Source organism: Mesorhizobium xinjiangense (assembly GCF_009749525.1).
Lineage (GTDB): Bacteria > Pseudomonadota > Alphaproteobacteria > Rhizobiales > Rhizobiaceae > Mangrovimarina > Mangrovimarina xinjiangensis.
Genome location: NZ_WOAC01000031.1, coordinates 1 through 50,459, shown reverse-complemented (window position 1 = coordinate 50,459; position 50,459 = coordinate 1). Strand labels below are relative to the sequence as shown.

49 protein-coding genes and 3 pseudogenes are annotated in these 50,459 nt (G+C 64.8%); 23 read left to right on the top strand and 29 right to left on the bottom strand.

Annotated elements, in window-relative coordinates; genetic code table 11:
- Nucleotides 1–232: 232 nt before the first annotated feature.
- On the bottom strand, nt 233–2,419 hold the full coding sequence (locus GM909_RS23485; RefSeq protein ID WP_157019729.1) for a transglycosylase domain-containing protein: 2,187 nt from the start codon (nt 2,417–2,419) through the stop codon (nt 233–235).
- Between the two features lie 643 nt (nt 2,420–3,062).
- Here GM909_RS23485 and GM909_RS23480 point away from each other — a divergent pair.
- Nucleotides 3,063–4,184, top strand: a complete 1,122-nt coding sequence (locus GM909_RS23480; RefSeq protein WP_157019726.1) for an acyltransferase family protein — start codon at nt 3,063–3,065, stop codon at nt 4,182–4,184.
- Nucleotides 4,185–4,195: 11 nt separating this feature from the next.
- Here GM909_RS23480 and GM909_RS23475 read toward each other — a convergent pair whose 3' ends face one another.
- From GM909_RS23475 to GM909_RS23465, 3 genes are all read right to left on the bottom strand, one after another.
- Nucleotides 4,196–4,813 (bottom strand): ribonuclease D, encoded by a 618-nt coding sequence (locus GM909_RS23475; RefSeq protein WP_157019723.1) that lies wholly within the window; start codon nt 4,811–4,813, stop codon nt 4,196–4,198.
- Nucleotides 4,814–4,835: 22 nt separating this feature from the next.
- Nucleotides 4,836–6,224, bottom strand: coding sequence for a dipeptidase (locus GM909_RS23470; protein ID WP_157019720.1), 1,389 nt, complete (start codon nt 6,222–6,224; stop codon nt 4,836–4,838).
- A gap of 163 nt (nt 6,225–6,387) precedes the next feature.
- Nucleotides 6,388–7,323: a lipid kinase gene (locus GM909_RS23465; protein ID WP_157019717.1), complete on the bottom strand. Its 936-nt coding sequence runs from the start codon at nt 7,321–7,323 to the stop codon at nt 6,388–6,390.
- A 319-nt stretch (nt 7,324–7,642) separates the two neighbouring features.
- Between GM909_RS23465 and polA the strand changes: the two genes are divergently transcribed.
- On the top strand, nt 7,643–10,594 hold the full coding sequence (gene polA / locus GM909_RS23460; RefSeq protein WP_407941349.1) for a DNA polymerase I: 2,952 nt from the start codon (nt 7,643–7,645) through the stop codon (nt 10,592–10,594).
- A gap of 283 nt (nt 10,595–10,877) precedes the next feature.
- Here polA and GM909_RS23455 read toward each other — a convergent pair whose 3' ends face one another.
- The 6 genes from GM909_RS23455 to GM909_RS23430 all read right to left on the bottom strand — a co-directional run bounded on the left by GM909_RS23455 (nt 10,878) and on the right by GM909_RS23430 (nt 15,573).
- A complete protein-coding gene (locus GM909_RS23455; protein WP_407941350.1) occupies nt 10,878–11,282 on the bottom strand; it encodes a Fur family transcriptional regulator in 405 nt (134 codons plus the stop codon).
- 96 nt (nt 11,283–11,378) lie between these two features.
- Entirely contained in the window at nt 11,379–12,080 is a 702-nt protein-coding gene (gene gph, locus GM909_RS23450) for a phosphoglycolate phosphatase (RefSeq protein ID WP_157019708.1), read from the bottom strand.
- Nucleotides 12,081–12,082: 2 nt separating this feature from the next.
- On the bottom strand, nt 12,083–12,640 hold the full coding sequence (locus GM909_RS23445) for a thioredoxin family protein (protein WP_157019705.1): 558 nt from the start codon (nt 12,638–12,640) through the stop codon (nt 12,083–12,085).
- Nucleotides 12,641–12,676: 36 nt separating this feature from the next.
- Nucleotides 12,677–13,363 carry a ribulose-phosphate 3-epimerase gene (gene rpe, locus GM909_RS23440; protein ID WP_157019702.1) on the bottom strand — a complete coding sequence of 229 codons (687 nt, stop codon included), beginning with the start codon at nt 13,361–13,363 and terminating at the stop codon, nt 12,677–12,679.
- Between the two features lie 92 nt (nt 13,364–13,455).
- Entirely contained in the window at nt 13,456–14,670 is a 1,215-nt protein-coding gene (gene hemA / locus GM909_RS23435; protein ID WP_157019699.1) for a 5-aminolevulinate synthase, read from the bottom strand.
- 210 nt (nt 14,671–14,880) lie between these two features.
- The gene (locus GM909_RS23430; RefSeq protein ID WP_157019696.1) at nt 14,881–15,573 is read right to left on the bottom strand and encodes a GntR family transcriptional regulator; all 693 of its coding nucleotides are present in this window, start codon (nt 15,571–15,573) and stop codon (nt 14,881–14,883) included.
- A gap of 78 nt (nt 15,574–15,651) precedes the next feature.
- On the opposite strand from GM909_RS23430, the gene hutI reads away from it, so the two are divergent.
- From hutI to hutU, 3 genes are all read left to right on the top strand, one after another.
- Nucleotides 15,652–16,860 carry an imidazolonepropionase gene (gene hutI, locus GM909_RS23425; protein ID WP_157019693.1) on the top strand — a complete coding sequence of 403 codons (1,209 nt, stop codon included), beginning with the start codon at nt 15,652–15,654 and terminating at the stop codon, nt 16,858–16,860.
- The gene (hutH, locus tag GM909_RS23420) at nt 16,857–18,398 is read left to right on the top strand and encodes a histidine ammonia-lyase (protein ID WP_157019690.1); all 1,542 of its coding nucleotides are present in this window, start codon (nt 16,857–16,859) and stop codon (nt 18,396–18,398) included. The genes hutI and hutH overlap by 4 nt, the downstream gene beginning before the upstream one ends.
- An 85-nt stretch (nt 18,399–18,483) precedes the next feature.
- Nucleotides 18,484–20,157 (top strand): urocanate hydratase, encoded by a 1,674-nt coding sequence (gene hutU, locus GM909_RS23415; protein ID WP_157019687.1) that lies wholly within the window; start codon nt 18,484–18,486, stop codon nt 20,155–20,157.
- Between the two features lie 10 nt (nt 20,158–20,167).
- Here hutU and GM909_RS23410 read toward each other — a convergent pair whose 3' ends face one another.
- Together GM909_RS23410 and GM909_RS23405 are read right to left on the bottom strand one after the other, a co-directional pair.
- A complete protein-coding gene (locus GM909_RS23410; protein ID WP_157019684.1) occupies nt 20,168–20,944 on the bottom strand; it encodes an ABC transporter ATP-binding protein in 777 nt (258 codons plus the stop codon).
- Nucleotides 20,941–21,684: an ABC transporter permease gene (locus tag GM909_RS23405; RefSeq protein ID WP_235912040.1), complete on the bottom strand. Its 744-nt coding sequence runs from the start codon at nt 21,682–21,684 to the stop codon at nt 20,941–20,943. Before GM909_RS23405 ends, GM909_RS23410 begins: the two co-directional genes overlap by 4 nt.
- Nucleotides 21,685–21,879: 195 nt before the next feature.
- Between GM909_RS23405 and GM909_RS26330 the strand changes: the two genes are divergently transcribed.
- Nucleotides 21,880–22,014 carry a hypothetical protein gene (locus GM909_RS26330; protein WP_268890787.1) on the top strand — a complete coding sequence of 45 codons (135 nt, stop codon included), beginning with the start codon at nt 21,880–21,882 and terminating at the stop codon, nt 22,012–22,014.
- A gap of 44 nt (nt 22,015–22,058) precedes the next feature.
- Here GM909_RS26330 and GM909_RS23400 read toward each other — a convergent pair whose 3' ends face one another.
- From GM909_RS23400 to bhcA, 6 genes are all read right to left on the bottom strand, one after another.
- On the bottom strand, nt 22,059–23,009 hold the full coding sequence (locus GM909_RS23400) for an ABC transporter substrate-binding protein (RefSeq protein WP_157019678.1): 951 nt from the start codon (nt 23,007–23,009) through the stop codon (nt 22,059–22,061).
- Between the two features lie 131 nt (nt 23,010–23,140).
- Nucleotides 23,141–24,763, bottom strand: coding sequence for a glycoside hydrolase family 43 protein (locus tag GM909_RS23395; RefSeq protein WP_157019675.1), 1,623 nt, complete (start codon nt 24,761–24,763; stop codon nt 23,141–23,143).
- Nucleotides 24,764–25,034: 271 nt separating this feature from the next.
- Nucleotides 25,035–26,000 carry an iminosuccinate reductase BhcD gene (gene bhcD, locus GM909_RS23390; protein ID WP_157019672.1) on the bottom strand — a complete coding sequence of 322 codons (966 nt, stop codon included), beginning with the start codon at nt 25,998–26,000 and terminating at the stop codon, nt 25,035–25,037.
- Between the two features lie 11 nt (nt 26,001–26,011).
- Nucleotides 26,012–27,175 carry a 3-hydroxy-D-aspartate aldolase BhcC gene (gene bhcC / locus GM909_RS23385; protein WP_157019670.1) on the bottom strand — a complete coding sequence of 388 codons (1,164 nt, stop codon included), beginning with the start codon at nt 27,173–27,175 and terminating at the stop codon, nt 26,012–26,014.
- A gap of 13 nt (nt 27,176–27,188) precedes the next feature.
- On the bottom strand, nt 27,189–28,142 hold the full coding sequence (gene bhcB, locus GM909_RS23380) for a beta-hydroxyaspartate dehydratase BhcB (RefSeq protein ID WP_157019667.1): 954 nt from the start codon (nt 28,140–28,142) through the stop codon (nt 27,189–27,191).
- Between the two features lie 16 nt (nt 28,143–28,158).
- Nucleotides 28,159–29,361, bottom strand: a complete 1,203-nt coding sequence (gene bhcA, locus GM909_RS23375; RefSeq protein WP_157019664.1) for an L-aspartate--glyoxylate aminotransferase BhcA — start codon at nt 29,359–29,361, stop codon at nt 28,159–28,161.
- Nucleotides 29,362–29,588: 227 nt separating this feature from the next.
- Between bhcA and bhcR the strand changes: the two genes are divergently transcribed.
- The 6 genes from bhcR (at nt 29,589) to GM909_RS23345 (ending at nt 35,586) form a co-directional block, all read left to right on the top strand.
- Nucleotides 29,589–30,413 carry an HTH-type transcriptional regulator BhcR gene (gene bhcR / locus GM909_RS23370; protein ID WP_157019661.1) on the top strand — a complete coding sequence of 275 codons (825 nt, stop codon included), beginning with the start codon at nt 29,589–29,591 and terminating at the stop codon, nt 30,411–30,413.
- Nucleotides 30,414–30,882: 469 nt separating this feature from the next.
- The gene (locus tag GM909_RS23365) at nt 30,883–31,836 is read left to right on the top strand and encodes a helix-turn-helix domain-containing protein (protein WP_157019658.1); all 954 of its coding nucleotides are present in this window, start codon (nt 30,883–30,885) and stop codon (nt 31,834–31,836) included.
- 351 nt (nt 31,837–32,187) lie between these two features.
- The gene (locus GM909_RS23360; RefSeq protein ID WP_157019655.1) at nt 32,188–33,636 is read left to right on the top strand and encodes a DUF1254 domain-containing protein; all 1,449 of its coding nucleotides are present in this window, start codon (nt 32,188–32,190) and stop codon (nt 33,634–33,636) included.
- A gap of 339 nt (nt 33,637–33,975) precedes the next feature.
- The gene (locus GM909_RS23355) at nt 33,976–34,404 is read left to right on the top strand and encodes a MerR family transcriptional regulator (protein ID WP_157019653.1); all 429 of its coding nucleotides are present in this window, start codon (nt 33,976–33,978) and stop codon (nt 34,402–34,404) included.
- Nucleotides 34,340–34,759, top strand: a complete 420-nt coding sequence (locus GM909_RS23350) for a carboxymuconolactone decarboxylase family protein (protein ID WP_157019650.1) — start codon at nt 34,340–34,342, stop codon at nt 34,757–34,759. The genes GM909_RS23355 and GM909_RS23350 overlap by 65 nt, the downstream gene beginning before the upstream one ends.
- Nucleotides 34,756–35,586, top strand: a complete 831-nt coding sequence (locus GM909_RS23345; RefSeq protein WP_157019647.1) for an NHL repeat-containing protein — start codon at nt 34,756–34,758, stop codon at nt 35,584–35,586. The genes GM909_RS23350 and GM909_RS23345 overlap by 4 nt, the downstream gene beginning before the upstream one ends.
- Nucleotides 35,587–35,926: 340 nt before the next feature.
- Here the strand turns inward: GM909_RS23345 and GM909_RS23340 are convergent, their stop codons facing one another.
- From GM909_RS23340 to GM909_RS23330, 3 genes are all read right to left on the bottom strand, one after another.
- A complete protein-coding gene (locus tag GM909_RS23340) occupies nt 35,927–36,235 on the bottom strand; it encodes a type II toxin-antitoxin system RelE/ParE family toxin (RefSeq protein ID WP_157019644.1) in 309 nt (102 codons plus the stop codon).
- Between the two features lie 4 nt (nt 36,236–36,239).
- Nucleotides 36,240–36,497, bottom strand: a complete 258-nt coding sequence (locus GM909_RS23335) for a ribbon-helix-helix domain-containing protein (protein ID WP_157019642.1) — start codon at nt 36,495–36,497, stop codon at nt 36,240–36,242.
- An 89-nt stretch (nt 36,498–36,586) separates the two neighbouring features.
- Entirely contained in the window at nt 36,587–36,892 is a 306-nt protein-coding gene (locus GM909_RS23330) for a P-loop NTPase family protein (protein ID WP_157019640.1), read from the bottom strand.
- A 378-nt stretch (nt 36,893–37,270) separates the two neighbouring features.
- On the opposite strand from GM909_RS23330, the pseudogene GM909_RS23325 reads away from it, so the two are divergent.
- Nucleotides 37,271–38,092 (top strand): annotated as a pseudogene (locus tag GM909_RS23325) (recombinase family protein); the annotation flags it as partial.
- Between the two features lie 294 nt (nt 38,093–38,386).
- Here the strand turns inward: GM909_RS23325 and GM909_RS26155 are convergent.
- Together GM909_RS26155 and GM909_RS23315 are read right to left on the bottom strand one after the other, a co-directional pair.
- Nucleotides 38,387–38,521, bottom strand: a pseudogene (locus GM909_RS26155) (YnfA family protein); the annotation flags it as partial.
- A 1-nt stretch (nt 38,522) separates the two neighbouring features.
- Nucleotides 38,523–38,948, bottom strand: a complete 426-nt coding sequence (locus GM909_RS23315) for a MerR family transcriptional regulator (protein WP_157019636.1) — start codon at nt 38,946–38,948, stop codon at nt 38,523–38,525.
- Between the two features lie 164 nt (nt 38,949–39,112).
- Here GM909_RS23315 and GM909_RS23310 point away from each other — a divergent pair, with 164 nt between their 5' ends.
- Entirely contained in the window at nt 39,113–41,413 is a 2,301-nt protein-coding gene (locus GM909_RS23310) for a heavy metal translocating P-type ATPase (RefSeq protein ID WP_157019634.1), read from the top strand.
- 12 nt (nt 41,414–41,425) lie between these two features.
- On the top strand, nt 41,426–41,893 hold the full coding sequence (locus tag GM909_RS23305) for a DUF411 domain-containing protein (RefSeq protein WP_157019632.1): 468 nt from the start codon (nt 41,426–41,428) through the stop codon (nt 41,891–41,893).
- 39 nt (nt 41,894–41,932) lie between these two features.
- Here the strand turns inward: GM909_RS23305 and GM909_RS23300 are convergent, their stop codons facing one another.
- From GM909_RS23300 to GM909_RS23275, 6 genes are read right to left on the bottom strand one after another with little or no spacing between them, the layout of a single operon-like run.
- Nucleotides 41,933–42,091, bottom strand: a complete 159-nt coding sequence (locus tag GM909_RS23300; RefSeq protein ID WP_198174375.1) for a hypothetical protein — start codon at nt 42,089–42,091, stop codon at nt 41,933–41,935.
- Nucleotides 42,092–42,098: 7 nt separating this feature from the next.
- A complete protein-coding gene (locus GM909_RS23295; protein WP_157019630.1) occupies nt 42,099–42,302 on the bottom strand; it encodes a hypothetical protein in 204 nt (67 codons plus the stop codon).
- A gap of 1 nt (nt 42,303) precedes the next feature.
- On the bottom strand, nt 42,304–42,624 hold the full coding sequence (locus tag GM909_RS23290; protein ID WP_198174374.1) for a DUF2730 family protein: 321 nt from the start codon (nt 42,622–42,624) through the stop codon (nt 42,304–42,306).
- Complete coding sequence (locus GM909_RS23285) at nt 42,624–42,857, bottom strand: TraR/DksA C4-type zinc finger protein (protein WP_157019626.1); 234 nt, start codon at nt 42,855–42,857, stop codon at nt 42,624–42,626. The genes GM909_RS23290 and GM909_RS23285 overlap by 1 nt, the downstream gene beginning before the upstream one ends.
- On the bottom strand, nt 42,854–43,387 hold the full coding sequence (locus GM909_RS23280) for a hypothetical protein (RefSeq protein ID WP_157019624.1): 534 nt from the start codon (nt 43,385–43,387) through the stop codon (nt 42,854–42,856). The genes GM909_RS23285 and GM909_RS23280 overlap by 4 nt, the downstream gene beginning before the upstream one ends.
- Before the next feature lies 1 nt (nt 43,388).
- The gene (locus tag GM909_RS23275; RefSeq protein ID WP_157019622.1) at nt 43,389–44,345 is read right to left on the bottom strand and encodes a glycoside hydrolase family protein; all 957 of its coding nucleotides are present in this window, start codon (nt 44,343–44,345) and stop codon (nt 43,389–43,391) included.
- A 97-nt stretch (nt 44,346–44,442) separates the two neighbouring features.
- Between GM909_RS23275 and GM909_RS23270 the strand changes: the two genes are divergently transcribed.
- From GM909_RS23270 to GM909_RS23240, 8 genes and pseudogenes are all read left to right on the top strand, one after another.
- Nucleotides 44,443–44,913, top strand: a complete 471-nt coding sequence (locus GM909_RS23270; RefSeq protein ID WP_157019620.1) for a hypothetical protein — start codon at nt 44,443–44,445, stop codon at nt 44,911–44,913.
- Nucleotides 44,914–45,006: 93 nt separating this feature from the next.
- On the top strand, nt 45,007–45,696 hold the full coding sequence (locus tag GM909_RS23265) for a YcbK family protein (RefSeq protein WP_198174377.1): 690 nt from the start codon (nt 45,007–45,009) through the stop codon (nt 45,694–45,696).
- Nucleotides 45,675–46,895: pseudogene (locus tag GM909_RS23260) on the top strand (hypothetical protein); the annotation flags it as partial. The gene GM909_RS23265 and the pseudogene GM909_RS23260, both read left to right, overlap by 22 nt.
- Nucleotides 46,896–47,018: 123 nt before the next feature.
- Nucleotides 47,019–47,447 carry a phage tail protein gene (locus GM909_RS25875; RefSeq protein WP_235912042.1) on the top strand — a complete coding sequence of 143 codons (429 nt, stop codon included), beginning with the start codon at nt 47,019–47,021 and terminating at the stop codon, nt 47,445–47,447.
- On the top strand, nt 47,444–47,707 hold the full coding sequence (locus tag GM909_RS23255) for a tail protein X (protein ID WP_157019614.1): 264 nt from the start codon (nt 47,444–47,446) through the stop codon (nt 47,705–47,707). The genes GM909_RS25875 and GM909_RS23255 overlap by 4 nt, the downstream gene beginning before the upstream one ends.
- Nucleotides 47,707–48,684, top strand: coding sequence for a phage late control D family protein (locus GM909_RS23250; protein ID WP_157019612.1), 978 nt, complete (start codon nt 47,707–47,709; stop codon nt 48,682–48,684). The genes GM909_RS23255 and GM909_RS23250 overlap by 1 nt, the downstream gene beginning before the upstream one ends.
- Nucleotides 48,681–49,100 (top strand): DUF7694 domain-containing protein, encoded by a 420-nt coding sequence (locus GM909_RS23245; protein ID WP_198174373.1) that lies wholly within the window; start codon nt 48,681–48,683, stop codon nt 49,098–49,100. Before GM909_RS23250 ends, GM909_RS23245 begins: the two co-directional genes overlap by 4 nt.
- A 324-nt stretch (nt 49,101–49,424) precedes the next feature.
- The gene (locus GM909_RS23240) at nt 49,425–50,228 is read left to right on the top strand and encodes a DNA adenine methylase (RefSeq protein ID WP_157019610.1); all 804 of its coding nucleotides are present in this window, start codon (nt 49,425–49,427) and stop codon (nt 50,226–50,228) included.
- Nucleotides 50,229–50,459: the final 231 nt, after the last annotated feature.

Genomic DNA, 50,459 nt, shown 5'->3' with positions numbered 1-50,459 from the left:
GCGCATCGCAAATCACTCCATCGCTCCCAGCCGAGTGAATCACAATTCCCGTGCCATTGTTGGAGTTTTTCAGCAACCTGCTAGAGCAATTCCAGGAGAAGTGGAAGCCGGTTCTCCGTCCGGAATTGCGTCGAATCAAAGAGTTAGATTGGCGAACCGATTCCGCGAAGCGGTGAGCCGATCTAGCCGACGGCACGCCTTCTGGCGAGAGGCGAAGTGGCGCAGGGCGCCTTCAATTCCTGCCGAGGATGATATCGAGGATGGAGCCGGGGCGGCGCACCGACGGGCCGCCCACCTCGGCCGCGGGAACCGGATGGGAGACCGACGCCGTCCTGTCGCCGGCCGCTTCGGGTGGACGCGCGTTGCCGGCCTCGGCGACCGGGCGTTGCGGCCGTATCGCGGGTGCGTCCTGAGCGTCGGGCAATCGCCTGCGCCAGCCGGCGCCGGGCAGCGCGGCGACCGGAACGCCCTCATGCGCGGCAGCCATGAAGTCGTGCCATGCCTGGGCCGGCAGGTTGCCGCCGGTGACGCCCTTCGTCGCGCTGCCGTCGTCATTGCCGAACCAGACGCCGGCGGTGAGATTGGCCGTGTAGCCGACGAACCAGGCATCGCGCGAGTTCTGGCTGGTGCCGGTCTTGCCGGCCGCCGGCCATCCGAAGCCGGCCTTGCGGCCGGTGCCGGCGCGAACCGTCTCGGCCATCATGGCGTTCATCATGGCGACGATCTCGGGCTTCAGGACGCGCTCGACCCCGTCATTGCCGTGTTCGTAGAGCACCTTTCCGGACGTCGTCGTCACACGGCGCACGAAATGCACGTCGGGACGGTAGCCGCCATTGGCAAACGGCACATAGGCCGCCGTCAGTTCCAGCGGCGTGACTTCCGAGGTGCCGAGCGCGATCGAGGTATTGGCGTCGAGCTTCGACTTGACGCCCATCCTGTGCGCCGCCTCGACCACCGCCTTCGGCCCCACTTCCATGGCAAGCTGCGCGGCCACCGAATTGAGTGATTTCGACAGGGCGGTCGTCAGCGTGACCTCGCCGTAATATTTGCCGTTGTAGTTCTCCGGCGTCCATTTGCCGATCCTGATCGGCGCGTCGTTGCGCACGCTTTCGGGCGTGCGGCCTTGTTCGAGCGCGGCGAGATAGACGAAGGGCTTGAAGGCCGAGCCCGGCTGGCGGCGGGCTTCAGAGGCGCGGTCGAACTGCGAATTGGCATAGTCGTAGCCGCCGACCATGGCGCGCACGGCGCCGGTATTGTCGATCGCCACCAGCGCGCCCTGCGAAACCGAGCGCTTGTCGCCCTGCTCGTCGATCAGCCGCCGCATCGTTTTTTCCGCCTGCTTCTGCAGCGTCAGATCGACGGTCGTGTCGACGATCACGTCGGCGCGCACGTCGCCGATCAATTCCGGCAATTCCTCCATGACCCGGTCGGCGACATAATGCTCCGAGCCGGTCCAATAGGCGGCGGCACGGGTGGCCGGCGCGCTCATTGCCGCCGTCATCTCGCGGTCGCCGATCATGCCCTGTTCGGCCATCGCGGACAGGACGATCTGCGAGCGCGCCTCGGCCGCCTTCGGGTCACGCGCCGGCGACAGACGCGACGGCGCCTTCAAAAGCCCGGCCAAAAGGGCGGCCTCGGACAATGAGACGTCACGCGCCGACTTGTCGAAATAGCGTCGCGCCGCCGCTTCCACGCCATAGGCTCCGGAGCCGAAATAGACCCGGTTCAGATACATCTCCAGGATCTGGTCCTTCGAATGCCTGTGCTCCAGCCACAGTGCGAGAAGGACCTCCTGCACCTTGCGCTCGATCGTCCGGTCGGGTTCCAGGAACAGGTTCTTGGCCAGCTGCTGGGTGAGCGTCGACCCGCCCTGCACGAACCCTCCCTCCAGCACATTGGTCACCATGGCCCGGGCGAGGCCCAGCGGATCGACGCCGAAATGCGAATAGAAGCGGCGGTCCTCGATCGCGATGAGGGCCTGGGGGATGTAGGGCGACATTTCATGCAGGCCGACGGCCTCGCCGCCCGTCATGCCGCGATTGGCGAGCAGCTTGCCGTCGACCGAGACGAGCTTCACATTGGGCGGACGATCCGGCACCGCCCAGGTCGTGGCGCTCGGCATGCGCGCACCGTAATAGGCGACAAGCGCCGTCGCCGCGATGCCGCCCCAGATGCCGAGAACGAGCGACCAGTAGGCGAGACCGCGCACCAGGCTCAGCATCCAGCCGCCGCCCTTGCGGCGTGGTTTTGCGGCCTTCTTGCGGCGGTCCGACGATGATTTCTTGCGTTTGGGACCCGACTTTCGCGACGGCTGTACGACGCGGTCGTCATCGCTGACCGCGAGGTCCGAGGCCTTTGACCGACGGGCCGGCTCGTCGAAGCTTGGCTCGATACGCGCACTGGTTTTCCGTCTTGCCATAAGGCCGATACCCCTTATCTCCCGGCTCATGTCCCGGATCGGAAATTCGCTGCACCCGCGGCGAACGCGGCGCGAACTCCAGATCCACCAGACCGGCGGGACGCTGGGCTGAAGCCTAAATGCGGCGATTTAAGGTGCAGTTAAACGGATTCGAGGCATTCCGTTTATCATTCAGTAACGTCCGTGGGCCCGCATCAAGCGTGCCGGCCCGAATTCGGAATCGAGATGCGAAGCGAAGAGACAAGCCGAGAGATCAGACAGGCCGGCGTCCCCCAAGGGGGACATTGCCTGAGTGCCGGCCCTGCGGTTTTCCGCAAACGGTCTGCCGCACTGCCACGCTGTCATGACGGCATTAAGGATGGATTAACGCCAATTCAAACAGGCCGTCCGGATCGTTCTGGCGAAACAACAAATCCCCGCCAACGCGTGGGGCGATGGCGGGGAACTGCGCAATCCGGTTGGGAGGTGTGGTGGGGGGTCGAATGCGTCCGGAATGCAGGACGAATTGTGCCGCAAACAGAACCGGTCGGATATGGCGTGATAGCGCCATATCCGATATCCGGCTCAACATCCAGCAAACGTTAATCTTTTGATTGCCGGGCCTTGCTAGGATGCCGTCTCTTTTGGGGTCTTGGGGGACGTCATGCATCCACACGGCAATATGGCCGCGCCCGGCCGGGCGCGGATCGACTGGGTCGATATCGGCAAGGGCATCTGCATCATTCTCGTGGTCACGGTCCACGCCACGATCGGCGTCGAGCTGGCGGCCGGACGCGAAGGCTGGATGCATTACGTCGTCGCCTTTGCCAGACCCTTCCGCATGCCCGACTTCTTCCTCATCTCCGGGCTTTTCCTCGGCCTCGTCATCGACCGGCCGTGGCGCCGCTACCTCGACCGCAAGGTCGTGCATTTCGCCTATTTCTACGTATTGTGGCTGACCATCCAGTTCGCCTTCAAGGCGCCGGGCATGGCGATGGAAGGCGGCTGGCAGGCACCGGTTCGGATCTATCTCACCGCCTTCGTGCAACCTTTCGGCACGCTGTGGTTCATCTATCTGCTGCCGATCTTCTTCGTCGTGACGCGCCTGGTGCGCGGACTGCCTGCCTGGCTTGTCCTGGCTGCGGCGGCGGCGCTCGAGTTCCTGCCCGTGCATATGCAAATCGTCATCGTCGACGAATTCTGCTCGCGCTATGTCTACTTCTTCGCGGGCTATGTGCTCGCGGAGCGGGTGTTCGCCTTCGCCGATGTCGTGCGCGTCAATCGGGCGCTCGCCCTTTGCGCCATTCTTCCATGGGCGGCGGTCAACGCATGGCTCGTCTTCACGCCGGCGCCCGAGATGCTGGCGCCATTCCTGCAAACGCCGCTCGGCAATTCCGGTGCAACCGGCGGCTGGTCGGAACTGCCGATCGTCTCGCTGGCGGCAGGCGCGGCCGGCGTGTTGTTCGTCGTCGCGGTTTCGGCGCTCCTGTCGACCGTTTCATGGAGCGGCTGGCTGCGCTGGCTTGGCGCCCATTCGATCGTCGTCTATCTCGCCTTCTTCCTGCCGATGGCCGCGGCGCGCGTTGTCTTGCTGAAGACCGGGCTGATCGCGGATATCGGCACGGTGGCGTTCCTGGCCACGGCCGCAGGTGTCATCGGGCCGGTGGTGCTTTACGGCCTGGTGCAATGGACCGGGCGCGGCCAGTTCCTGTTCGAACGGCCCGGCTGGGCGCGGGTCGAGCCGCGACAGGTGCGCCCAAGGGAGGCCGTCGCCCCGGCGGAGTGACGGCCTGCAGATCAGCTATGGGCGAAGATGTCCTGCTCGCCCCAGCCCATCAGGTCGAGCTTCGCCCGCGTCGGCAGAAAGCGGAAACAGGCATCGGCCTCGCGGCGGCGCTCCTCGCGCGCCAGCCGCATTTCCAGCACCTCGCGCAGGCGATGCAGATAGAGAACGTCGGAAGCGGCATATTCGAGCTGCTCGGGCGTCAGCGTCTCGGCCGCCCAATCGGACGATTGCTGGACCTTGGACAGCGACACGCCCAGAAGCTCGTTGCACAGGTCTTTCAAGCCGTGACGGTCGGTGTAGGTCCTGGTCAGCCGCGAGGCGATCTTGGTGCAGAAGACCGGCTCGGGCATCGCGCCCAGCCAGTGATAGAGCGCCGCCAGGTCGAAGCGCGCATAGTGGAAGATCTTGGTGATCTTGCGGTTGCGCAGGAGGGCGGCGAGATTGGGCGCCCGCTTCTGGCCGCGCTCGATCTGGACGACGTCGGCCGTGCCGTCGCCGGGCGACAGTTGCACCACGCACAAACGGTCGCGAAGCGTATTGAGGCCGAGCGTCTCGGTGTCGATGCCGATGGCATCGACGTCGTAGTGAGCCAGATCGGGCAGATCGTTCTTGTGAAAACGGATGGTCATCGTCTGTCGCTCCGCCTCCGCTTCAGCGCGCGATCGCATCGAGGATGCGGGCCCAGGAACGTTGCCCCTTGTGGAAGGAGGAGAGTTCGTACTTCTCGTTCGGCGAATGCACCCGGTCGTCGGGCAGACCGAAACCGACGAGCAGCGAATCCATGCCGAGCAGGCGCTGGAAATCGCCGACGATCGGGATCGAGCCGCCCATGGCGACCATCACCGCCTCGTTCGGCCATTCGTCCGAAAGGGCCGTTTTCGCCTCCTGCAGGAGCGGCGAATCGAAAGGCAACTGGATGGCCGGCGAATTGCCGTGCTGGTGGAACTCGACCGAGCAGTCAGCCGGGATGCGCGCCTTGACGAATTCGCGGAAAGCGGCGCGGATCCTGTTCGGGTCCTGCTTGTGGACGAGGCGGAAGGAGACCTTGGCCGAGGCCTCGGCGGCGATGACGGTCTTGAAGCCCTTGCCGGTATAGCCGCCGGTGACGCCGTTCACCTCCGCCGTCGGGCGCGCCCAGGTCAGTTCGAGCACCGAGCGTCCCTTTTCGCCGGCCGGGATCGACAGACCGACCTCGGCGAGAAAATCGTCGGCGCCGCGCTCGAGTTTCTCCCAGACCTTGAGGATGTCGGCCGGCGTTTCCTCCACCCCGTCAAAGAAGCCGGGGATCGTCACGCGGCCGTTTTCGTCATGGATATCGGCGAGAATCTTCGACAGGATGTGGATCGGGTTGGCCGCCGCACCGCCGTAGAGCCCGGAATGCAGGTCGCGATTGGCCGCCTTGACGACGATCTCCTCGCCGACGAGGCCGCGCAGCGCCGTCGAGATCGCAGGCGTTTCGTGGTCCCACATGCCGGTGTCGCAGACCAGTGCAAAGTCCGCCTTCAGTTCCTCGGCATTCGCCTCCAGAAAGGGTTTCAGCGACGGCGAGCCGGATTCCTCCTCGCCCTCGAACAGGATCGTCACCCGGCAGGGCAGCGCGCCATGCGCCGCCTTGTAGGCGCGGCAGGCCTCGACGAAGGTCATGAGCTGGCCCTTGTCGTCGGCGGCGCCGCGGGCGCGGATGACCTTGCGGCCCGCCTCGCCCGTCTTCACCGACGGGGCGAACGGATCTTCTTCCCACAGCTCCAGCGGGTCGACCGGCTGAACGTCATAATGGCCGTAAAAAAGCACATGCGGCGCGTCGGGCGTCGCACCCTCGTGATGCGCGACGACCATCGGATGGCCCGCCGTCTCGCGTATACCCGCCTCGAAGTCCATCGCCGACAGATCCGCCACCAGCCATTCGGCCGCCTTGCGGCAGTCGCCGGCAAATGCGGGATCGGTGGAGATCGACTTGATGCGCAGAAGCTCGAACAGGCGTTCGAGACTGTGGTCGAGATTGTCGTCGAGGGATTTGAGAACCGGCTCAAGAGCAGTCATGTCGGGGCCTTCCGTCTTTCGATGAAGGCGCGACCCTAAAGCGGCGTGCCCGAAAGTGGAAGCCGGTTTTCAGGCATTGTGTCAGGACGCAGCGACGCGGAAATCCCGATGCATGGCCGCAATAGGCGTCCTTTTGCATGCCACCTGGACGCCGCCGCCTGGCCTAAGCGTTTGCGCTTTGCTGGGAGGATCGCTCGAGCCCTGCGGCTGATCCGGCCGGCGCAAAGACCGTGATGGCCGCGGGATGCACCAGGAACTGTGCCGGCGTCGAGGTCACGATCTCGCCGTCGGCGTTGACCGGCATCGGCTTTTCCGTCTCGATCCTGAAGTTGACGCAGCGCGCCGTGCGCACCTCGCTCCACGCGCTATGACGGCCGCTGCGGAAGGAGCGCAGCATCAGCGCAAGCTTCCACACATTGCGCATTTCGAGGCTGTAGAGGTCGAGATGGCCGTCGTCGATCGCCGCCGTCTCCTCCACCACGTTGCCGCCGCCATAATGGCGTCCGTTGCCGACCGCGATCTGCATGCTCGAGGCCGTGGTCTTTTGGCCCTTTTCGGTGATGGTGGCGCGGAAGGACCGTGCCTTGCCCAGAACGCGCAGCGCGGCAAGCGCGTAGCCGAGGCGCCCCCAGCGCTTCTTCAGTCCCGCATCCAGCCCGTGGGCGAGATCCGCGCTCAGACCGATGCTGGCGACGTTGAAGAAACCATGGCCGTTGACCGAGCCCATGTCGATCTTGCGTGTGGCCCCGGCGACGATCACATCGGCCGCCATCTCCAGATCCATGGGAATGTCCAGCGTGCGTGCCAGGTCGTTTGCCGTGCCCGCCGGCAAAATGCCGAGCGGAAGACCGCTTTCCATGACCGCGAAGGCGCCGGAGGCGACCGTTCCGTCACCGCCGCACAGGACCACCAGATCGGCGCCGGCGCGCAATCGCACGATGTCGCGCGCGATCTCGGGCAGGGCCGAAAAGGACTCCACGGTCACCTCGATGCCGCCGACCTCGAGGCGGCGGATGACGGCGTCGAGACTTTCGCTGCCGCGCCTCGACTTGGGATTGACCAGGAGCAGGGCGCGACGCCCGTCACGGTTTTGTGCCATGCCAAACTGTCCGATCGTGCGTATCGTTCACTTGAAATGAAATGGCCACCGTGGTGGAGGGGGAACCACGGTGGCCGTACTCAAAAGGTGCGGCAGCCCGGAGAGGGGGGATGAGGCTGCCGCGTTGTTCGGCGAGGCGGGGGACGGGCCTTTGACCGAACTCGGCTATAATTGCCGATGCCCCAAAAGATGGTGTGGAAAAGTGGCGATTCAAGGGCACAAAAATTACACGTTTGTAACAAACGTGTGATTGCCGGCGTTTGGCAGGATCGCGGTTCGCAGCGGCCCTTTCGCGTGGATTTCCGCGCCGCGCCGCGCTATGGCTTCGGCCATGAAAAACGGTGATCACCTCTTCCTCGTCGACGGCTCGGGCTACATTTTCCGCGCCTATCACGCCCTGCCCCCCTTGACACGCAAATCGGACGGTTTGCCGGTCGGTGCCGTGTCCGGATTCTGCAACATGCTGTGGAAGCTGATGCAGAATGCGCGCGATACCTCGGTGGGCGTCACGCCGACCCATTTCGCCGTCATTTTCGACTATTCGTCGAAGACGTTTCGCAACGAGCTCTACCCCGAATACAAGGCCAACCGGTCCGAGCCGCCGGAAGATCTGATCCCGCAATTCGGCCTCATCCGCCAGGCGACCAAGGCCTTCGACCTGCCCTGCATCGAGATGGAGGGCTTCGAGGCCGACGACCTGATCGCGACCTATGCCAGGCTGGCGCGCGAAGCCGGCGGCGATGCGACGATCATCTCCTCCGACAAGGACCTGATGCAGATCGTCTGCGACAAGGTCTCGATGTACGACCCGATGAAGGACCGTGAGATCGGCGTGCCCGAGGTGATCGAGAAATGGGGCGTGGCGCCCGACAAGATGATCGACCTGCAGGCGCTGACCGGCGATTCGATCGACAACGTGCCCGGCGTGCCGGGGATCGGGCCGAAGACGGCGGCACAACTGCTCGAGACCTACGGCGATCTCGACACGCTGTTGGAGCGGGCCTCGGAGATCAAGCAGAACAAGCGCCGCGAATCGATCATCGAGAATGCCGAGAAGGCGCGCATTTCACGCGAGCTCGTGCGGCTGAAAAACGACGTGCCGATCACCGACGGGCTCGACACCCTCCTCCTGCAGCCGCCCAACGGGCCGAAGCTGATCGCTTTCCTGAAGGCGATGGAATTTTCCTCCCTTACGCGCCGTGTGGCCGACGCCACGGGCGCCGATGCCGGCGAGATCGAGCCGGCCGAGGTCGCGGTGGAAAGCGGCGGGAAGGCGCACGGGCCGGATGTCGGGGCCGGCGATGGTGCGAACGCCGAAAGCGTGAAGGATGCCGGAGCCACGGGCCGGCCGACGGACGCACCGGCATGGACGCCAAAAGCCCTTGCCGCGGCGCGCGCCGAGGCCGCCGTCGCCTCGCCCGTCGACCACGGCGCCTATGTCACGATCCGCGACATGGAGACGCTCGAGGCCTGGATTGCCGAGGCAAGAGAGGCCGGCGCCTTCGCCATCGACACCGAGACGACCTCGCTCGACCCGATGAGCGCCGAACTGGTCGGCGTTTCGATCGCCACGCGACCAGGACGCGCGGCCTATGTGCCGCTCGCCCACAAGAACGGCGCCGGCGACCTGCTCGGCGGCGGGCTGGTCGAGGGCCAGATTGCCTCCGCGGAGGTCCTGGCGGCGCTCAAGGACCTTTTGTCGGACCCGTCGGTGCTGAAAATCCTCCACAACGCCAAATATGACTGGCTGCTGCTCTACCGGCTCGGTCTGCCGGTGGCGCCGATAGACGACACGATGCTGATCTCCTACGTGCTGGAGGCCGGCCGGGGCAGCCATGGCATGGATGCGCTGTCGGAACGCTGGCTCGGCCACACCCCCATTTCCTACAAGGAGGTCGCCGGCTCCGGCCGGAAAATGCTCACCTTCGACATGGTCGACATCGACAGGGCCTCGGCCTATGCGGCGGAGGACGCCGACGTGACGCTTCGCCTGTGGCGGGTCCTGAAACCGCGTCTGGCCGCCGACGGGCTGGTCTCCGTCTATGAGCGGCTGGAGCGGCCGCTGGTCCCGGTCATCGGGCGCATGGAGCATCGCGGCATCCGCGTCGACCGGCAGATCCTGTCGCGGCTTTCCGGCGATCTCGCACAGACGGCGGCGGGCATCGAGGAAGAGATCTACAAGCTTGCCGGCGAGCGCTTCAACATCGGCTCGCCGCGCCAGCTCGGCGAAATCCTGTTCGGCAAGATGGGCCATGCCGGCGCGCGCAAGACGTCGACCGGGCAATGGTCGACCTCGGCCCAGGTGCTGGAGGACCTTGCGGCGGAAGGCCACGAACTGCCGCGCAAGATCGTCGACTGGCGCCAGGTCACCAAGCTGAAGTCCACCTATACCGACGCTCTGCCCGGCTTCATCAACCCTGAGACCAACCGCGTCCACACCTCCTATGCGCTGGCCGCCACGACGACGGGACGCCTGTCGTCGTCGGAACCCAATCTGCAGAACATCCCGGTGCGCACGGCCGAGGGGCGCAAGATCCGCACGGCCTTCATCGCCGAGCCCGGCCACAAGCTGATTTCGGCCGATTACAGCCAGATCGAGCTCCGTGTGCTGGCGCATGTCGCCGACATTCCCCAGCTCAAACAGGCCTTCGCCGACGGGATCGACATTCACGCCCTGACGGCCTCGGAAATGTTCGGCGTGCCGGTGGAAGGCATGCCCGGCGAGGTGCGCCGGCGCGCCAAGGCGATCAATTTCGGCATCATCTACGGCATATCGGCCTTCGGGTTGGCCAACCAGCTTTCGATCCCGCGCGAAGAGGCGGGCGCCTACATCAAGAAATATTTCGAGCGCTTCCCGGGCATCAAGGACTACATGGACGCCACCAAGGCAGCGGCGCGCAGCCAGGGCTATGTCGAGACGATCTTCGGCCGCCGGGCGCACTATCCCGAGATCCGCTCGTCCAACCCGCAGGTCCGCGCCTTCAACGAGCGCGCCGCCATCAACGCGCCGATCCAGGGCTCGGCAGCCGATATCATCCGCCGCGCCATGGCGCGCATGGAAAAGGCGCTGGCCGCGGCCGGGCTGGAAGACATCAGCATGCTTTTGCAGGTGCATGACGAACTGATCTTCGAGGCGCGCGCAGACGATGTCGAAGCGGCAATCCCGATCATCCGCGCGACGATGGAGAATGCCGCCATGCCGGCCGTCGCCATGTCGGTGCCGCTGCATGTCGACGCGCGCGCGGCCGACAATTGGGACGAGGCGCACTGATCAAGAAGCTTTCCGGTTGGGAACCGGGGCATCGCGTATAGGTCGTTATGCCCCCTCCACCGCCTTCGGCGGTCCCCCTCCCCCGCTTCGCAGGGGAGGAACCGGCACCGCCGCCGCGGATCCTCCTCCATTTATGGGGGAGGGGGACCATGCGAAGCATGGTGGAGGGGGCAAAGGTGATTGCCCTAGCGCGCATTTGCTTCAAACGGAAACGTTTGAAGCAAAGATATGCCCGCCGGATCAATATGTTGGAGCCGGCACCAACAAGGAAGGCCGCGGCCTGTCAGCCGGCCTTGGCCGCGCAATCCGCGCAGAGACCGCGCACCTCGATGATGGCCTTTGCGGGCTGAAACCCGGTTTCGCTGGCCAGGCCCTGCAGCCGCTTGACGACCGTGGCGTCGGTGAACTCGATCACCTGCCCGCAATCCTCGCAGATGGCAAAGGCCGTCGTCTCGTGCTCATGCGCATGATCGCCGGTGCAGGCGACGAAGGAGTTCAGGCTTTCCAGGCGATGGACCAGGCCGGCCTTGGTCAGCCGGTCGAGCGCCCGGTAGACCTGCAGCGGGGCGCGAAAGCCTTGCTCCCGGAGCTGGTCGAGCAGGGCATAGGCGCTCAGTGGCGCGCGCGCGCTTTCCAGCGCGTCGAGAACCAGCACCTGGTTGCGCGTCAAATCCGCCCGAACGTCGATATGGCCTGCCGTCATCGCCTTCGCCGATTGTTTTCCAGCCCCCTATGTCGCCGCCCGGCCGCACGGATGCAAGGGTCGGGCGCGCAAAATCGCCAACTAGGCCACGCCGGCCCCTGTAGCGAACGTGCCCAGCACCTCGTCCAATTCGTTGAGAGAGGCAATCAGCCGGTCGGCGCCGAGGTCGGCCGCCGGTCCTTTGGTATAGCCGCCTTCCACGACGATGGCCGCGATGCCGGCGGCGTGGGCCGATTGCACGTCGGCGGCGCTGTCGCCGACGAGAACCGTGCTCTCGGGCGTCGCCCGGCAGGTCTTCATCGCCGCCAGAACCATGTCCGGCGCCGGCTTTTTCGGCATGCCGTCGGTGCCGCCGACGACGGTTTCGATGAAGCGGGCAAGGCCGAGGCGCTCGAGGATCGTTTCGGCGGCGCGTTGCGGCTTGTTGGTCACCACGGCAAGCCGCATGCCGCGCCCATGAAGCCGTTCCAGGACCTCCCCGGCGCCGGACATCGGCGTCGTCAGAACGGTCAGATGATCGTCGTAGATCGAGACCATGCGGTCACACTGGGCGGCGAGTTCGTCCGGCCCCGGCCGCAGGCCGCGCGCGGCAAAGGCACGCTCCACCAGCTTTGGCAGGCCGTGGCCGACCATGGACTTCACCTCGTCCAGCGACAGCGGCGCAAACCCGTTTTCGGCCAGCAGGATGTTCACCGACGCGGCAAGGTCCGGCACCGAATCGATCAGCGTGCCGTCGAGGTCGAACAGCACGGCCACCGGCCAGGCAGGTTCCGCAGACGCCATTGTCAGACGTCCTGCTTCCACTTGATGGAACAGCCGATCGAGGCGACCTGGTCTTCCGGTCCCTCGCCCGTTCGGGCGATCTGGCGCATGGCTTCGACAAGGTCCCGGCGCGCGCCCTCGGCGTTTTCGTTGCGTCCGGCCTCGTCGAGGCGGCCGCGATATTGCAGCTTCATGTCGGCATTGAAGCCGAACAGGTCCGGCGTGCAGGCGGCGCCATAGGCACGGGCCAGTTTCTGGTCCTCGTCATGCAGATACGGAAAGAACAGGCGGTGCCGCTCGGCGAACAGCTTCATCTTGTCGAAGGAATCGGCGGGATAGGCCGCGGCATCGTTGGAATTGACGGCGACGAAGCCGACACCGACCTCGTCGAGCACGCGCGCGTCTTCCACCATGCGGTCGATCACCGCCTTCACATAGGGGCAGTGATTGCAGATGAAGGCGACGACGAGGCCGCCGGGGCCTGCCAGGTCGAAGATGCGGTATGTCTGGCCGTCAACGCCGGGAAGTTCGGCGTCGACCGCCGGCCAACCGAAATCGCAAACGGGAGGAACTGCTGCCATGGTGTGCTGCCTCCTTCTCTGGAACAGAATTCGCGCTTAAGCCGCGCGCCCGATCGCGCCGTCGCCGGCCTCACGGATGGCGGCAATGTTGGCGCGGTAGGCGGCTTCGCCGCCGCCCTTGAAGACGGCCGAGCCGGCAACCAGCACATTGGCGCCGGCGGCCGTCACCAGCGGCGCGGTCTCGGGCGTCACGCCGCCGTCGATCTCGATGTCGATCGGCCGCTCGCCGATCAGCGCCTTGACCCGCTTCACCTTCTCGACCACCGCCGGGATGAAGGCCTGGCCACCGAAGCCGGGATTGACCGTCATCAAAAGCACGAGGTCGAGCCTGTCGAGCACATATTCGATCGCGCTTTCGGGCGTCGAGGGATTGAGCGACACGCCCGCCTTCTTGCCGAGATCGCGGATCGCCTGCAGCGATCGGTCGAGATGCGGGCCCGCCTCGGCATGGACGGTGATGATGTCGCAGCCGGCATCGGCGAAGGCGGCGAGATAGGGATCGGCCGGCTCGATCATCAAATGGCAGTCGAAGACCTTGTCGGTGCGACCGCGGATCGCCTTGATGACCGGCGGTCCGAAGGTGATGTTGGGCACGAAATGACCGTCCATCACGTCGAGATGGATCCAGTCGGCGCCGGCGGCGGCGACCGCCTCCACCTCCTCGCCCAGGCGCGAGAAATCGGCCGAGAGGACGGACGGCGCGATGATGGTACGATTGCTCATGTTCCGGGCCCCTTACACAGATCAGGCAAGGTCAATTGGCCTTGCCGGCCCGCATTGTCAACGCCCGCCGGGCTGCTCTTTCACGCCGAAGGTCAGGCGACGGCGCGCGCCAGCGCGCATTGCGACCAGAGATCCGACAATGCGCCGATCAGATGATCGATGTCGGCATCGGTGTGCAGCGGCGAGGGCGTGATGCGCAGGCGCTCCGTCTTGCGCGGCACGGTCGGATAGTTGATCGGCTGAACATAGACGCCGTAATTGTCGAGCAGCAGGTCGGAGATCCACTTGCACTTCACCGGATCGCCAACCATCACCGGCACGATATGGCTCGGGTTGGGCATATAGGGGATGCCCATCGCGTCGAGCCGGCCGCGCACGGCCCTGACCCGCTCCTGATGGCGCGCGCGCTCGACCTGGCTCGTCTTGAGATGCCGGATCGAGGCCAAAGCGCCGGCGGCGACCGAAGGCGGCAGGGCCGTGGTGAAGATGAAGCCGGACGCATAGGAGCGGATGAAATCGCACAGCGCGGCCGAGCCGGTGATATAGCCGCCGACGACGCCGAAGGCCTTGCCGAGCGTGCCCTCGATCAGCGTGATGCGGTCCATCAGGCCTTCGCGCTCGGCGATGCCGCCGCCGCGCGGTCCGTAAAGGCCGACCGCATGCACCTCGTCGAGATAGGTCATGGCGCCGTGCTTTTCGGCGACCGCGACGATCTCGGCCATCGGCGCGATATCGCCGTCCATGGAATAGACGCTCTCGAAGGCGACGATCTTCGGCCGGTCAGGTCCGTATTCGGACAGGATGCGGTCGAGATCCTGCACGTCATTGTGCTTGAAGATGCGCTTTTCGGCCTTGGAATGGCGGATGCCCTCGATCATCGAGGCGTGATTGCCGGCGTCGGAGACGATGACGCAGCCGGGGATGTTGGCGCCCAGCGTGCCGAGCGAAGCCCAGTTCGATACATAGCCGGAGGTGAAGATCAGCGCCGATTCCTTGCCGTGCAGATCGGCCAGTTCGCGTTCCAGAAGCACGTGATAATGGTTGGTGCCGGAGATGTTGCGCGTGCCGCCGGCGCCGGCGCCGCATTTGTCGAGCGCCTCGTGCATGGCCGCGATCACCGCGGGATGCTGGCCCATGCCCAGATAGTCGTTCGAGCACCAGACGGTGACGTCGCGCATCTCGCCGTCGACAAACCGCGTGGCGCGCGGAAACGACCCGGCGTGCCGCTCGAGCTCGGCAAATACGCGGTAGCGGCCTTCGGTGTGCAAGTCATCGAGCTTCGTGGCGAAAAAAGCTTCGAAGTCCATCGTCCAATCTCCTTGGAAGCGTTCTAACCTACCGTTGTCGCTTTGTCTTCCCGAAACAAACGCGGCAAAACGTTCCATCTCGAATTGCTCCCCACGCCGGCAGGCGAGGCGTCCGGCCGGCCTCCCATGGGTCGGACGAACGGCCGTCTCCACATCGCCTTTTCGCACAGGACCGCAACACGCTCCGTCAAGCGTTTCACATCGATACGCTCAGAGCGTGGTGACCATGCGGTGGGTCGGCGGATGGACCATGCGCACCAGCGTGATCGGGCGTTCGGCCAGCCATGTCATGCGCTCGGCGACGAAAACCGCCTCGCCCTCGGGCAATTGCAGGACGGCCTTTTCCTCCTCGGACGCCCGCGCCGCGCCGAACACAAATTCGGCATGCGAGAACGGCGCGTTGGCGACCAGCCATTCGTTCGGGCCGGTCTCCTCGAAGCTTTCCTTTTCGGCCTGCGGCACGGCGGAAAGATTGATCCAGCGATCCTCATATTGATATGGCCTGCGGTCGGCGGTGTGCAGGCAGCGCGCATGCATGACGCGCGCATCGGCCGGCAGGGCGAGCCGGGCGCGCAGGAAGTCCGGCGCGGCGCGCACCTCGCGGCTCAGCAGCGTGTAGTGGTATAGGCTTCCCGCCTGCTCGATTTCCTGGCGCACCAGCGGAATGGCGAAGCGAGCCTGGCGCACGGAATGCAGGGCGACGCGCGTGCCCGACTTGCGCTTGCGCTCGACCAGACCCGAGCGGGCAAGCTCCTGCAGGGCGCGGTTGACCGTCGCCCGCGCAGCGCCGAATTCCACCGCCAGCGCCTCCTCGCCCGGTATGATCGCGCCCGGCTCCCAGACGCGCCGGGCGATGCGCCGCTCGAGCTCGGCCCGAATGTCGCGAAAGGAATTGCGGCGCATGGCGCTGTTTCCGTTTGACACATTATGTCTATACATAATAGCATCAAATCCAGGTTTGAAAACCGGAAACCCTCTGCCATGCCCCGAAATATCCTGTCCGGCCTGCGCATTGCCACAATGGACAAGGGCGATACCGCCTACGGTCTGGTCGAGCGCGGTTCGATCGGCCTCGAAGATGATCGCATCGTCTGGGTGACGGCCGGGAACGCGGTGCCCTCGGACTGGCGCGGTGTCGAGATTGAGGATTTCGGCGGCCGGCTGGCCACCCCCGCCCTCATCGATTGCCACACCCACCTCGTCTTCGGCGGCAACCGCGCCAAAGAGTTCGAAATGCGGCTTGAGGGCGCAAGCTACGAGGAGGTCGCGCGCGCCGGTGGCGGCATCGTCTCCACCGTCGCCGCCACCCGCGCCATGGGCGAGGATGCGCTGGTCGAGGACGCCTTGCCGCGCCTCGACGCGCTGATCGGCGAGGGTGTCGCCACCGTCGAGATCAAGTCCGGCTACGGGCTGACGGCCGAGGACGAACTGAAAATGCTGCGCGCGGCGCGGCGGCTGGAGACAATGCGGCCGGTGCGCGTGAAGACGAGCTATCTCGCTGCCCACGCCGTGCCGCCGGAATATAAGGGCCGCGCGGACGCCTATATCGACGAGATAGTCCTGCCCGGCATGGAAGCGGCCAGCGATCTCGGCCTCGTCGACGCCGTGGACGGATTTTGCGAAGGCATAGCCTTTTCGCCCGAACAGATGAACCGCGTTTTCGCCAGGGCGCGCGCGCTCGGCCTGCCGGTCAAGCTCCACGCCGAGCAGCTTTCCGATCTGGGCGGCGCGAAGCTCGCCGCCTCTTATGGTGCGCTTTCGGCCGACCATCTGGAATATCTGGACGAGGACGGCGTGGCGGCGATGGCCGAGGCCGGCACCGTCGCCGTACTTCTTCCGGGCGCCTTCTACACGCTGCGCGAGACGCAATTGCCGCCCGTCGCGGCGCTGCGCAGGGCGGGCGTGCCGATTGCGGTTGCAACCGACTGCAATCCCGGCTCCTCGCCGCTCGCCTCGCTTCTTCTGACGCTCAACATGGCCTGCACGCTTTTCCGCCTGACGCCGGAAGAGGCGCTGGCAGGGGCGACGCGCGAGGCGGCAAGGGCGCTGGGGCTTCAGGATGAAACCGGCACCTTGGAGCCCGGCAAGCGCGCCGACATCGCCATCTGGGACGTGGAGCACCCTGCCGAACTCACCTACCGCATCGGCTTCAATCCGCTTCACCGCCGTATCGTGGGAGAAGATGCATGACGCTCGTGCTGCAACCGGGCAAGGTCTCCATCCGCGAGTTGGAGCGCATCTGGCGCGAGAAGCCTGCCGTTCGCCTCGATCCCGCCTGCCACGCCGGCATCGAAGCCGCCGCAAAGCGCATTGCCGGGATCGCCGAGGGCGAAGATCCGATCTACGGCGTCAATACCGGTTTCGGAAAACTGGCCAGCGTGCGCATTCCGCCGTCGGACGTGGCAACCCTGCAGCGCAACCTGATCCTGTCGCATTGCTGCGGCGTCGGGGATCCGCTGCCGGGCGACATCGTGCGGCTGATCATGGTGCTGAAGCTCATATCGCTGGGGCGCGGCGCCTCCGGTGTGCGGCCGCAGACCGTGGCGCTCATCGAGGCGATGCTGGAGCGCAACGTCCTGCCGGTCATTCCCGAAAAGGGCTCGGTCGGCGCATCGGGCGATCTCGCCCCGCTCGCGCACATGACGGCGGCGATGATCGGCGAGGGCGAAGCCTGGTTCGCCGGCGAACGCATGCCGGCCGGGGCCGCCCTCGAGAAAGCCGGACTGACGCCGATCGTGCTCGCCGCCAAGGAAGGACTGGCGCTGATCAACGGCACGCAGGTGTCGACGGCGCTGGCGCTGGCGGGCCTCTTCCGCACCCATCGCGCGGCACGCTCGGCGGTGATCACCGGCGCCCTGTCGACCGATGCGGCGATGGGCTCTTCCGCCCCGTTCCACCCGGAAATCCATACCTTGCGCGGGCATCGCGGCCAGATCGACACCGCTGCCGCACTCTGGCGGCTGCTCGACGGCTCGCCGATCCGCGAGAGCCACCGCGAAGGCGACGAACGCGTCCAGGATCCCTACTGCATCCGCTGCCAGCCGCAGGTCGACGGCGCCTGCCTCGACATATTGCGCATGGCGGCGGCGACGCTCGAGACCGAAGCCAATGCTGTGACCGACAATCCGCTCGTGCTTTCCGATGGCTCCATCGTCTCGGGCGGCAACTTCCACGCCGAACCGGTCGCCTTTGCCGCCGATCAGATGGCACTCGCCATCTGCGAGATCGGCGCAATCGCCCAGCGCCGCATCGCGCTTCTGGTCGATCCGGCGCTGTCCTTCGGCCTGCCGGCCTTTCTGGCCAAGAAGCCGGGGCTCAATTCCGGCCTGATGATCGCCGAGGTCACGTCGGCCGCGCTGATGTCGGAAAACAAGCAGATGGCCCATCCGGCTTCCGTCGATTCCACGCCGACTTCAGCCAACCAGGAAGACCATGTGTCGATGGCCTGCCATGGCGCGCGGCGCCTTCTCGCCATGACCGACAATCTTTCCGCCATCATCGGCATCGAGGCGATGACCGCCGCGCAAGGGGTCGAGTTGCGCGCACCGCTGAAAACCAGTGCCGAACTGCAAAAAGCGCTCGGCGCCATCCGCGCCGCCGTACCGCCGCTGGAGGTCGACCGCTACATGGCGGCCGATCTCGAAGCGGCAGCGGAACTGGTGCGCTCAGGCGCGCTCAATGCCAGCGTCGGAGCGGACATCCTGCCGGAATTGAGGAGCGAGCCGTGATGCCGGTCGCAGCCCGCCTGGTGCATTTGCCGCAAATGATCGTTACCCCGGCCCAGACGCTGCGGCCGGCACAGGGAGACTGACCATGACCGATCCGCGCCACAACGTCCGCGAGGTGAAAGCGCCGCGCGGGAGTGAGCTCAATGCCAAGAGCTGGCTGACCGAGGCGCCCTTGCGCATGCTGATGAACAATCTCGACGCCGAGGTGGCCGAAAACCCCAACGAACTGGTCGTCTATGGCGGCATCGGCCGCGCCGCGCGCACCTGGGACGATTTCGACCGCATCGCCGCGACACTCAAGGACCTCGAGGACGACGAGACGCTGCTCGTCCAGTCCGGCAAGCCGGTCGGCGTCTTCCGCACGCACAAGGACGCACCGCGCGTGCTGATCGCCAATTCCAACCTGGTGCCGCACTGGGCCAATTGGGATCATTTCTCCGAGCTCGATAAGAAGGGCCTGATGATGTACGGCCAGATGACGGCCGGGTCCTGGATCTATATCGGCACGCAGGGCATCGTACAGGGCACCTACGAGACCTTCATCGAGGCCGGACGCCAGCACTATGACGGGAACCTGAAGGGCCGGTGGATCCTGACCGCCGGCCTCGGCGGCATGGGCGGCGCGCAGCCTCTGGCCGCGGTCATGGCGGGCGCCTGCTGTCTTGCCGTCGAATGCGATGAAAGCCGCATCGATTTTCGGCTTCGCACCCGCTATGTCGATGAAAAGGCCACCTCGCTCGACGAGGCGCTGGAGATGATCGAGCGCTGGACGAAGGCCGGCGAGGCGAAGTCGGTCGGCCTTCTGGGCAACGCCGCCGAGATCGTGCCGCAGTTGCTCAAGCGCGGCGTGCGCCCCGACATGGTCACCGATCAGACCTCGGCGCATGATCCGGTCAACGGCTATCTGCCGAAAGGCTGGACGGTTGCCGAATGGCGCGACAAGCGCGAGAGCGATCCCAAGGCGGTGGAGAAGGCGTCCCGCGCCTCCATGCGCGACCATGTGGAGGCGATGGTGGCCTTCTGGGAGGCCGGCGTGCCGACGCTCGACTACGGCAACAACATCCGCCAGGTGGCCAAGGAAGAAGGTTTCGACAACGCCTTCGCCTTCCCCGGCTTCGTGCCGGCCTATATCCGCCCGCTGTTTTGCCGCGGCGTCGGCCCCTTCCGCTGGGCCGCACTTTCCGGCGACCCGGAAGACATCTACCGCACCGACAGACGAGTGAAGGAGCTTCTGCCCGACAATGAACACCTGCATCGCTGGCTCGACATGGCGCGCGAGCGCATCGCCTTTCAGGGCCTGCCGGCGCGCATCTGCTGGGTCGGGCTCGGCGACCGGCACCGCCTCGGCCTCGCCTTCAACGAAATGGTGGCGAGCGGCGAATTGAAAGCGCCGGTGGTCATCGGCCGCGACCATCTGGATTCGGGCTCCGTCGCCTCGCCCAACCGCGAGACGGAAGCCATGAAGGACGGCTCCGATGCCGTCTCCGACTGGCCGCTGCTCAACGCGCTCTTGAACACCGCGTCCGGTGCCACCTGGGTATCGCTGCATCATGGCGGCGGGGTCGGCATGGGTTTTTCACAGCATGCGGGCATGGTGGTCTGCGCCGACGGCACGGACGATGCGGCGCGACGTCTCGAGCGCGTTTTGTGGAACGACCCGGCGACCGGCGTCATGCGCCATGCCGATGCCGGCTATGACGAGGCGCTTTCCTGCGCCCGCGAGAAGGGCCTGCGGCTTCCGGGAATTCTTGGAAACTGAGGGGCGCAGGTCACGCCACCTTCTTGGCCTCCTCGCGGATTTCCTCGGTCAACCGGATCTTGAGGTCGAGGAAATCCGGCTCCGCCTTCATCCGGTAGTCGCGTGGGTGCGGCAGCGGCACCTTGACGTCGGCCTTGATGCGGCCCGGACGCGCCGACATCACCAGGCAGCGGCTGCCGAGAAAGATCGCCTCCTCGATATCGTGGGTGACGAAGAGCACGGTCTTCTGGTCGGCTTCCCATATTTCCAGGAGCAGTTCCTGCATCAGGCCACGCGTCTGGTTGTCGAGTGCGCCGAAGGGCTCGTCGAGCAACAGGATCGCCGGATCGTTGGCGAGCGCGCGGGCGATCGCCACGCGTTGCTGCATGCCGCCCGAGAGCTGCTTCGGCCAGTGCCGCTCAAAACCCTTCAGCCCGACCTTGCCGATATAGTCGGCCACGATCGCCTCGCGCTCGGATTTCGCCATGCCCTTTTCGCGCAGCCCGAATTCGATGTTCTCGGCCACCGTCAGCCAGGGGAACAGCGTGTAGGACTGAAAGACCATGCCGCGATCTGCACCTGGCCCGGTCACCTGGCGTCCGCGCACGACGACCTTGCCGCCCGACGGCTCGTCGAGCCCGGCGACGATGCGCAGGAGGGTCGACTTGCCGCAGCCCGACGGCCCGAGAATGGTCACGAAATCGTTTTCGCCGACCTCGACCGAAACGGGCGTGAGTGCGTGTGTGGGCTGACCGCCGTGCACGCCGGGAAAGGTTCGCGACACATTGTCGATCGAGACGGCGCTCATGCCAGGCTCCACGGAAAGAGACGACGATTGGCCTCCTTGAACAGGAAATCGGAGATCAGGCCGATCAGCCCGATGACGATTATGCCGAAGATGATCTGGCCGGTGTTCAGGAGCGCCTGGCTGTCGACGATCATGTGGCCGATGCCCGAGGACGAGCCGATCAGTTCGGCGACGATGACATAGGTCCACGCCCAGCCCAGGACGAGACGCAGGATCTCGGCGATCTGCGGCGCTGCCGAGGGGATCAGCACCCGCCGCACGACACCGTTGTCGCCGGCGCCGAGCGTATAGGCCGCCTCGACGAGGTCGCGCCGGGTCTGACCGACGGCGACGGCCACCATGAGGATGATCTGGAACACTGCGCCGATGAAGATGACGAGCAGCTTCTGCGTTTCGCCGATGCCCGCCCAAAGGATCAACAACGGGATGAAGGCGGAGGCCGGCAGGTAGCGGGCGAAGGAGACGAAGGGTTCGAAGAAGGCCTCCACAGCCTTCCAGGCGCCCATGGCGATACCCAGCGGCACGGCGACAAGGGCGGCCAGCACGAAGCCGCCAAGGACGCGCCAGATGGTGATCGCGATGTCGTAGCTGAAACCGTACTCGGTCAAGAGGCTCCAGCCCTCCTCGACCATTCGCACCGGGCTTGCCAGGAACAGGGGCGAGACAAAGCCGCCGAAGGTGACCAGCGACCAGACGGCAAGAAAGATCAGGAAGAAGAGAATGCCGAGCCCGATGCGCATGGGCGCAGGCACAGGGCGCAATGGCCGGAGATAGGCCGGTCTGGACGAAGAGGAGGACGACTGATCCATAGGGCGGGGGTCTCAAGGGTCGTTCGGTTTGCGGGACCGCGTGGCTTTGGCATTCATCCACAACGGGGTCAACGCCCCGAGCTGGAACATGTCCCGCTCAAACGGTGACGTTTGAGCCAAAGTCACATGTTCCAGCATATTGATCTGGCGCGCATATCTTTGCTTCAAACGTTTCCGTTTGAAGCGAATGCGCGCAAGGCGGAGCGAGGCAACATCACGGAGGAAGACACCGGCAGCGGCCGGATTTCATCACGTCAATGACAATTTCCGGCCACCGGCACGCATGGTGCAGCGTAACGGCGGTGCTATTCCATCCAGCTCGTATCGATGAGCTCGGACGTCTCGGGGATCGACTTGATGACGCCGATCTTTTCGAGCAGCGGACCTGCCTTGGCGTAGAACTCCTGGATGCCGCCATTCATGAAGGCCTTGTTGGCCTCGGCATCCTGCCATTCCAGATAGCCGGCGGACTTGCCGAACTGCTCGCCGGTCTGCTTGACGTCGGCGCCCATGATCTCGAAAGACTTGTCCTTGTCGTTCTCGATCATGGCCAGAGCATCATAATAGCCCTTGGCGAGCGCCTTCACCGCCTCCGGATTGCTGGCGATAAATTCCGGTGTGCAGCCGAACGTGTCCATGACGACCGGATAATCGATCGTCGTGGCGATGATCTTGCCCGCGTCGGGATTGTCGCGCACGGCGGAAAGGTAGGGTTCGTAGGTCATCGCCGCGTCGTTCTGGCCGGCGATGAAGGCCTGGGCTGCGGCAGAGGGCTCGAGATTGGCGATCGTGACGTCGTCGAGCGAAAGACCGTTCTCGTTGAGCATCCAGGCAAGCACGAAATAGGGCGACGTGCCCGGCGCAGACGCAGCGACGGTCTTGCCCTTCAGCTCCGTGATCGAATTGACGTCGTTGCGCACCGCCATGCCATCGGCGCCATGCGACATGTCGAGCTGGAAGAGCTGCTTGATCGGCACGCCATTGGCGTTCCAGATCATGAAGGTTTCGACCGTCGTCGCCGCGCACTGGATGTCGCCCGAAGCGATGGCGAGATGGCGGTCCTTCTGTGGGATCTTCTTGACCTCGACGTCAACCCCGTTCTCTTCGAAGATACCGGCCTCCTTGGCCAGTGTCAGCGGCGCAAACCCGGTCCAGCCGCTCATGCCAATGGCGACCTCGGTGCCTTCAGCCTGCGCGGCGCCAGCCGCCAGCACGAGTGCGGCTGCGGCCGCGCCCAACCCCGATACGATCTTCATGTTCCACTCCGAATGCTTGCTCGAAAGAGCCTCCCGGAACGGATGGCATCACACCGAACAGGGGCTGTCAATCACCCTCGCGCACAGCGATTGCGCAGTGCACAATTTCTGTGCGCGCAGCGATGCGAAGGTCAGCGGCCGGAGCCCGGCCGGTAGACGAAATGATCAAAATCGGCGACGCGCGCGCGGCCGCTGGTATCGAACGCCGCCATGCCGACGAAGGCTCCGGTGAAGGAGCCGTGCTCGCCACGGCCCGCCTCGTCGGAGACGATGCTGGCATCGAGCATCGGACCGATCTTCTGCCAATCTTCATCGCCCTCGAGCGAGAAGAAGAACTGCAGCTCGGCCCCGTGAACCTCGGCCGCGAGTGCCACCGCGCCGTGATCGGGGATCGAAAGCGGCTCGGAAAGCGGGAATGTCAGCCGTCCGTCCGGCCAGTCGCCGGGACACGACATGATCCGCAGCACCCGGCCCTTGCCGGGATGAAAGGTCGCCGCCAGGAAATGAAACTTGTGGCGGTTGTAATAGTGCACCAGGCCGGCGGCCTGCTGGTAGGTGTCGGGGTCGAAGCCAAGCGCCGTCTCGGCGCGGAAATCGAAATCTTCCTGGCGGCGCGCGACCAGCGCCTGCTCGAACCAGCTGCCGATCGATTCCCGGCCGATGAGGCGCAACCTGCCCGGATTGTCGGTGAGCGAGAAGATGCGTTCGGGATAGGGCGTGCGCAGCCACTGGAAATCGGCCGGCAGGTCGGGACCGGAAAAATCGTAGCGCCGGGTTTCCCGCTCCGTTGGCTCCGGCGCCCCCTTTGGCGCCTCGACCTCGACCGCCGGCACATGGCCGCCCTGGGCCAGCCGCAGCCAGCCGTCGTCGCCCCACACGCAGCGCTGGATCGCCGTTTCGCGGCCGAGCGGCGAGCGGCGCAGGCCGGGGAGCGGCCGCGAGCACAGATGCGTATGATAGACCTCGCCGTTCGGCGTTTCCACCATCTGGCCGTGGCCGGCGCGCTGCAGGACCGCGTCGGGCGCGTCCTTCGAGGTGATGAGATGAATGTCTGGATGCAGCTCGTATGGCCCGTCGATCCGGCGCGCCCGCGCCATGGTGACGGCGTGGTCATAGCCCGTCCCGCCCTCGGCCGTCGTCAGGTAGTACCAGCCGCCGCGCTTGAAGAGATGCGGCCCCTCGACGAGCCCGTGCGGACTGCCGGCGAAGATGTTCCTGACCGGCCCGACCAGCCGGCCTTCGGCCGCGTCGTATTCCTGCATCAGAATGCCGTCGAAGGAGGGATGCTTCGGATTGCCGCCGACGCCCGTCGAGACATGGTTCCATTGCATGTTGAGGAACCATTTGCGCCCGTCGTCGTCGTGAAACAGCGACGGGTCGAAACCGCTCGAATTGACATAGACGGGGTCGGACCACGGCCCCTCGATCGCCGGCGCGGTGACGATGTAGTTGTGTGCGTCCTTGAAATTGCCGTCGAGCCGCTTGACGTCGGTATAGACCAGCCAGAACAGCCCGTCGGCATAGGAGAGGCATGGCGCCCAGACACCGCCCGAATCGGGATTGCCGCGCATGTCGAGCTGGCTTGCGCGCTCCAGCGGCCGCTTGACGAGCCGCCAGTTCACCAGATCGCCCGAGTGATGGATCTGGACGCCGGGAAACCACTCGAAGGTCGAGGTGGCGATGTAATAGTCGCCGCCGACGCGGCAGATCGAAGGGTCGGCATTGAAGCCGGGCAGGATCGGATTGCGTATCATGCTAATATTACTATCGCGCTGAATGCTTCCGCGCCAGCCGTGATACGGGGAGGATACGACCTTCACCCTCGTCCTTCGACAAGCTCAGGATGAGGGATGAAGGCCCGCGTTTGGTGTCAGTGTCCGCGTCTCGAAACCGGCAACATATCTGCCGCGCCTCCACCCTCAGCCTGCCACAACGCCGTCCCTTCAGCCCTCATCCTGAGCCCAACAGAACAGAGCCCTCATGGTGAGCCTGTCGCACCACGAGGGCGGGACGCGAAACCACGCCTTACACCTCAACCTCCGCCGCCATGCCCTTTTGCCTGGCGAGCTCGACCGCGGCAGCGGCCACGGCGAGGTCCTGCAGCCCGACACCGGTGCCGTCGAACAGCGTAATCTCGTCATCGGAGGTGCGGCCCGGATGCTCGCCCGTGATGACGGCGCCGAGCGGTGTCACCGCGTCCTCGCCGATCAGGCCTTCTGAAAAGGCATGCTGGGACTCGCCGATCGAAATGGCTTGCGCCACCTCGTCGGTAAACAGCGTGGCGGCGGCGACAAGCGCGGCATCAACCTCCTGCTTGCCCTTGGTGTCGGTGCCCATGCAGGCCAGATGCGTGCCGGGGCGCACATGTTCGCGCATCAGCGTCGGGGCAAAGCTCGACGTGATGGTGATGATGACATCGGCCTCCGCGCCCAGGCGATCGAGCTCGACCGCCTCGAAGGGCAGGCCGATATCGGCCGCCGTCTCCTCCAGCCGGGCCAGCATCTCGGGGTGCAGGTTCCAGCCAACGATTTTCTCGAACCCACGCTGCTCGACCGCGGCGCGCAGCTGGAAGGCGGACTGGAAGCCGGCCCCGACAATGCCGAGCACCCTGGCGTCCTTGCGCGCCAGATGGCGGATCGAGACGGCGGACGCCGCCGCCGTGCGCATGGCGGTGAGATAATTGCCGCCCACCATGGCGCTCGGCCGTCCGGTATCGGCGTCGAACAGGAAGACGGTCGACTGGTGGTTGGTCAGGCCGCGCTTCTCGTTGCCCGGCCAGTAGCCGCCGGATTTCAGTCCCAGCACGAGTTGCGAGCGGTCGAAACCCGACTTGAAGCCGTAGAGCGCATCGGCATGGCCGATCGCCTCGCGGACGACGGGGAAGTTATAGGCATCGCCGCGCGCCATGGCGGCGAAGACGCTCTCGACGGCTTTGAATGCGGCGGAACGGTCGATGATTTCGCGGCAGGTCGCCTCGGTCACGATGAGCATGCGGGCCGACCTCAATACGCCTTGCCGCGCGCCGAGACCGGCCACAGCGTCTCGACCTTGCCGCCGCGCACGCCGACATACCAGTCGTGCACATTGCAGGTCGGGTCGCAATGGCCGGGCACGAGGCGCAGCTTCTCGTTGATCTTCAGGACACCCTTCGGATCGGAAATGACACCGTGCTCATCCGAGCATTTGATGTATTCCACGTCGTCGCGGCCGAAGACGACGGGCAGGCCGGAATCCACCGACTGCGCCTTCAGCCCGGCGTCGCAGATCGCCTTGTCGGGCTTGGCGTGGCTCATGACGCTCGTCAGGAGGAACAGCGCGTTCTCCCATTCGCCTTGGTCGATGCGCCGGCCGTCCTTGTCCCTGATGCGCCCGTAATCGGCGTCCATGAAGGCGTAGGAACCGCATTGCAGCTCGTTGTAGACGCCCGAGCCGCTCTCGAAATAATAGCTGCCCGTGCCGCCGCCGGAGACCAGCTCGGATTCCAGCCCCTCGGCCTTGAGCGCCGCGACCGCCTCCTTCACCTGGGCGATCGCAGCATCCAGCTTTGCCTTGCGATCCTCGTAGGAGTCCATGTGCTGCATGGCGCCCTGATAGGCCTGGATGCCGGTGAATTTCAGGCCCGGCGCGGCGTCGATCGCCTTGGCGATGGCCACCACGTCCTCCTTGGTCGTGACGCCGCAGCGCCCGGCCCCGCAGTCGATCTCGACGAAGCATTCGATGGTCGTGCCGTGCTTGCCGGCCGCCGCCGACAGGTCGGCGACATTGTCGATGTCGTCGACGCAGACGATTATGCGCGCGCCGTATTTCGGCAGACGGGCAAGGCGGTCGATCTTGGCCGGATCGCGCACCTGGTTGGAAACGAGAATGTCCTTGATGCCGCCGCGGGCGAAGACTTCCGCCTCCGAGACCTTCTGGCAGCACACGCCGATGGCGCCGCCGAGCCGCTCCTGCAGCTTCATGACGTCGACGGATTTGTGCATCTTGCCATGGGCCCGGTGGCGCATGCCATGCGCCCTGGCATAGTCGCCCATCTTCTTGACGTTGCGTTCCAGCGCGTCGAGATCGAGGATCAGGCAGGGCGTCTGGATCTCGCTCTCGTCCATTCCGATGGCGGCGGGGACGTCGTAACCGACTTCGAGCTCGGCAATCTTTTCATGCTTGGTCATGGGTTTTCTCCCCTTAAGCTTTCATCCACGGCAGGCGGTCGAGGTCGACATTGCCGCCGGTGATGATCACGCCGACCTTCTTGCCGGCAAATATTTCCTTGTTCTTCAGCATCGCCGCCAACGGCACGGCGCTCGACGGCTCCATGACGATCTTCATGCGCTGCCAGATAAGCCGCATGGCGTCGACGATCTCGTCTTCCTCGGCCAGCAGGATGTCCTCGACATGGTTGGAGACGAAATGCCAGGTCAGATCCTTGAGCGGCACCTTCAGCCCGTCGGCCACCGTCTGCGGCGCGTCGTCGGCGATGATATGGCCGGCTCTCAGCGAACGGTACGCGTCGTCGGCGTTCTTCGGCTCGCCGGCATAGATCTTCGTCTTCGGCGCGATGGTCGACAGGGTCAGGCAGCAGCCGGAGACCATGCCGCCGCCGCCGATCGGCGCGATGACCGCGTCGAGCTCGCCGAGATCCTCGATCATTTCCTTCGAGCAGGTGGCCTGTCCGGCAATGACGCGCGGGTCGTTATAGGGATGGACGAAGTCGGCACCGGTCTCTTCCTGCACTTTCGCAAAGACGGCCTCGCGCGAGGAGGTCGAGGGCTCGCATTCGACGATCCGGCCGCCATAGCCGATGACGGCGGCCTTCTTGGCCTCGGGCGCCGTCTTCGGCATGACGACGGTGACCGGGATGCCGCGCCGGCCGGCGGCATAGGCGAGCGACAGGGCATGGTTGCCCGAGGAATGGGTCGCGACACCCTTTTGCGCCTTTTCGTCAGACAGGCCGAAGACCGCGTTGGACGCGCCGCGCGCCTTGAAGGCGCCGGCCTTCTGCAGGTTCTCGCATTTGAAGTAGAACTCGGCGCCGACGAGCCCGTTGATATAGGAACTGGTCAGGATCGGCGTGCGGTGAACGTAGGGCGCGATGCGCTCATGTGCCGCCAGCACGTCGTCATAGGTCGGAATGTCCATCCTCGTCCCCTGTCAATCAGGCCGCCACGCACACATCGGAGGCGTTCTCGGCGCAGCGGCTCGTGCGATAGAATTCCTGCGCCGCGGCGACGCCCTCGCCCAGCTTGAGCGGAAAATTGAGATCGGCCATGACCATTTCCGCCGTGGCGATGCCGGCCAGCGCCATGACGTCCGTCATGCTGCCCAGGTGGCCGATACGAAACACCTTGCCCGCGACCTCTCCGAGCCCGACGCCGAAGGCGACGCCGTATTTGTCCGCCGCATGGGTGACGAAACGCGTTCCGTCGAAGCCGTTGGGAACGACGACGGCGCTCACCGTGTCGGAGTAAAGCCGCGACTCGCGCGCGCACAGGCTCAGACCCCAGGCCTCGACCGCCTTGCGCACGCCTTCGGCGATCCGGTAGTGGCGGGCAAAGACATGGGCGAGCCCCTCCTTTTCCAGCATGGCGACCGAGACGCTCAGCCCCCGGATCAGATTGACCGGCGGGGTGTAGGGAAAGCCGCCCGATGCGTTCATCCTTGCCATGTCGCGGAAATCGAAGAAGCAGCGCGGGCAAGTCGCGCTTTCCATCGCCGCCAGCGCCTTCGGGCTGATGCCGAGAATGGCGAGGCCGGGCGGCAGCATGAAGCCCTTCTGCGAGCCGGTGATGGCAATGTCGACGCCCCATTCGTCCATGCGGAAATCCATCGAGGCGATCGAGCTCACCCCGTCGACGAACAGCATCGCCGGGTGCTTCGCCGCGTCGATCGCCCGGCGCACGGCCGCAATGTCGCTTCTCACGCCGGTCGCGGTCTCGTTGTGGCAGACGAGCACGGCCTTGATGGAATGCGTGCGGTCGGCCTTCAGAATCTGCTCGAAGGCGTCGGCCGGCGCGGCCGCACCCCACGGCGCCTCGACGATCTCGACGTCGAGATTGTGGCGCTGGCAGAGATCAATCCAGCGGTGCGAGAACATGCCGTAGCGTCCGGCCAGCACCTTGTCGCCCGGCGACAGCGTGTTGGTGACGGCGGCTTCCCAGGCGCCGGTTCCGGTCGCCGGAAAGATCAGCGTTTCGGCCTCTCGCGTGCGCAGGATGCGCTTGACGCCGTCGAGTGCCGGTTTCAGCATTTCGTGAAAGGACGCCGAGCGATGGTCGATGGAGGGATAGTCGATCGCGCGGCGCAGCTTTTCCGGAATGTTCGTCGGACCGGGGATGAAGATCGGGTTTTGCGTGGACATGGGCGTTCTCCCGCTGCCGTTTGCCAAACGGTCTTTGCTGTGTGCGGTCAATCTACGGCTGGCCGGTCGCGTCGGCAATTTTTTTGAAAAATATTTTCATTTCGATTTTGCGGCGCGTAAGACGCTGACATAAAATGGCAATTTCTTTTTTCGCAGGACAAAATAGTTTTCCAGGACATTGACGGGCGGCCGCGCGAGGCTATGGTTTGCCCGTCAGGAGACAGCCGATGGACCGGAACAATGCGCGTGCCCGCGGCAGGCCGCGATCCTTTCACAACACCGCCGAAAGCACATATATCCAGTCGCTCGACCGGGCGATGGAGGTGCTGAAGGTGGCGGCCGCCGGCAACGGCATGTCGCTGACCGAGATCGCCGAGGCGTCGAGCCAGTCGCCGTCGACCGCCTACCGCATCCTCATCACGCTGCAAAAGCACGGCATGGTCGAGTTCGACGAGGCCGGCCAGCTCTGGCATGTCGGGCTCGAGGCCTTTCGCATCGGCAGCACCTTTCTGGGGCGCACGCGCATCGTGGAACGCAGCCGCGCCGTCATGCAGCGCATCATGGCGGAGACGGGCGAGACGGCAAACCTCGCCATCGTCGACGGCGGCGAGGTGATCTTCGTCAGCCAGGTGGAGACGCACGAGCCGATCCGCGCCTTCTTCAGGCCCGGCACGCGCGGCCCGATCCATGCATCAGGCATCGGCAAGGCGCTGCTGGCCTATTTCGCGCCGGCGCGCATCGACCAGACATTGGGCGAGCGCCCGTTCGACCGCTATACCGAGAGCACCATCGTCGACAGACAGGCCCTCATCGACGAGCTTCGGCGCATCAGACAGCGCGGATGGGCGATCGACAACGAAGAGCGCACGCCGGGCATGCGCTGCATCGCGGCGCCGATCTTCAACCAGTTCGGCGAAGCGATCGCCGGCATCTCGCTGTCGGGGCCCGCGGTGCGCGTAACGCCGGCCCGCGATGCTCAGTTCGGTCGGCTGGTCGCGGCGGCAGCCGAAGAGGTCACCAGTTCCATCGGCGGCGTTGCACCCGCCGGGTGAGGCCGCTTCATCCCCCGGAGATCAGAATGGGATCGTCAAGGCGATCTCGCCCGAGAACACGTCGAGATCGTCCTGCCCGATCCCACTATATTCCGGCTGCTCCGCATGAGGAAGAACTGTAATTCTCTATTGCCGCCGAGACGGGCAAGGTCGCCGCGCTGTGGACATTCCGGGCAGCCGATCGAATCGCCCTTCGCATCAACCTTCTTGCGCCTCGGCGGCGCCGGCAGCGAGAGCGACGGATGTCCCGAAGATGAAAATTCTGCAAGATCGACTGGTTATGCGGTACGAAGAAATTCGTCCTATGCGCATCTGCTCGGCGAGGTGAATTGAATCTCAACAAGACTCTCTACTGACTTTATTTATCGGCCTCATAGCTTCTCATTATTTTTCAGCTTGCTATAGTGCATAAGTGGTGCCTTGCCATTTGATACCAGGTCGTTTCTCAGATGTTTAATTCCAACCATCGATCATAATCAGGAGTTTCCTGCAGATCGCGCCCTATCTGGCCAAGCGGGGCGTATCTTCTATTGAATTCTTCCAGCGTCTTGGCATCTCCCCGAACATTTTTCAGAATCCCGATACTTGGCTGCCGCGCGCTCAGTGCTTTCAGGTCGCCAACGAGATGGCATCGGCAACGCAGGATCCATTTGGTGGGGTCCATGTCGGCCATATGACCGAGCTGCGTTCACTCGGTGTCTGGGGGGAACTGATTATGGAGGCGGCAGATGTAGCTCAAGCCTGCGCACATGCGGCGGCCCACGCCTCCATGCTTCATCAGGGATCCGATGTCCGTTTTTCAATAGAAGGCCGAACTGCGCGTATCCTCTACCGTTTCACGGGCCGGCAGGAAGTGGACCCCCGACAGTTCATATTCGGAAGCCTTGCGGTGCTGCGCAAGGTGCCGCTGATGGCCGGCGAACCATCTGCCATACGCGTGCATCTCAGTGCATCGAGAGGACGAGGCGATGACGCGCTCGAGGAATGTCTGGGTCCAAACATCGAGATGGGAAGAGAGCACGACATGATCGAATTCGATCGCGGCTTGCTCGACATGCCTCTCCAACGAGGAGGTGTGGACGCGGCCTCGAAAGTGACCAAAGCGATCGGAACTGCAGTTGAGACCGCGGGCTTGCTGATCGATCAGCTATCGGATCATCGGCAGCTCAAATTGGGGGCGGTCGCAAGGAAACTCGGGCTGTCGGTTCGGACCCTTCAGCGGCGACTGAAGTTTTGCGGCATTGATTTCGAGGACCTGCTCGATCAGACGCGTCGCGACGAGGCGCTTCGGCTGCTCGCCGAGAGCGGTCACACAATGACGGAGATCGCCTACAGCGTCGGTTACAGCGACCCGGCACATTTTACGCGCGCCTTCAAGCGCTGGACCGGAACGGCCCCGTCGCATTTCCGGGCCGACTCGTAACTCCGGTTATACAAGCAACGCCCAGCAGCGGGCGTGATTTCGGCGAACATGGCACGAAATGGCAAGACCGGTTGATCAAACTCCAATAGTCTTCGTGAACATTTCTTTGGGGGAGCAATAGGGCTCAAGCGGGCACGCACCAATCCATCACATTGGGTTTGGAGGAGATCAGGCTTGCGACTGCTGAATCCCACTTCGCTACTAGCGCGTTTGCTTCAAACCGAAACGTTTGAAGCAATGACATGCGCGCCAGATCAGTATGCTGGAACATGTACCTTTCGCTCAAACGTCACCGTTTGAGCGGGACATGTTCTGACCATGTGTTGAAGGCACCATCAAGGAGTTCCTGCAATGTCACTCTCACGTCGTTCATTCACCGCAAGTGCCGCCAGCCTTCTCGCCGCGGCGTCCCTTCCGTCCGGCGCTATGGCGCAGGCGCAGGACGGCCTGCTTCATGATGTCTTCAAGGGTGGTGAAGATTTCTGGCTGGCGCTTGAAGCCTACGCCTATGCATATCCGCTGGTCACAATGGAGATGACCCGGCGCGTCATGACCAACGTGCCCAAGGTGGAGGGAACCCGCGGCCCGATGGGCCAACTCATCAAGCTGCGGGAATATCCGAGCGCCTCGTTCCGCGACGTGACCGCGCCGCATGCCGACACGCTCTACGCCACGAGCTTCCTTGACGTGAACGACGAGCCCTGGGTCGTCAGCATTCCCGACCTCGACGGCCGCTATGCCCTCTTCCCGATGCTGGATGGCTGGACGTCGGTGTTTGCTGTTCCCGGCAAGCGCACCACGGATACGGGCGCGCAGACCTGGGCGATCACCGGACCCGGCTGGAGCGGGACGCTCCCGGAAGGGATGGTGGAGTACAAGTCACCGACCGGCATCGTCTGGCTGCTCGGGCGCATCTACTGCACCGGCACACCCGAGGACTACGCGGCGGTCCACAAGGTCCAGGACGAGATCAAGCTGATGCCGCTCAGCAAGTGGGGCACCGACTGGACCCCGCCGCCGGGCAAGGTCGACCCGGACATCGACATGAATACGCCGGTACGCGACCAGGTGAACGCGCTCGATACGGACGCCTACTTCTCCCTGTTCTGCGAGCTGATGAAGCGCAACCCGCCGACCGCGGCCGATGCGCCATTCCTGGAGAAGATCGCCCGGATCGGCATCGTGCCGGGACATGACTTCGATGCGTCCAAGCTCGACGCCGCTTTCGCCAAGCGCATCCCGCGGCTCGGCTCCGCCCGCATCATGCTGCACTTCAAGGACAGCGGCGGCGACGTCAAGGACATCAACGGCTGGGGTTTCACGCTGAAGACCGGGCTCTATGGCACCGACTATCTGCAGCGCGCCCTGATCACGGCGATCGGCCTCGGCGCCAACCGCCCACAGGACGCGGTCTATCCCACATCGACCGGGCCGGGCGGTGCCATCGTGAACCGCGCCTACCAAGGCTCGGAACATTACACGCTGACATTCAAGCCGGAGCAGCTCCCGCCGGTGAAGGGGTTCTGGTCGCTGACCATGTACGACAAGGACTACTTCTTCGTCGAGAATCCGCTCAACCGCTATTCGATCAGCCCGCGGCAGGACCTGAAGCACAATCCCGACGGTTCGGTCACGCTCTACCTGCAGCACGAGTCGCCGGGCGCCGACAAGGAATCGAACTGGCTTCCGGCACCGGCCGACAAGTTCATACTGATGCTGCGGCTCTACTGGCCGGACGAGAACAACCCCTCGATCCTCGACGGCTCGTGGGTCATGCCGCAGGTGGTGAAGACGAGCTGAGGCGAAACCGCGGGCCGAGAACGACGAAACGGAGAACTACATCTACGCCATAGCCCTCCTAAATAGAGCCGCAGGCGAATAGCAATACATGGTGTTTGCGGACGGGCAGCTTTCGGACTGGCTTCAATAAACCGGCAATCAGATGTCGCAGAATTCGCCGTTATCGCGCCGACTTTCGCGCCTGATTTTTGCGACGGAAGTTGCCTTTAACTTCAGAGGCTACCGGTTTGTCGCAAATGTCAGGATTTCTGCGACGCCATAAAGCGACAAACAACCCCTTGACTTAGAGCGCGCTCTAACCCCTAGCCTTGGATGCGTCGTGACGAAAGAAGGGCGTTCATGAAGATTGGCGAACTGGCGAAGCGCTCGAGACTGTCGGCCCACACCATCCGTTACTATGAGCGGATCGGGCTGCTTCCTCATGCCGACAGGGATCAATCGGGCCAACGTGACTACGACGCATCAATCCTCATCTGGATAGAATTTCTCGACCGTCTCAAAACGACCGGAATGCCTATTCGGGAGATGCTGCGCTACGCCGCTTTGCGCGAGCATGGCGTTGGCACGGAAGCGGAGCGCAGCGCGTTGCTCGAACAACACCGCGAGCGTGTCCGTGCGCATGTGGCCAAACTGCAAGCCTGCCTTCTCGTCCTCGACACCAAGATTGCCGGATATGCCGGCGAGGAACAGAGGATGAAAGAATATGACGCATCAATCCCCGAACGCAGGCGAAAGCCGGCTGGAACGCGGCGAGCGGGCGCTCGCTGAAATCGACGGCGAAGCCGGCCACAATGTCATTACCGCTCTGGCGGACATTGCCCCCGACTTCGCAAACTACGTGTTCGAGTTCGCGTTTGGCGACATTTACAGCCGCCCCGGCCTCGATCTGCGCGCCCGCGAGATCGCGACCATCGCGGCGCTGACGGCGATGGGAACCGCGGCCCCGCAATTGAAGGTCCATATTGAGGCCGGGCTGAACGTCGGGCTGACCAAGGACGAGATCACCGAGATCATCATGCAGATGGCCGTCTATGCCGGCTTTCCTGCGGCGCTCAACGGGCTGTTCGCGGCCAAGGAGGTCTTCGCCGCCCGCTTCCCTGTCCAGCAGGAGCAAGCGGCATGATGAACACGCTTCGCTCTTTGACCGCCGCCGGCGCTCTCGCTCTCGCTGTGGTTCCTGCCTTCCCGATCATCGGGCCGACTTCCGCATATGCGAACCCGGCCACGCCAGAAAAATTATGGGACGGTTTCAGCTCGCCGGTCGGCATGGCGTTCGACGCTGCGGGCAATCTGTTCGTGGCGGAATGGGGTGCGGGTCGCGTCTCGCGCATCGACCCTGCCGGGAATCGCACCACCTTCGCGGATGGAATTTCCGGCCCTTCCGGGCTGACGATCGGCCCTGATGGCACGATCTACGTCGCCTCTTATTCCCGCGATGAAGTCTATCGCTTCACCCCGGCCGGCGAGCGCAGCGTACATGTGACCGGCCTTGCGACACCAGCCGGCTTGAGCTTCGACAGGACCGGCCGATTGCTGATCGCCAACCGCCGCACCAACCAGATTCTCACTGTGACCGGGAGCGGCGGTCTGGAACCCGTCATTGACGGCTTGCGAACGCCGGTCGGAGCGGTCCAGACACCGGACAACGGCTATGTTGTTTCCAACATCGGCGGTGGGGTCACGCTTCTGCGTCCGGACGGTTCGCGCATCGAGGCCGGCGAAGCGTTCGGCACGCCTGGCCCTGGCGTGGCGACGACGAAGGACGGCCGCGTGTTCGTGGTGGATTATGGCGGAACAACAGTGCGGGAAGTCCTGCCGGACGGCCAGTCCCGGGCCGTTGCGGATGGACTGCGAAGCCCGGTCGGCTTGGTGGTCGCCCCTGACGAAGCATCCTTGCTCACCGCCGCATGGGGCGATGGAGCGATCTATCGGATTCCGCTTCCAAAATAGAAGGCAGTTGTCGCGAAAATCCGGATTAAAACGACACTTCTGCGCCTGACTACTGCGAAGGTTATGGTCCATGACGACGGCCACCTGCAAGGGCCGTACGCCGCCTTTGTTGCGCTGAAACAGTTGGTAACCCCGACCAAGATATATCGGGCTGCAGCGTAGAATCGACGGTTTGCTATGCCGCTTGGTGGGCGTGCCGCGGTCGGTGACAGTATCGCGCCGTGGAGGGCAATCGGCGGCGTTTGGCGGAGGGGATGGGCCTCACATCCAACCTTCTCCACCTCTTTCGAGCTTTCCGCCGTTCGGCTTCGGATCTGTATTTCCCTTTTTCTAAAATGGTTTACCCAAAGTCGGCTTTGAACCGGTCGCTCTGGTGCATCCGCTCGTGCAGGATGGTGACGATGCCGATGTCGCCATTGCCGAGCCGTCTCCAGTACACGAAATGCCGCTCGTAGCGGAAGAAGTATCCCTCTACTCCGAACTCGGCCGGCACAGGCCTCGACATCACTCCGCGGCTTTCGATCTTCTCGAAGGCGTCGAACAGCCCGGTGATGTATGCCTCGGCCTGCGCTTCGCCCCACTGGTCGCGGGTGTAGCGGTAGATCTCGTCGAGACGCACCGAGGCCGCTTCCTGGACCCGGATCGCCATGGGCTCAGGCCCGCCGGTTTCGAGCGATCACCTCGGCGGCGGTCATGGGCGTGTAGCTCTCCTCGGGCGCAGCGAACGCCCGGTTCAGTTCCGCCTTCAGGCGATCGAAGGCTTCACGCTCCGCACGCTCCTTGTCGCGGCGGATCAGGTCGCGGATGTACTCACTGACGTTCTCATAGGCGCCGCCCTCGCCAACGTGCGTCGCGACGAACTCGCTGAGAGCGCCGCTCACGCGTACGGTCATCGTTGTGGTGCGCGGCATGGCGGCCGTCCTCCTTCTTCTGTATTCAAGATAACCAAAAACGAACGCAGGACAAGAGGTCGCCCGGACCCCGGAGGTAGCGCACGCTCCTAATCGTCGTCCTTGATCCACCGCTCCGCCAGCGCCAGGAGCACCAACACGATGGCGTCGGAATGCCGTGCGAGTAAGATCAGGTGCTCGCCGCTCGGCCCGCGCTCACCCGCGAACCAGTATTTCACGGTTCTCTCGCTGGCTCCCGTCCACCGCATCGCGGTCTTGATCGCCCGATGAGTCGAGCCGAGCTCCGTATGCAAAGCCAAGGCTATCGCACCACGATAATCGCCCGGAATGCCGTTCAGGTGCAAAAGTGTGCCCATCTTCGGCACAACTGTGCCCATCTTCACCCGCATCTCCATGTTTCTCTCCGTTAAATCTTTGGAGAGCCATGAAAACGGGAGAATCTACTTTGCGCCCGAGACGACCCCCCGACCTCGTCTGGCTAAGCAGGTCTCTATTGGACGGTGACGACCATGTTTTTCGAATCTGCGCCCCGCGCCACCCAACGGTTGCAACGGCTGAATGGCAGGCTGGGAAAGGACCTGCCCTTATCGGAGATCGCCTTTTCTAACGCTCGAGTGTCCCCTGTGTCCGACGATATTGCCGAGTATCCCGCACAGCGGTGCTGGCGTCGTTGGCGGTGATGGGGAGATGCACGTTTGAGAGGCGGCCGGGCGAACAGCGAGGACGGTAGCGCGGCGGCAGAACAGGACGTTCCGGCAGTCGCCTATGTCCGGATGTCGACCGATCACCAGAAATACTCGACCGAGAACCAGCTCGACGTTCTCCGCAGCTATGCCGCCGCCCGCGGCCTGCAGATCCTGCGCGTGTTCGAGGACTCAGGGCGTTCCGGGCTGCGGCTCGACGGCCGCGAGGCATTGCAGAACCTGATGGCCGAGGTCCAATCCGGCCAAGCCGACTTCAAGGCAATCCTCGTCTATGACGTCAGCCGGTGGGGCCGGTTTCAGGATGCCGACGAAGGCGCCTATCACGAGCACGTCTGTTCCCGCGCCGGCATTCGGGTCCATTACTGCGGCGAGCAGTTCGAGAACGACGGCAGCATCGGCTCGAACCTTTTGAAGACAGTCAAGCGGGTGATGGCTGGTGAATACAGCCGCGAACTCTCGGTGAAGGTCTTCGCCGGGCAATGCCGCCTCGTGGAGCTTGGCTATCGTCAGGGCGGCGCGGCCGGATACGGGCTGCGGCGGGTGCTGATCGACGAGCACGGCAACTCGAAGGGCGAACTGTCGCGCGGCGAGCAGAAGAGCCTGCAGACCGACCGCGTGATCCTGGTCCCCGGCCCCAAGGAGGAACAGAGGGTCGTCCAGCGCATGTACGAGATGTTCGTGAACGAGGGGCGGCCCGAGCGGGAGATCGCGGAGGCCCTGAACGCCGGAGGATACCGCACCGATCTCGACCGGCTGTGGACCCGGGCAACCGTGCATCAGGTGCTGACGAATGAAAAATACATCGGGAACAATGTTTTCGCGAAGGTGTCGTTCAAGCTGAAGCAGCGCCGCGTGGTGAACCCGCGCGAGATGTGGATCCGGGCCGAAGGCGCCTATCCGGCCATCGTCGATCAGGCGCTGTTCCGGCGCGCGCGGGAGATCGTCGATGCGCGCAGCCGCCACTTCTCGGACGGGGAACTGCTCGACGCCCTGCGCGCTCCTCAAGCGTCAGGGCATGCTGTCGGGGCTGATCATCGACGAGGAAGACGATCTGCCGTCCTCCAGCGCCTATCGCAGCCGCTTCGGCAGCCTGCTGCGCGCCTACCGTTTGATCGGCTACGAGCCGGACCGCGACTACAGCTACATCGAGGTCAACCGGGCCCTGCGGCAGGCCCAGGCGCGCCCAGCGAAGCCCGCGAGGCTGGCCACGCCCGGCAGGAGCCAGAGCGCAGATGTCCCGCCCCGCCACCAGGCCCAGACGGCGAAGCAGCCGGCAATTTCGGCCAGCGCGGCCAGCGGGTAGATCACCGCGGTCGGCACGTCAGGCGCCGGTCTCGTGGTCGGAGAGGCAGGCGGAGTGATCGCGGAGGACTTCGAGTACCCGGCAGTCGGAGACGGTGTCGCGGCTGCATTCCCTGAGCATGCGCTTCAGTTCCGCACGCAGAGCCTCCAGCCGGGCGATCCGCGCCTCCACCTCCTTGAGCTGGCGATGCGCGATGCGATCCACGTCCGCACAGGGGCGGCCCGGATTGTCGGACAGATCGAGCAACTCGCGGATCGCTTCCAGCGTGAAGCCAAGCTGGCGCGCGTGCCGGATGAAGGCGAGACGGTCGAGATCCTCTTCGTCGTAGCGGCGCTGCCCGCCTTCCGTCCGCCCCGGCTCGGGCAACAGCCCGATCTGCTCGTAGTAGCGGATGGTCTGCACCTTCGTGCCGGTGCGCTTGGCGAGCGTGCCGATGGCGAGCATGGAAGGTCTCCTGATAGCTACAGCCTGTGTAGGTTTTTCTCCGATGGCGAACAAGGTTTCACGAGGACGAAGCTCTCGCACAAGAACGACGAGCGGGGCTTGAACCTACAGTTGCTGTAGGTCGTATATCGAGAGCCGATCGGGAATCACGACGGAGAACGACCATGGCGGACTCGAGCCCAGGACAACGCGAATGGCGCGTGACGGGCATGGATTGCGGGTCCTGCGCCGCCAAGGTGCGCGGTGCGGTCGAGCGACTGCCCGGCGTGGCGGATGTCGATGTCGCACTGATGGCTGAGCGGCTGCGCTTGACGCTGGACGAAAGCCAGACATCTCCCGATACCGTCGAGAAAGCCGTGCGCGGCGTCGGGTTCGGCATCGCGCCCAAGGGGGCACGACCAGAGAAGCCCAAGGGTGGCTTCGTCCTGCCCGACGGTGCGTTTCCCACGGCAGCGGAAGCCCCGGACCCCGAGGGCGGTCCAGCGGAAGACCCTGAAGGACCGCAGGAGGCCCCGGCACCGTCCTGGCATCAGTCAGCGAAGGGGCGGCTCGTGATCGTCACAGGAGCCCTTTTGGCGGCAGCCTGGGCATCGCGCATCGCGTTCCCCGCGGACATCGCCCATTGGGCCTTCATTCTCGCCACGCTGCTCGGGCTCGTCCCCGTGGCGCGGCGCGCGTTCGCCATGACGCGGGCAAGGATGCCCTTCACGATCGAGATGCTGATGACCATCGCCGCCGGCGGCGCGCTCGTGATCGGCGCGGCGGAAGAGGCCGCACTCGTCGTCTTTCTCTTCGCGGTCGGTGAACTGCTGGAGGGAGTCGCGGCCGGCAAGGCGCGCGACAGCATCCGCGCGCTCTCGAAGCTCGTGCCGAAGACGGCGCGGCTCGAAGTGGGCGGACGCACGCGGGAGGTCCCGGCCGGCCGACTTCAGGTCGGCCAGGTGGTTCAGGTCCGCCCTGGCGACCGCGTGCCCTGCGACGGCGAGGTGATCGAGGGCACCTCGGGCGTCGACGAGAGTCCGGTGACCGGCGAGAGCGTCCCGAGCCTCAAGGAGCCTGGCGCGGAGGTCTTTGCCGGGTCGATCAACGCGGAGGCGCTGCTGCGCGTGCGGGTCACGAAGGCGGCAGAGGACAACACCATCGCCCGCATCGTCCGACTCGTGGAAGAGGCCGAGAGCGCCCGCGCCCCGACCGAACGCTTCATCGACCGCTTCAGCCGGGTCTACATGCCCGCCGTAGTGGGGGCCGCACTCCTAGTGGCGGTCGTCCCGCCGCTGGCCTTCGGACAGGCGTGGGTCGACTGGGTCTACCGGGCGCTGGCGCTGCTGCTGATCGGCTGCCCCTGCGCGCTGGTGATCTCGGTCCCGGCCTCAATTACTTCGGCGCTTTCCACCGGGGCGCGAAACGGCCTGCTCATGAAGGGCGGCGCGGTGATCGAGGCGGCGGCGCGGACCACCCATGTCGCCTTCGACAAGACCGGAACGCTGACGCATGGCAAGCCGCGGGTGACGGACGTGACGGTGCTGCGCGGGAGCGAGGATGACCTCATGGCCGTCGCCGCCGGCGTCGAGAGCGGCGCGAGCCATCCGCTGGCCCTCGCGATCTCGGCCGAGGCCGATCGGCGGGGCGTCCCCGCGGCTTCGGCCACCGGCGGCCGCGCGCTGCCCGGCAAGGGCACGGAGGCTTCGATCGACGGCGCGACCGTGTGCGTGGGTTCGCCGCGGCTGGCGGACGAGCGCGGCGCGCTCGACGACGACCTTCGGCGTCGCGTGGCGACGATGGAAGCCGAGGGCAAGACTGTGGTGATCGTGCTCCGCGAGAACGTGCCCCTGGGGCTGATCGCGCTCAGGGACGAGCCGCGGGCAGACGCGGCCGTCGCCGTCGCGCAACTCCGCACGCTCGGCATCTCCTCGGTCATGCTGACCGGGGACAATCCACGCACCGCCCAGGCGATCGCCGGGGGGCTCGGGATCGACCATCGCGCCGAACTCATGCCGGAAGACAAGGTCGCCGCGATCCGGGGCCTGACGTCCGAGGCCCGGGTGATGATGATCGGCGACGGGATCAACGACGCTCCTGCGCTCGCCGCCGCCCATGTCGGCGTCGCCATGGGCTCGGGCACTGACGTGGCGCTCGAGACGGCCGACGCAGCGATCCTGCGCAACCGGGTGACGGACGTGGCGGGCAAGATCCGGCTCGCCCGCGCGACCATGAGCAATATCCGCCAGAACATCGCGATCGCGCTGGGGCTAAAGGCGGTCTTCCTCGTGACCACCGTGCTGGGGATCACCGGCCTCTGGATCGCGATCCTCGCCGATACCGGCGCCACCGTGCTCGTCACTTTGAACGCGCTGCGGCTCCTGTTCTACCGGCCTTCCGAACCTTCCGAACCTTCCGAGACGACAGGACAAGCCGGGCAAGACACGGCGGAGTCGCGCTCCTTGCATGCAAACGCGACCACCTGAAAGGACATACCGATGACCCTCACCAGACGTGCCATGATGGCCTTCACCGCAAGCTTCGCCGCATCCCTCCCTGCGCTGGGTATGGCGGAGGGCACATCCGCGATCCACGTCCTGAAGAATCCGAATTGCGGCTGCTGCGAGGCTTGGGTGCGTATCCTGCAGGCCGAAGGGTTCGAGGTGACCACCGAGACCAGCTTCGGTACGCTCCTGATCCGCCACAAGCTCGACAACGGCATCCCGCAGCAGATGATCTCCTGCCACACCGGCGAAATCGATGGCTACTTCATCGAAGGCCACGTGCCGCCGGAGGACATCCGCAAACTGCTGTCCGAACGCCCCGATGCCGTCGGCCTTGCCGTGCCCGGAATGCCCTACGGCTCGCCCGGCATGGGGCCGGAGGAAAGCCGCGAGGCTTACGACGTGTTCCTCATCTGGCGCGACGGCAGCACCGAGGTGTTCACCAGCTACGAGGCCGCCTGACACGACGTGGTGCCGGTGAGGCCCGGGCGCAAGCGAAGATCATCGGCTACCGCATGCCCGCGCCTGCTCCCGCATCACAGCGTAGTTGCTCAGCATCTCCGCGATCGCCGTTCCCTCCGGCAGCAGGGCCAGCTCCTTGGCCGCCTGCGCCTGGAACTCGCGGCTGTACTCGACGACGGGCGGACACGCTCCGAGCATGACCCCGTCAGAATTCACCGTCGCGCAGCCGCTCAGCAAGCTCGTTGCGATCGCGAGGGAGGCGAGCCGCCGCTTCCAGCATCTGGCGTTGGACATCATTGGCCTTCTCCTGGGTTTCAAGGCGTTCGGCGAGGCGGCCGTCATTCTGCTTTGCCAGCTCTTTGAGCATGGTCAGCCGGGCATCGGCCGTGAGGTAGTCGCCAAACTCCATGTCAGCCTTTCTCCTTGAGCAGGTACTCCTCGATGCGCCTGACGGCGCGCGACACACCGCCATTGCTTTCGGCCAGGCGGCCGACCTCTCCCGCGAGGTTGGCGAGTTGCAGCTTCAGCTCCGAAATGTCTTCCTTGCTCGGCACGTGACGCATCTCCGTTTCGATCTCCTGGATGCGCCTGTCATGGTCGATGAGCTTCTGCGTGCTCTTCTCGAGCTCGGCCGCATTGCGCTTCGAGCTGGCCGTCAGGAAGGTGTAGATGGCCGTTGCGATCGAAATCACTGCAGCGATCGGTCCGGCCCAAATGCGAAGCTCATCCATCAGCCGGCTCTTCCAAAAAGACGATTGCGGTGTTCCTCGCATCTGGCGCAGTCGACGCACCGGCTGGCGGACGGCAGGGCGATGCGGCGGGCAACGTCGATCGGGGTGCCGCATTCCACGCATTCGATGCTGCCAGTGCCGGCAAGCTTCGAACGCGCTGCCAAGATGCCGGCCTCGCGTTCCTGTTCGGCACGCAGGTCGGCAAGTTCGAAGGCCGCTTTTCCGAGCTTCACGGCCGATGCCCTCGCAATACTCTGACCGCGTCGATCGCGGACTGGCCGAGCGTCTTGACGGTATGACCGCCCATGTAGAGTGAGATGAACCAGGTGGTGAGCGTCAGGAGCACCGCGTAGTCGACAAGCTCGATCGCCATCCCGCCGGCATTTACAGCGGGACCGATGATGATGCGCCAGATCCAGAAGAAGGCGAGCAGATACATCCAACCCCAGCGCCAGGCGCTTTGCCAGAAGCCCTCCCTAGTCTCGGCCTCAAGCAGCGCGAACTGGCCGTCGAGACCCTTGGCCCACAGCGCGATGATCTCGGGCATGACCGCCTCGACATCGCGCACGGCGTTTTCCAGTTCCTTGTGCTCGGCCTGGGGAAGGTCGGCCGGCGGAACGCCGACACGCTTGGAGACCTCCTCGACCACGGTCTCGGCAAGCTCGCCGCCGGCCGATCCGAAGCGGTCGCCGAGGACCGTGCCGACGAGCTCGGCGCCAACCTTGGCGGCGATGCCGCCGAGGATTGCTGTAAGGGCCGCCATTTCAGAAGCTCCTCAGCCAACGAGCCAGGCCGGGCGCGAGGGACTGAATGCGCGCGGCGACAACGTCGCGATAGTGAAAGGCCATCCAGATCCCGTAGGCGGCGACCAGGGCGAGCACGATGGGGCCGGCCCATGACGCGATCGCGTCCGCGGCAAAGTCCGTGAGATCGGAGACCGGCACGTGATCTGGCGCGACGACTTCGCCGGCGCCCGTCAGTGCGCCGCCGCCGAGGCCGCCGGCTACGGCACCCTTGGTCTTGCTTCTAGCGTCAAGCTCGCGCTGTAGCGTCGACAGGGTGGCGCGGCCGATCAGCCCGTCGACGGTCAGATCGTGATCGCGCTGGAAGCCTGTCACCGCGTCCAGGCGAACGACGCCAGCCTTCGGGCCTGGATCATATCCAAGCTTGGCCAGGCCGGCACTGATCGCCTCGATCTCGTCGGCCGACAGTGAAATGACAATGCCGGCGTGGGCCACGTTGGGCTTTTGCGGATTGCTGGCGATCTTCAGATTGGCCGGCCACCGGTCATGGCGGATGACATCGAACTCTTCGCGCCGCCGCCGCTGGAGTCCCGGCAGCACCTTGCCGCCACCCTTCACCCAGGCATTGAGCCCGGACTGGACCTTCTTCCAGTCGCCCGCGATCCAAGCCTTAACCCAGCTGGCGCGGCCGATGGCGCCGGTGTTGAAGTGGAAGGATACGCCGCCGTCGAACTCGTGCTGTTTGGCGCGCGGCATCTCAGCTGCAACGCGCGGCTCATAGTTGCGCCGCAGCGCCTTGGCCAACAGCTCGGATGCTTCCGCGCGCGTGATCGTCATGCCTGCCTTCGGCACGACAACGCCACTGGCGGCCGTCAAACCGACGCCGATCGTCCAGATACCAGCCGGACAGCGATAGGCTTTCAGCACCACCCCTTCATGGGCTTCGAGAAAGGCGATTCCCTTGGGACTGGTCTGCATTGCGGCCTCCGGCTCATCGAACGGTGATTGAAGTCCGTTCGAATGTGCCAGCCGCGGCGACAGTCTGACGCCCTGACAGAGTCAGGGAGTGAAGGCCTTGAAGCATGAAAGCAATCGGATGGTTATCGTCGAGTACTGCCACATCGCTGCCCGAGTGGACGGCTATTCAATTTGCGAACTTGATCAGGATGAAGCGCTGAAACCGAACCGCCATATTCACAGCGATAGCGAAGCATTCTCATACAATGTTGATTTCCGAAGAATTATGGCCAACACGTATCTTATTGGAGAAAGTGTTGCGCAAGAAGTTCGTAGGTTGGGTCGAGAATTGCAGCCTAAAGACACGGTGAAAGCCGTAGCCCAAGTAGAGACAATCGATCTCCTTAATCGGGCAGCCCGGATGTCCAACTTCGTGTTCCCAGGTGAGCGAAAGAAGCACATGCCGAAGTTTCAATTCGACGGCGAGACCCTAAGGTTGGAGCGATCTGGAGGGGAAGCAATCGGAGCAATTTCGACAGCCAAGTCCAGCGCCAGAACGACGGGTGACGGGTATACTAAGGCCTGTTGAGATTCAGGATTCCACCCGCGGCTTGAACATGATTCAAGCTTCGGATGGAACGATTCGTACTGACGGACGCCCAGTGGGCGAAGATGGAGCCGCATTGTCTGGGTAAGCCGATCGACCCTGGACGCAGCGGAGGCGACAACCGGCGCTTCATCGAAGCGGTCCTGGCCGAATTTCAGCCCCGCCGAGATCGCCTGCCGCGGCACCGGCAAGCTGCTGATCAACGAACCGGCGCTCGACAGGCTGCAGGCGCTGCGCGACCGGCTGAGCAAGCCGCTGATCGTCCGCTCCGCCTACCGCAGCCCCGAGCACAACCGTGCCGTCGGAGGCGCGACCCGGTCGAAGCACCTCGACGGCGCCGCCTTCGACATCGCCATGGCCAACCACGATCCCGTGGCCTTCGAGGCGGCGGCGCGCGAGGTCGGGTTCCTCGGATTCGGCTTCTACCCGCGATCGGGGTTCATCCATGTCGATCTCGGCCCCGCTCGTCAGTGGGGCGAGCGTTTTCCGGTTCGGTCGACGGCATTTGCGGCCGAGACGCCGCCCGCACGCGAAGTGCTGGCCGACAGTCGCACGATGAAGGGGGGCGGCGCGGCCGGTGTGGCGACGCTGGGTGCCGCGGGTGTCGAGGTGGCGCAGAGCGTCCTGGCTGAGACCCAGTCTGCCATCCTGCCGCTGGTGCCGTACCTCGATACGCTCCGCTGGGTGTTCATCGCCTTGGCGCTCGGCGGTATCGCGGTCACGATCTACGCGCGGCTCGACGATTGGAAACGGGGGCGGCGGTGATCCCCGAGCATCTCGATCCATTGGCAGACGGTGTGCTCATGCTCCACCAGGCGCAATGGCTGGAGGACCAGAGCGATCTCAAGATCTGCGAGAAAGGCCGCCGCACCGGCATCACGTTTGCCGAGGCCCTCGACGACACGCTGATTGCGGCGGCGAAGCGCTCGGCCGGCGGCGACAACGTCTTCTATATCGGCGACACCAAGGACAAGGGCCGGGAATTCATCGGCTACGTGAAGCACTTCGCCCAGGTCGTGGCCAAGGAGCTGGTGGCGATCGAGGAGTTCATGTTCGAGGACCGGCGCGCGGACGGCACGACCGGCTTCATTGCTGCCTTCCGTGTCCAGTTCGCCTCCGGCTTCCGCGTCGAGGCCTTGTCGAGCCGGCCGGACAACATCCGCGGCCTGCAGGGCGTGGTCGTCATCGACGAGGCGGCCTTCCATAAGGATGTCCGTCTCGTTCTCGACGCGGTCAACGCTTTGCTGATCTGGGGCGGCAAGATCAGGATCATCTCCACCCACAATGGCGTCCTCAACGCCTTCAACGAGCTGATCCGCGAAGTCAGGGCGACGGGCGAGCCGCCCTATACGATCCACCACATTCCCTTCTCCAAGGCCGTCGAGAACGGGCTCTTCCGCCGCGTCTGCCTGATCAAGGGGACGCAATGGTCGGCCGAGGACGAGGCTGAATGGGAGCGCAAGATCCGTGCCTCCTACGGCGCCCGCAAGGCCAAGATGCGCCAGGAGCTCGACGCCATTCCCACCGAGGCGGAGGGCGCAGCGCTCACACGTGTGCAGATCGAGGCCTGCATGAAGGTCGGCATTCCGATCGTCAGATGGGCTTGCGACGACGATTTCAAGAACGCGCCCGAGGATATGCGCACGGCCGCCGCACGTGACTTCTGCGAGCGTGAGCTGCGGCCGCTCCTGGAGGCGCTGGACGCGCGCCGGGCGCATGTCTTCGGCGAGGACTTCGCGCGCTCTGGCGATGCCACGGTCATCCTGCCGCTCGAGATCGGCCGCGACCTGGTGCGCCGCGCCTGTTTCGTCCTGGAGCTGCGCAACGTTCCCTTCGACCAGCAGCGCGAGATCCTCTTCTATGTGGTCGACCGTCTGCCGCGGCTGACCGGCGGTGCACTCGATGCAACCGGCAACGGCGCCTATCTCGCCGAGAAAGCCGCCCAGCGCTACGGCGCCACCGTGGTCGATCCGCGACGCCGCCCGCACGCTGGCCACGGCCGTAGGCAATGCCGGCGCCGGACGGGCCAGCGTTGGCGGTGCGATCGCCGGCGCGCGAACCGGCGCCCTTCATGGAGGCACGGACTGATGACGCCGCTGCTTGCCCTTGGCCCCCATGTCTTCGAGATCGCGCCGCTGAACTTCCAGGAGATCGAGCGGCAGACGGAAGCGCATTGGCCGGCCATTGCCCGTTTCGGCAACAGGCCCGGCCGCCAGTTCACCGGCTATGGCGAGGATATGATCCGCATCTACGGCCTGCTCTATCCCGACGAGCTCGGCGGCCGTGAGGAGTTCGAGGCGATCCGCACCACCCAGGCCGCGGCCAGGCCGGTGCTCATGATTGGCTGGTCGGTGAGCTCCTCGACCAAGGCCAAGGTCTTCGGCCGCGTCGTCATCCTTCGGGTGAGCGACCGGCAGTCGAGCATCAACCGCTCCGGCTACGGCCGGCGCCTGGAGTTCGATATCGAGGTCGCGCCCTTCCATGGGGACGGCAAGCCGGTGGGCTTCTTCTTATGAGTGGTGCCCGCGTCATCCCCGCCGGGCGTCTGACCGTGCCGCTGGAAGACATGATGGTAGACCAGGTCTGCTTTGAATATGCGCTGGCGCATCTCGGCGACCGCACGCTTGCCGGCAAGCTCAAGGGCTATGTCGAGGCGACGCTCACCGCCAATCCGGGTCTTGCCGAGCTGGGCGTCATCCTGCCGCGCGGCACGGTCATCGACATGCCCGAATATGTCATCGCCAGCGAGACGGCGAGCGTGAGGCTGTGGGACTGATGGACCGTTCGAGACCCTTTATCGAAGTCAGCGTCGAGGGCCGCAGCGTCGCCGACGCCTTCTATTCGCGCCTCGTCTCCGCAACGATCCACGACCAGCCCGGCCAGGACGCCGACACCTGCGAGCTGGAGTTCGACGATGCCGCCACCGCGATCGCGGTACCGGCGATGGGGGCGAAGATCGCGGTGCGCTTCGGTTTCCGGAACGCTGGCGCCTGGAAGATGGGCGTCTTCGTCTTCGAGCGCGCAGACTATCGCTTCGGCAGCCAGGGCGAGTTCCTGGTCCTGTCCTGCCGCTCGGCCGATATGCGCTCCGACCTGAAGGAACCGCTCTCGGAGCATTTTGACGACACGACGATCGGCGCCGTAGTGCACGAGCTGGCCGCGCGCCACGGCTATGAGGCCAAGGTCAGCCCGGAGCTCTCCTCGATTGCGCTCGGCTATGTCGCGCGCACCGAGCAATCCACCGCCGACTTCCTGACCAGGCTTGCCGATCGCAGCGCGGCGCAGTTCTCGGTCAAGGGCGGCAAGTTCCTTTTTCTGAAGCGCGGCGTCCTGCCGGCCGTCACGATCGACAAGCGCGACTGCGAAAGCGGCGATTTCTCGATCGAGCCGCGTCCGCGCTACGCCAAGGTCGAGGCAGGGTGGTACGACCGCGGCCGCAACCATATCCTTTACGAGACGTCCGAAACGGGCCTCGAAGGGCCTGTGAAGCGCCTTCGCACCGTCTTTGCCGGCGCGGCTGAAGCCCGCCAGGCCGCGCTTGCCGAAGGCAACCGCCTCGGCCGGGCGACCGGCTCCGGTTCGATCACGCTCGCCGGCCGGCCGGAGATCATGGCCGATCAGCCCGTCCTCATCACCGGCATGCGGCAGGAAGCCAACGGCCTGTGGCGCGCCGCCAGCGTCGAGCACCGCTACGATCGCTCCTATATGACCACGATCGAGCTCGAGGCGCCCGAGGAGGGACGCGCGCCGTGACGGACACGACGAAGCACCGTGCCGCGATCCGCATCGAGCATGATGAAATGCGCGGGCTCTTGTCCGTCGAGCATGACGGAACGATCGGCTGGGATGAGCTGCAGGCGATCAAGAACACCTGGTGGGGACCAGAGACCGCCGCGATCGAGGTCTATCCGCCCGACAGACATGTCGTGAACAGCCTGCCCATGCGCCATCTCTGGCGGCTCGGGCCGAACGACTTCTGGCCGGACCTGACCGGATGCAAGCCGCACGGCGCGCTCAGCCTCAAGGAGCGTGACCTGATGGCCAGGATGCAGGTCGGGCTCTTCGGCGCCGAGGATGGCGCGGCTCAGCGCTCGTCTTCGGACAGCAGCTTTGCGAAGTCCTCCAGCGGCAGCGCCGCTACCAACACGGCGTCGACTTGCGGGAGATAGGATTGCCACATCTCCTTTCCCTCAAATCGCGTGTTCTCCGGATGCCCATCCATCCGGCAGAGCGCTCTTGCGGCTCTTTCTCGGGCTGTTTGGCGGCGAGCTCGTCCCATGGCGTGACGATATCCCGAGGCCAGCAATGTTCAAGCTCGAAGTTGGTTCGGAGCCCATTCAGGGAGGCGCCACCGGGATAGGAAGACGGCCGGGTCGTTTCCCGGCAGCGGGGTGTTGCCAAACTGAACCCGCCCGACAGCCACTCAGAATAACCGTCGCGCCCCCTTGCTCTTTCGAGCCGGCGGAATGTGACTGATTCCCTCACGAGACGATATGGACAATTCCGAACTGACCCCGGTCGCGCCTGTGCGCCCCGTCGCCGGCTATATTGGCGGCAAGCGGCTGCTTTCCCGCCGGCTTTGCGAGCGCATTGCGGCGACGCCGCATTCGATCTATGCCGAACCTTTCGTCGGCATGGGCGGGGTGTTCTTCCGCCGCACGGCCGCGCCCAGATCCGAGGTGATCAACGACCGCAACGGCGAGGTCGTGAACCTCTTCCGCATCCTGCAGCGCCACTATCCGCAGTTCATGGACACGCTGCGCTTCCAGATCACCTCGCGACGCGAGTTCGAGCGGTTGAAGGCGAGCGATCCGACGACGCTGACCGACCTGGAGCGCGCCGGCCGCTTCCTCTACCTCCAGCGGCTCGCCTTCGGCGGCAAGGTGGCGGGGCGCAATTTCGGGGTCGATCCGCAGTCAGCCGCCGGCTTCAATCTGACCCGACTCGCCCCGATGCTCGAGGACGTCCACGAGCGGCTTTCGGGCGTCGTCATCGAGAACCTCGACTGGTCGGCGTTCCTGACCCGCTACGACCGGGCCGAGACGCTCTTCTATCTCGATCCGCCCTATCACGGCTCCGAGGGCGACTACGGCCGCGAGCTGTTCGACCGCGGCCAGTTCGAGCAGATGGCCGAGCGCCTAGCCGACCTGAAGGGGGGCTTCATCCTGTCGATCAATGACGTGCCGGAGATCCGCCGCATCTTCTCAGGCTTCGCGATGGAGGAGGTGGGCCTCACCTATACGGTGATGAAGGGTAAGAGCCAGCCGGCTCGGGAGTTGATCATAACGGGGCCTTGAAAGGCCCTTCAAAACACCATTCGAGGAAAACTGCGCTGCTCTAAAAATCAGCGTCAAAAATCCAAAAGTCAGCGGCGCGCTACAACCGTTCCAAAAGCCGCTGACAAATTTCCAAAACCGCGCGACCGGCTACAACGGACCCGCTGTCCTTCCCGAGAGAAGGGTGACAGTTCATTCCGGAGACATGGGTAACACTTCTTGGCCTTTGCGAGGAGAGCAAAGGTGCCTTGG

Bases quoted from the DNA above. Each gene is read 5' to 3' on its own strand.
- GM909_RS23470 (WP_157019720.1), bottom strand. From the start codon at position 6,224: ATGACTGCTCTTGAGCCGGTTCTCAAATCCCTCGACGACAATCTCGAC.
- bhcB (WP_157019667.1), bottom strand. From the start codon at position 28,142: ATGGACATTCCGACCTATGACGACGTGCTGGCGGCACATGAGCGCATC.
- GM909_RS23475 (WP_157019723.1), bottom strand. From the start codon at position 4,813: ATGACCATCCGTTTTCACAAGAACGATCTGCCCGATCTGGCTCACTAC.
- hutU (WP_157019687.1), top strand. From the start codon at position 18,484: ATGACCGATCCGCGCCACAACGTCCGCGAGGTGAAAGCGCCGCGCGGG.
- hemA (WP_157019699.1), bottom strand. From the start codon at position 14,670: ATGGACTTCGAAGCTTTTTTCGCCACGAAGCTCGATGACTTGCACACC.
- GM909_RS23305 (WP_157019632.1), top strand. From the start codon at position 41,426: ATGACCCTCACCAGACGTGCCATGATGGCCTTCACCGCAAGCTTCGCC.
- bhcD (WP_157019672.1), bottom strand. From the start codon at position 26,000: ATGCTCATCGTGACCGAGGCGACCTGCCGCGAAATCATCGACCGTTCC.
- GM909_RS23310 (WP_157019634.1), top strand. From the start codon at position 39,113: ATGGCGGACTCGAGCCCAGGACAACGCGAATGGCGCGTGACGGGCATG.
- rpe (WP_157019702.1), bottom strand. From the start codon at position 13,363: ATGAGCAATCGTACCATCATCGCGCCGTCCGTCCTCTCGGCCGATTTC.
- hutI (WP_157019693.1), top strand. From the start codon at position 15,652: ATGCCCCGAAATATCCTGTCCGGCCTGCGCATTGCCACAATGGACAAG.
- GM909_RS23395 (WP_157019675.1), bottom strand. From the start codon at position 24,763: ATGATACGCAATCCGATCCTGCCCGGCTTCAATGCCGACCCTTCGATC.
- GM909_RS23355 (WP_157019653.1), top strand. From the start codon at position 33,976: ATGAAGATTGGCGAACTGGCGAAGCGCTCGAGACTGTCGGCCCACACC.
- GM909_RS23465 (WP_157019717.1), bottom strand. From the start codon at position 7,323: ATGGCACAAAACCGTGACGGGCGTCGCGCCCTGCTCCTGGTCAATCCC.
- GM909_RS23445 (WP_157019705.1), bottom strand. From the start codon at position 12,640: ATGGCAGCAGTTCCTCCCGTTTGCGATTTCGGTTGGCCGGCGGTCGAC.
- bhcA (WP_157019664.1), bottom strand. From the start codon at position 29,361: ATGTCCACGCAAAACCCGATCTTCATCCCCGGTCCGACGAACATTCCG.
- hutH (WP_157019690.1), top strand. From the start codon at position 16,857: ATGACGCTCGTGCTGCAACCGGGCAAGGTCTCCATCCGCGAGTTGGAG.
- GM909_RS23250 (WP_157019612.1), top strand. From the start codon at position 47,707: ATGGACCGTTCGAGACCCTTTATCGAAGTCAGCGTCGAGGGCCGCAGC.
- GM909_RS23300 (WP_198174375.1), bottom strand. From the start codon at position 42,091: ATGCTCGGAGCGTGTCCGCCCGTCGTCGAGTACAGCCGCGAGTTCCAG.
- GM909_RS23295 (WP_157019630.1), bottom strand. From the start codon at position 42,302: ATGGAGTTTGGCGACTACCTCACGGCCGATGCCCGGCTGACCATGCTC.
- GM909_RS23330 (WP_157019640.1), bottom strand. From the start codon at position 36,892: ATGGAGATGCGGGTGAAGATGGGCACAGTTGTGCCGAAGATGGGCACA.
- bhcR (WP_157019661.1), top strand. From the start codon at position 29,589: ATGGACCGGAACAATGCGCGTGCCCGCGGCAGGCCGCGATCCTTTCAC.
- GM909_RS23480 (WP_157019726.1), top strand. From the start codon at position 3,063: ATGCATCCACACGGCAATATGGCCGCGCCCGGCCGGGCGCGGATCGAC.
- GM909_RS23240 (WP_157019610.1), top strand. From the start codon at position 49,425: ATGGACAATTCCGAACTGACCCCGGTCGCGCCTGTGCGCCCCGTCGCC.
- GM909_RS23315 (WP_157019636.1), bottom strand. From the start codon at position 38,948: ATGCTCGCCATCGGCACGCTCGCCAAGCGCACCGGCACGAAGGTGCAG.
- GM909_RS23430 (WP_157019696.1), bottom strand. From the start codon at position 15,573: ATGCGCCGCAATTCCTTTCGCGACATTCGGGCCGAGCTCGAGCGGCGC.
- GM909_RS23275 (WP_157019622.1), bottom strand. From the start codon at position 44,345: ATGCAGACCAGTCCCAAGGGAATCGCCTTTCTCGAAGCCCATGAAGGG.
- GM909_RS23350 (WP_157019650.1), top strand. From the start codon at position 34,340: ATGACGCATCAATCCCCGAACGCAGGCGAAAGCCGGCTGGAACGCGGC.
- GM909_RS23335 (WP_157019642.1), bottom strand. From the start codon at position 36,497: ATGCCGCGCACCACAACGATGACCGTACGCGTGAGCGGCGCTCTCAGC.
- GM909_RS23290 (WP_198174374.1), bottom strand. From the start codon at position 42,624: ATGGATGAGCTTCGCATTTGGGCCGGACCGATCGCTGCAGTGATTTCG.
- GM909_RS23345 (WP_157019647.1), top strand. From the start codon at position 34,756: ATGATGAACACGCTTCGCTCTTTGACCGCCGCCGGCGCTCTCGCTCTC.
- GM909_RS26330 (WP_268890787.1), top strand. From the start codon at position 21,880: ATGTTCCAGCATATTGATCTGGCGCGCATATCTTTGCTTCAAACGTTT.
- polA (WP_407941349.1), top strand. From the start codon at position 7,643: ATGGCTTCGGCCATGAAAAACGGTGATCACCTCTTCCTCGTCGACGGC.
- GM909_RS23340 (WP_157019644.1), bottom strand. From the start codon at position 36,235: ATGGCGATCCGGGTCCAGGAAGCGGCCTCGGTGCGTCTCGACGAGATC.
- GM909_RS23280 (WP_157019624.1), bottom strand. From the start codon at position 43,387: ATGGCGGCCCTTACAGCAATCCTCGGCGGCATCGCCGCCAAGGTTGGC.
- GM909_RS23485 (WP_157019729.1), bottom strand. From the start codon at position 2,419: ATGGCAAGACGGAAAACCAGTGCGCGTATCGAGCCAAGCTTCGACGAG.
- GM909_RS25875 (WP_235912042.1), top strand. From the start codon at position 47,019: ATGACGCCGCTGCTTGCCCTTGGCCCCCATGTCTTCGAGATCGCGCCG.
- gph (WP_157019708.1), bottom strand. From the start codon at position 12,080: ATGGCGTCTGCGGAACCTGCCTGGCCGGTGGCCGTGCTGTTCGACCTC.
- GM909_RS23405 (WP_235912040.1), bottom strand. From the start codon at position 21,684: ATGCGCATCGGGCTCGGCATTCTCTTCTTCCTGATCTTTCTTGCCGTC.
- GM909_RS23255 (WP_157019614.1), top strand. From the start codon at position 47,444: ATGAGTGGTGCCCGCGTCATCCCCGCCGGGCGTCTGACCGTGCCGCTG.
- GM909_RS23410 (WP_157019684.1), bottom strand. From the start codon at position 20,944: ATGAGCGCCGTCTCGATCGACAATGTGTCGCGAACCTTTCCCGGCGTG.
- bhcC (WP_157019670.1), bottom strand. From the start codon at position 27,175: ATGACCAAGCATGAAAAGATTGCCGAGCTCGAAGTCGGTTACGACGTC.
- GM909_RS23360 (WP_157019655.1), top strand. From the start codon at position 32,188: ATGTCACTCTCACGTCGTTCATTCACCGCAAGTGCCGCCAGCCTTCTC.
- GM909_RS23400 (WP_157019678.1), bottom strand. From the start codon at position 23,009: ATGAAGATCGTATCGGGGTTGGGCGCGGCCGCAGCCGCACTCGTGCTG.